The 55,367-nt window shown below is 74.1% G+C and carries 55 protein-coding genes (1 of these 55 running past the window's edge); 29 read left to right on the top strand and 26 right to left on the bottom strand.

Annotated elements, in window-relative coordinates; translation table 11 throughout:
- Window positions 1–144: the beginning of an ABC transporter permease gene (locus DT057_RS09885; protein ID WP_128561925.1), read on the bottom strand. The gene continues 837 nt to the left of window position 1, outside the view; only the first 144 of its 981 coding nucleotides appear in the window; it begins with the start codon at window positions 142–144; its stop codon lies beyond the left edge, outside the window.
- Window positions 145–271: 127 nt separating this feature from the next.
- Window positions 272–1,873: an ABC transporter substrate-binding protein gene (locus DT057_RS09880; protein ID WP_308220137.1), complete on the bottom strand. Its 1,602-nt coding sequence runs from the start codon at window positions 1,871–1,873 to the stop codon at window positions 272–274.
- A 361-nt stretch (window positions 1,874–2,234) separates the two neighbouring features.
- Here DT057_RS09880 and DT057_RS09875 point away from each other — a divergent pair, with 361 nt between their 5' ends.
- Window positions 2,235–3,401 (top strand): M20 aminoacylase family protein, encoded by a 1,167-nt coding sequence (locus DT057_RS09875; protein WP_128561923.1) that lies wholly within the window; start codon window positions 2,235–2,237, stop codon window positions 3,399–3,401.
- A gap of 151 nt (window positions 3,402–3,552) precedes the next feature.
- On the opposite strand, the gene amaB is transcribed toward DT057_RS09875, so the two are convergent.
- Window positions 3,553–5,082: an L-piperidine-6-carboxylate dehydrogenase gene (amaB, locus tag DT057_RS09870; protein ID WP_128561922.1), complete on the bottom strand. Its 1,530-nt coding sequence runs from the start codon at window positions 5,080–5,082 to the stop codon at window positions 3,553–3,555.
- A gap of 106 nt (window positions 5,083–5,188) precedes the next feature.
- Window positions 5,189–6,223: an aspartate-semialdehyde dehydrogenase gene (locus DT057_RS09865; RefSeq protein WP_128561921.1), complete on the bottom strand. Its 1,035-nt coding sequence runs from the start codon at window positions 6,221–6,223 to the stop codon at window positions 5,189–5,191.
- A 455-nt stretch (window positions 6,224–6,678) separates the two neighbouring features.
- Here DT057_RS09865 and DT057_RS09860 point away from each other — a divergent pair, with 455 nt between their 5' ends.
- Both DT057_RS09860 and DT057_RS09855 read left to right on the top strand, forming a co-directional pair.
- Window positions 6,679–7,587 (top strand): hypothetical protein, encoded by a 909-nt coding sequence (locus tag DT057_RS09860; protein WP_128561920.1) that lies wholly within the window; start codon window positions 6,679–6,681, stop codon window positions 7,585–7,587.
- A 101-nt stretch (window positions 7,588–7,688) separates the two neighbouring features.
- Entirely contained in the window at window positions 7,689–8,099 is a 411-nt protein-coding gene (locus DT057_RS09855) for a hypothetical protein (protein WP_128561919.1), read from the top strand.
- 111 nt (window positions 8,100–8,210) lie between these two features.
- On the opposite strand, the gene leuB is transcribed toward DT057_RS09855, so the two are convergent.
- Both leuB and DT057_RS09845 read right to left on the bottom strand, forming a co-directional pair.
- Complete coding sequence (gene leuB, locus DT057_RS09850) at window positions 8,211–9,317, bottom strand: 3-isopropylmalate dehydrogenase (RefSeq protein WP_128561918.1); 1,107 nt, start codon at window positions 9,315–9,317, stop codon at window positions 8,211–8,213.
- Between the two features lie 98 nt (window positions 9,318–9,415).
- Window positions 9,416–10,417: a polyprenyl synthetase family protein gene (locus DT057_RS09845; protein ID WP_128561917.1), complete on the bottom strand. Its 1,002-nt coding sequence runs from the start codon at window positions 10,415–10,417 to the stop codon at window positions 9,416–9,418.
- 207 nt (window positions 10,418–10,624) lie between these two features.
- Between DT057_RS09845 and DT057_RS09840 the strand changes: the two genes are divergently transcribed.
- Window positions 10,625–11,248, top strand: a complete 624-nt coding sequence (locus DT057_RS09840) for a biosynthetic peptidoglycan transglycosylase (protein ID WP_238312772.1) — start codon at window positions 10,625–10,627, stop codon at window positions 11,246–11,248.
- A 113-nt stretch (window positions 11,249–11,361) separates the two neighbouring features.
- Window positions 11,362–11,706: a hypothetical protein gene (locus DT057_RS09835; RefSeq protein ID WP_128561915.1), complete on the top strand. Its 345-nt coding sequence runs from the start codon at window positions 11,362–11,364 to the stop codon at window positions 11,704–11,706.
- A 141-nt stretch (window positions 11,707–11,847) separates the two neighbouring features.
- Here DT057_RS09835 and DT057_RS09830 read toward each other — a convergent pair whose 3' ends face one another.
- Entirely contained in the window at window positions 11,848–13,089 is a 1,242-nt protein-coding gene (locus DT057_RS09830) for an argininosuccinate synthase (protein ID WP_128561914.1), read from the bottom strand.
- A 184-nt stretch (window positions 13,090–13,273) separates the two neighbouring features.
- Here DT057_RS09830 and DT057_RS09825 point away from each other — a divergent pair, with 184 nt between their 5' ends.
- The 8 genes from DT057_RS09825 (at window position 13,274) to DT057_RS09790 (ending at window position 20,614) form a co-directional block, all read left to right on the top strand.
- Window positions 13,274–13,900 (top strand): 2-hydroxychromene-2-carboxylate isomerase, encoded by a 627-nt coding sequence (locus DT057_RS09825; RefSeq protein ID WP_128561913.1) that lies wholly within the window; start codon window positions 13,274–13,276, stop codon window positions 13,898–13,900.
- A 153-nt stretch (window positions 13,901–14,053) separates the two neighbouring features.
- Complete coding sequence (locus tag DT057_RS09820; RefSeq protein ID WP_128561912.1) at window positions 14,054–14,476, top strand: cupin domain-containing protein; 423 nt, start codon at window positions 14,054–14,056, stop codon at window positions 14,474–14,476.
- 149 nt (window positions 14,477–14,625) lie between these two features.
- Entirely contained in the window at window positions 14,626–15,315 is a 690-nt protein-coding gene (locus tag DT057_RS09815) for a DsbA family protein (protein ID WP_128561911.1), read from the top strand.
- Between the two features lie 255 nt (window positions 15,316–15,570).
- On the top strand, window positions 15,571–16,143 hold the full coding sequence (locus DT057_RS09810; RefSeq protein ID WP_128561910.1) for a F0F1 ATP synthase subunit delta: 573 nt from the start codon (window positions 15,571–15,573) through the stop codon (window positions 16,141–16,143).
- A 65-nt stretch (window positions 16,144–16,208) separates the two neighbouring features.
- Window positions 16,209–17,738, top strand: coding sequence for a F0F1 ATP synthase subunit alpha (atpA, locus tag DT057_RS09805; RefSeq protein ID WP_128561909.1), 1,530 nt, complete (start codon window positions 16,209–16,211; stop codon window positions 17,736–17,738).
- 30 nt (window positions 17,739–17,768) lie between these two features.
- A complete protein-coding gene (locus DT057_RS09800) occupies window positions 17,769–18,647 on the top strand; it encodes a F0F1 ATP synthase subunit gamma (RefSeq protein WP_128561908.1) in 879 nt (292 codons plus the stop codon).
- 26 nt (window positions 18,648–18,673) lie between these two features.
- Entirely contained in the window at window positions 18,674–20,131 is a 1,458-nt protein-coding gene (gene atpD / locus DT057_RS09795; RefSeq protein ID WP_128561907.1) for a F0F1 ATP synthase subunit beta, read from the top strand.
- An 81-nt stretch (window positions 20,132–20,212) separates the two neighbouring features.
- Complete coding sequence (locus DT057_RS09790; protein WP_128561906.1) at window positions 20,213–20,614, top strand: F0F1 ATP synthase subunit epsilon; 402 nt, start codon at window positions 20,213–20,215, stop codon at window positions 20,612–20,614.
- 102 nt (window positions 20,615–20,716) lie between these two features.
- Here the strand turns inward: DT057_RS09790 and DT057_RS09785 are convergent, their stop codons facing one another.
- Entirely contained in the window at window positions 20,717–22,330 is a 1,614-nt protein-coding gene (locus DT057_RS09785) for an AMP-binding protein (RefSeq protein WP_128561905.1), read from the bottom strand.
- Window positions 22,327–22,926, bottom strand: a complete 600-nt coding sequence (locus DT057_RS09780) for a nitroreductase family protein (protein WP_128561904.1) — start codon at window positions 22,924–22,926, stop codon at window positions 22,327–22,329. The genes DT057_RS09785 and DT057_RS09780 overlap by 4 nt, the downstream gene beginning before the upstream one ends.
- A gap of 152 nt (window positions 22,927–23,078) precedes the next feature.
- On the opposite strand from DT057_RS09780, the gene DT057_RS09775 reads away from it, so the two are divergent.
- From DT057_RS09775 to DT057_RS09750, 6 genes are all read left to right on the top strand, one after another.
- Complete coding sequence (locus tag DT057_RS09775; protein WP_128561903.1) at window positions 23,079–23,315, top strand: hypothetical protein; 237 nt, start codon at window positions 23,079–23,081, stop codon at window positions 23,313–23,315.
- A 3-nt stretch (window positions 23,316–23,318) separates the two neighbouring features.
- The gene (locus DT057_RS09770; protein ID WP_128561902.1) at window positions 23,319–23,615 is read left to right on the top strand and encodes a hypothetical protein; all 297 of its coding nucleotides are present in this window, start codon (window positions 23,319–23,321) and stop codon (window positions 23,613–23,615) included.
- A gap of 53 nt (window positions 23,616–23,668) precedes the next feature.
- Window positions 23,669–23,887, top strand: a complete 219-nt coding sequence (locus tag DT057_RS09765) for a hypothetical protein (RefSeq protein ID WP_128561901.1) — start codon at window positions 23,669–23,671, stop codon at window positions 23,885–23,887.
- A 135-nt stretch (window positions 23,888–24,022) separates the two neighbouring features.
- The gene (locus tag DT057_RS09760) at window positions 24,023–25,486 is read left to right on the top strand and encodes a DEAD/DEAH box helicase family protein (RefSeq protein ID WP_128561900.1); all 1,464 of its coding nucleotides are present in this window, start codon (window positions 24,023–24,025) and stop codon (window positions 25,484–25,486) included.
- Window positions 25,480–26,085, top strand: coding sequence for a sulfite oxidase-like oxidoreductase (locus tag DT057_RS09755; RefSeq protein ID WP_128561899.1), 606 nt, complete (start codon window positions 25,480–25,482; stop codon window positions 26,083–26,085). The genes DT057_RS09760 and DT057_RS09755 overlap by 7 nt, the downstream gene beginning before the upstream one ends.
- Window positions 26,086–26,089: 4 nt before the next feature.
- Window positions 26,090–26,794 carry an FAD-binding oxidoreductase gene (locus DT057_RS09750; protein WP_128561898.1) on the top strand — a complete coding sequence of 235 codons (705 nt, stop codon included), beginning with the start codon at window positions 26,090–26,092 and terminating at the stop codon, window positions 26,792–26,794.
- Between the two features lie 119 nt (window positions 26,795–26,913).
- Here the strand turns inward: DT057_RS09750 and DT057_RS09745 are convergent, their stop codons facing one another.
- A complete protein-coding gene (locus DT057_RS09745; RefSeq protein WP_128561897.1) occupies window positions 26,914–27,138 on the bottom strand; it encodes a hypothetical protein in 225 nt (74 codons plus the stop codon).
- Between the two features lie 47 nt (window positions 27,139–27,185).
- Window positions 27,186–28,496 carry a S8 family serine peptidase gene (locus DT057_RS09740; protein WP_128561896.1) on the bottom strand — a complete coding sequence of 437 codons (1,311 nt, stop codon included), beginning with the start codon at window positions 28,494–28,496 and terminating at the stop codon, window positions 27,186–27,188.
- A 330-nt stretch (window positions 28,497–28,826) separates the two neighbouring features.
- Between DT057_RS09740 and DT057_RS09735 the strand changes: the two genes are divergently transcribed.
- Window positions 28,827–30,224 carry an FAD-binding oxidoreductase gene (locus tag DT057_RS09735; protein ID WP_128561895.1) on the top strand — a complete coding sequence of 466 codons (1,398 nt, stop codon included), beginning with the start codon at window positions 28,827–28,829 and terminating at the stop codon, window positions 30,222–30,224.
- 30 nt (window positions 30,225–30,254) lie between these two features.
- Here DT057_RS09735 and DT057_RS09730 read toward each other — a convergent pair whose 3' ends face one another.
- The 6 genes from DT057_RS09730 to DT057_RS09705 form a co-directional block, all read right to left on the bottom strand.
- The gene (locus tag DT057_RS09730) at window positions 30,255–31,043 is read right to left on the bottom strand and encodes a DUF4198 domain-containing protein (RefSeq protein ID WP_128561894.1); all 789 of its coding nucleotides are present in this window, start codon (window positions 31,041–31,043) and stop codon (window positions 30,255–30,257) included.
- A 262-nt stretch (window positions 31,044–31,305) separates the two neighbouring features.
- Window positions 31,306–32,631: a CCA tRNA nucleotidyltransferase gene (locus tag DT057_RS09725; protein ID WP_203236238.1), complete on the bottom strand. Its 1,326-nt coding sequence runs from the start codon at window positions 32,629–32,631 to the stop codon at window positions 31,306–31,308.
- Window positions 32,628–32,885 carry a DUF6111 family protein gene (locus DT057_RS09720; protein WP_128561893.1) on the bottom strand — a complete coding sequence of 86 codons (258 nt, stop codon included), beginning with the start codon at window positions 32,883–32,885 and terminating at the stop codon, window positions 32,628–32,630. The genes DT057_RS09725 and DT057_RS09720 overlap by 4 nt, the downstream gene beginning before the upstream one ends.
- Window positions 32,882–33,580, bottom strand: coding sequence for a CoA pyrophosphatase (locus DT057_RS09715; protein ID WP_128561892.1), 699 nt, complete (start codon window positions 33,578–33,580; stop codon window positions 32,882–32,884). The genes DT057_RS09720 and DT057_RS09715 overlap by 4 nt, the downstream gene beginning before the upstream one ends.
- Window positions 33,577–34,194, bottom strand: coding sequence for a DUF1285 domain-containing protein (locus DT057_RS09710; RefSeq protein WP_128561891.1), 618 nt, complete (start codon window positions 34,192–34,194; stop codon window positions 33,577–33,579). Before DT057_RS09710 ends, DT057_RS09715 begins: the two co-directional genes overlap by 4 nt.
- Before the next feature lie 152 nt (window positions 34,195–34,346).
- The gene (locus DT057_RS09705) at window positions 34,347–34,781 is read right to left on the bottom strand and encodes a PaaI family thioesterase (protein WP_128561890.1); all 435 of its coding nucleotides are present in this window, start codon (window positions 34,779–34,781) and stop codon (window positions 34,347–34,349) included.
- Between the two features lie 249 nt (window positions 34,782–35,030).
- Between DT057_RS09705 and DT057_RS09700 the strand changes: the two genes are divergently transcribed.
- The 4 genes from DT057_RS09700 to DT057_RS09685 all read left to right on the top strand — a co-directional run bounded on the left by DT057_RS09700 (window position 35,031) and on the right by DT057_RS09685 (window position 41,971).
- A complete protein-coding gene (locus DT057_RS09700; protein ID WP_128561889.1) occupies window positions 35,031–36,041 on the top strand; it encodes an AAA family ATPase in 1,011 nt (336 codons plus the stop codon).
- Window positions 36,042–36,047: 6 nt separating this feature from the next.
- Window positions 36,048–36,962 carry a DUF58 domain-containing protein gene (locus DT057_RS09695; RefSeq protein WP_128561888.1) on the top strand — a complete coding sequence of 305 codons (915 nt, stop codon included), beginning with the start codon at window positions 36,048–36,050 and terminating at the stop codon, window positions 36,960–36,962.
- Window positions 36,963–36,975: 13 nt separating this feature from the next.
- Window positions 36,976–39,792, top strand: coding sequence for a DUF4159 domain-containing protein (locus DT057_RS09690; RefSeq protein ID WP_128561887.1), 2,817 nt, complete (start codon window positions 36,976–36,978; stop codon window positions 39,790–39,792).
- A gap of 100 nt (window positions 39,793–39,892) precedes the next feature.
- Window positions 39,893–41,971, top strand: coding sequence for a hypothetical protein (locus DT057_RS09685; RefSeq protein WP_128561886.1), 2,079 nt, complete (start codon window positions 39,893–39,895; stop codon window positions 41,969–41,971).
- A 67-nt stretch (window positions 41,972–42,038) separates the two neighbouring features.
- Here DT057_RS09685 and grpE read toward each other — a convergent pair whose 3' ends face one another.
- A complete protein-coding gene (gene grpE, locus DT057_RS09680) occupies window positions 42,039–42,626 on the bottom strand; it encodes a nucleotide exchange factor GrpE (RefSeq protein WP_128561885.1) in 588 nt (195 codons plus the stop codon).
- Between the two features lie 57 nt (window positions 42,627–42,683).
- Window positions 42,684–45,497 carry a [protein-PII] uridylyltransferase gene (locus tag DT057_RS09675; protein WP_128561884.1) on the bottom strand — a complete coding sequence of 938 codons (2,814 nt, stop codon included), beginning with the start codon at window positions 45,495–45,497 and terminating at the stop codon, window positions 42,684–42,686.
- 236 nt (window positions 45,498–45,733) lie between these two features.
- On the opposite strand from DT057_RS09675, the gene DT057_RS09670 reads away from it, so the two are divergent.
- From DT057_RS09670 to DT057_RS09655, 4 genes are all read left to right on the top strand, one after another.
- The gene (locus DT057_RS09670) at window positions 45,734–46,705 is read left to right on the top strand and encodes an aliphatic sulfonate ABC transporter substrate-binding protein (protein ID WP_128561883.1); all 972 of its coding nucleotides are present in this window, start codon (window positions 45,734–45,736) and stop codon (window positions 46,703–46,705) included.
- A gap of 14 nt (window positions 46,706–46,719) precedes the next feature.
- Window positions 46,720–47,547, top strand: a complete 828-nt coding sequence (locus DT057_RS09665; RefSeq protein ID WP_128561882.1) for an ABC transporter permease — start codon at window positions 46,720–46,722, stop codon at window positions 47,545–47,547.
- Complete coding sequence (locus DT057_RS09660) at window positions 47,548–48,330, top strand: ABC transporter ATP-binding protein (protein ID WP_128561881.1); 783 nt, start codon at window positions 47,548–47,550, stop codon at window positions 48,328–48,330. It begins immediately after the preceding gene.
- A 76-nt stretch (window positions 48,331–48,406) separates the two neighbouring features.
- Window positions 48,407–48,916 (top strand): OsmC family protein, encoded by a 510-nt coding sequence (locus DT057_RS09655; protein ID WP_128561880.1) that lies wholly within the window; start codon window positions 48,407–48,409, stop codon window positions 48,914–48,916.
- Between the two features lie 15 nt (window positions 48,917–48,931).
- On the opposite strand, the gene DT057_RS09650 is transcribed toward DT057_RS09655, so the two are convergent.
- The 4 genes from DT057_RS09650 to DT057_RS09635 are packed head-to-tail and all read right to left on the bottom strand — an operon-like array spanning window position 48,932 to window position 52,044.
- Window positions 48,932–49,714: an ABC transporter ATP-binding protein gene (locus DT057_RS09650; RefSeq protein ID WP_128561879.1), complete on the bottom strand. Its 783-nt coding sequence runs from the start codon at window positions 49,712–49,714 to the stop codon at window positions 48,932–48,934.
- 17 nt (window positions 49,715–49,731) lie between these two features.
- Window positions 49,732–50,448, bottom strand: a complete 717-nt coding sequence (locus DT057_RS09645) for an ABC transporter permease (RefSeq protein ID WP_128561878.1) — start codon at window positions 50,446–50,448, stop codon at window positions 49,732–49,734.
- Window positions 50,445–51,149, bottom strand: coding sequence for an ABC transporter permease (locus DT057_RS09640; RefSeq protein ID WP_128561877.1), 705 nt, complete (start codon window positions 51,147–51,149; stop codon window positions 50,445–50,447). The genes DT057_RS09645 and DT057_RS09640 overlap by 4 nt, the downstream gene beginning before the upstream one ends.
- 10 nt (window positions 51,150–51,159) lie before the next feature.
- Entirely contained in the window at window positions 51,160–52,044 is an 885-nt protein-coding gene (locus tag DT057_RS09635) for a transporter substrate-binding domain-containing protein (RefSeq protein ID WP_128561876.1), read from the bottom strand.
- A gap of 324 nt (window positions 52,045–52,368) precedes the next feature.
- Here DT057_RS09635 and DT057_RS09630 point away from each other — a divergent pair, with 324 nt between their 5' ends.
- Window positions 52,369–52,872, top strand: a complete 504-nt coding sequence (locus tag DT057_RS09630) for a GNAT family N-acetyltransferase (RefSeq protein WP_128561875.1) — start codon at window positions 52,369–52,371, stop codon at window positions 52,870–52,872.
- A 9-nt stretch (window positions 52,873–52,881) separates the two neighbouring features.
- Here DT057_RS09630 and DT057_RS09625 read toward each other — a convergent pair whose 3' ends face one another.
- The 3 genes from DT057_RS09625 to DT057_RS09615 form a co-directional block, all read right to left on the bottom strand.
- On the bottom strand, window positions 52,882–53,712 hold the full coding sequence (locus tag DT057_RS09625; protein ID WP_128561874.1) for a response regulator: 831 nt from the start codon (window positions 53,710–53,712) through the stop codon (window positions 52,882–52,884).
- Between the two features lie 113 nt (window positions 53,713–53,825).
- On the bottom strand, window positions 53,826–54,083 hold the full coding sequence (locus DT057_RS09620; RefSeq protein ID WP_128561873.1) for a hypothetical protein: 258 nt from the start codon (window positions 54,081–54,083) through the stop codon (window positions 53,826–53,828).
- 327 nt (window positions 54,084–54,410) lie between these two features.
- Window positions 54,411–55,142, bottom strand: a complete 732-nt coding sequence (locus DT057_RS09615; RefSeq protein ID WP_128561872.1) for a Crp/Fnr family transcriptional regulator — start codon at window positions 55,140–55,142, stop codon at window positions 54,411–54,413.
- Window positions 55,143–55,367 lie beyond the last annotated feature (225 nt).

The following is a 55,367-nucleotide window of genomic DNA, read 5'->3' as shown; positions in this document are numbered from 1 at the left end:
GAGCCGCTCGGCGTAGGGCGTGTCGGGGGCGACGAGCTGGTTCACCGGGTCGCCGGCGAAGCGGAACATCGCGAAGGCGATCAGCCCGACCGCGAGCAGAACCCCGACGGATTGCAGCACGCGGCGGAGGATGAAGGCGAGCATGGGGGCTTCGTGTCTTTTCTGCTTCGCGTGCGGCCTCCCCGCCGCGGGGAGGCCGTCCGGGGTCGGCCGGTGCGGCGCGGGCGCCCGTCTCCGGGGGCGGGGCCCGCTTCTCTGGTTCCTCGGGGGCTCAGGGCTCCTTGGAGACCCAGAACAGCATCATCTGGTTGTCGGCCCGGGGCACCAGCTTGACCTTCTTCGACACGCCCCAGGCCAGGGCCTGCTGGTGCAGCGGGATGTAGCCCCAGTCGGCCTGGACGACGTCGTAGGCCTGCTTGATCATCAGGTTGCGGGCCTCCTGGTCGGTCTCGCGCTCGATCCTGTCGGCCAGGGCATCCACCTTCGGGTTGCAGTAATTGCCGAGGTTGGTCGTGCCGCGGGGCGAGGCGAGGTCGTTCCGGCAGCCGGTGATCTCGTACAGGATGTTGTGCGAGTCCATCGAGGACGGGGTCCAGCCGAGCAGGTAGAAGGCGGTGTCGTAGGCCGGCTTCAGGATCTTGGCGAAGTACTTCGCCTTGGGCTGGGCCAGGAGCGACACCTTGATGCCGGCGCGGGCGAGCATCGAGGTGATGGCCTGGCAGATCGCCTCGTCGTTGACGTAGCGGTCGTTCGGGCAGTCGAGCGGCACCTCGAAGCCGTTCGGGTAGCCGGCCTCGGCCAGGAGCGCCTTGGCGCGGTTCGGGTCGTAGGCGGGGCGCTTGAACTCGCCCGCCAGCGGGAACAGCGGCGGTGCGATCAGCAGGGAGGCCGCGGCCGCCTGCCCGCGCATCACGCGCTTGACGATCGCGTCCTCGTCGATGGCGCGGTAGAACGCCTCGCGCACCCGCACGTCCTTGAACGGGTTCTTGCCCTTGACGTTCGAGCCCTTGAGCTCGGCGCTCGCCTGGTCCATGCCGAGGTAGATCGTGCGCAGCTCGGGCGCGTTGACCACCACGGCGTTCGGGCTGCCGCTGACGCGGCTCTGGTCCTGGAGCGGGACGGGGTCGACCCAGTCGACCTCGCCCGACAGCAGCGCGGCGACCCGGGTGGCGTCGTTCTGGATCGTCGTGAAGATCGCCTCGTCGATGTTCGACTCGACCTTGCCCCAGTAGCCCGGGAACTTCCTGAACACCGTGCGCACGCCGGGCTGGTGCTCGGTGATGACGAACGGGCCGGTGCCGTTCTCGTGCAGGGCGGCGTAGCTCGGCGTCGAGGCCGAGACCGGGGTCGGCTTCGTGGCGTCGTTCTTCTCGGCCCAGGCCTTCGACATGATGTACCAGCCGCCGAACTGGTACAGGGCGATGGGGTTGGGGTTCTTCAGCACCATGTCGACGGTGTTGGCGTCGACCTTCACGAAGGTGGCGTCGGCCGGGACGTTGGTCTGGAAGTTCGAGCCCGGGGCCCGCACGCGCTCGGCCGAGAAGATCACGTCGTCGGCCGTGAACGGCGTGCCGTCGTGGAACGTGACGTTCTTGCGCAGGTGGAAGCGGTAGCGGGTCGGCTCCGGGGTCTCCCAGGACTCGGCCAGCCCCGGGGCCAGCTTCAGGTCCTTGTCGCGGGTCACGAGCGACTCGTAGACCGCGCCGTGCGCCGCGATGGTGAACGTTTCCTTGAGGGTGTAGGGATCGAGGGACTTCAGGTCGCCCTGGAAGGCGAACCGGAAGGTGTTGGCGGCCGAGGCCGGGGCGGCGCCGAGCGCCGCCGCGACGGCGGAGGCGGCGGCGAGGCTCTTCAGCAGCGAACGGGGCTTCACCAAGGACATCGACGAACGGGCTCCCAGGATACGCGAGCGGCCAGTACAGCATTGTCCCGCGCCGCGTGCACGGCCCGTGACGGAAAAACGCATCGGTTTCAAGACCCTCCGCGGTCGCGGGAGCGACCCGGAGGGAGCGGCCGGCCGGACGCCTTGGACACGACGCGCGCGGGCGTGTCCAGCCTTCCCGGCCCGGCCGCCGTGGCAAGACGCAGGCCACCCGGCGGGCGGGCGCGCCGGGCCATGCGCTGGGCGCCGGGCGCCCGCGGAGGGCGCGGGCAAAGAGTTGACCGGGGCACCGGTCTCCGGCTTGCTTCGCGCCCCATATCCCAGCAGCCCATCGCCACCCCACGAGCCGTCCATGCCCGTCATCAACCGCATCGCCGCCCTCGCCGACGAGATCACCGCCTGGCGCCGGGACTTCCACCAGAATCCCGAGCTGCTGTTCGCGGTCGACCGCACCGCCGGCCTCGTGGCCGAGCGCCTCAGGGCCTTCGGCTGCGACGAGGTGGTGACGGGCCTCGGCCGCACCGGGGTCGTGGGCGTGATCCGCGGCCGCAGCGGCGCCTCGGGCAAGGTCGTGGGCCTGCGCGCCGACATGGACGCGCTGCCCATCCAGGAGGCAACCGACGTGCCCCACCGCTCGACGGTGCCGGGCAAGATGCACGCCTGCGGGCACGACGGGCACACCGCGATGCTGCTCGGGGCCGCCAAGTACCTGGCGGAGACCCGCAACTTCGACGGCACCGCAGTGGTGATCTTCCAGCCCGCCGAGGAGGGCGGCGCCGGCGGCGACGCCATGGTCAAGGACGGGCTCATGGAGCGCTTCGGCATCCAGGAGGTCTACGGGCTGCACAACAAGCCGGGCCTGCCCCTCGGCAGCTTCGCGATCCGGCCGGGCCCGATCATGGCGGCGGCCGACCGCTTCACCATCACGATCGAGGGCCGGGGCGGGCACGCCGCGGCCCCGCACGAGTGCATCGACACCGTGCTGGTGGCCGCCCACGTCGTCACGGCGCTGCAATCGATCGCCGCGCGCAACGTCGATCCCCTCGCCTCCGCGGTGGTCTCCGTCACCACCGTCCGGGCGGGCGACGCCTTCAACGTGATCCCGCAGACGGCGCTCCTCAACGGCACCGTGCGCACCCTCTCGGAGGCGACCCGCGACCTGTGCGAGGCGCGCATGGGGCTCATCGCCCAGAACGTCGCGGCCGCCTTCGGCGCCACGGCCCGGACCGAGTACGGCCGCGGCTACCCGGTCACCGACAACCACCCCGACCAGGCCGCCTTCATGGCCGACGTCGCCGCCGAGGTCGCCGGCGAGGCGGCGGTCGAGCGGGCGGTCAACCCGATGATGGGCGCCGAGGACTTCTCCTACATGCTGGAGAAGCGGCCCGGCGCCTACATCTTCCTCGGCACCGGCGAGGGCGCCGGCCTGCACCACCCGGCCTACGACTTCAACGACGCGGCCACGCCCTACGGCGTCTCGCTCTGGGCCCGGATGATCGAGCGGGCCATGCCGGCGTGAGCCGGGAGGCGGCGGCGCGCACGGGAGCGCGCCGGCCGGGATGCTCGTCGCCTCGCGCGACGAACCCGGCGCGGCCGAGGCCGGCCCTCGATCCGCAGGCATCGCCGGACGCGAGGTCCTGCGACGGGCCGAGCAGCCCGTGGGCGCCGCCTCAGAGGTCGAAGCTCACGCCCTGCGCGAGCGGCAGGGTGCGGCCGTAATTGATCGTGTTGGTGGCCCGGCGCATGTAGGCCTTCCAGGCGTCCGAGCCGGCCTCGCGGCCGCCGCCGGTCTCCTTCTCGCCCCCGAAGGCGCCGCCGATCTCGGCGCCCGAGGGGCCGATGTTGACGTTGGCGATGCCGCAATCGGAGCCCGCCGCCGACAGGAAGGTCTCGGCCTCGCCGAGATCCCGGGTGAAGATCGACGAGGAGAGGCCGGCCGCCACGGCGTTCTGGGCCGCCACCGCCTCCTCGAGCGTGCGGTAGCGCGTCACGTACAGGATCGGCGCGAAGGTCTCGCGGCGCATGGGGCCGGCCTGCTCGGGCATCTCGGCCAGGGCCGGCCGGACGTAGGCGGCGGCCTCGCCGCGGATGTCGCGCAGGCGCTCGCCGCCGTGGACGGTGCCGCCGATCGCCCGCGCCTCGTCGAGGGCCCGGGCCATGCCGTCGGCCGCGGCCGTGTCGATCAGCGGCCCGACGAGCGTCGCGGGGTCGCGCGGGTCGCCGATGCGCACCGTGCCGTAGGCCGCCTTCAGGCGCGGCACCAGGACGTCGTAGACGCTCTCGTGCACGAAGAGCCGGCGCAGGGTGGTGCAGCGCTGCCCGGCCGTGCCCATCGCCGAGAAGGCGATGGCCCGCAGCGCCAGGTCGAGGTCGGCGGAGGGCGCCACGATCGCCGCGTTGTTGCCGCCGAGCTCGAGGATCGTCCGGGCGAAGCGCTGGGCGAGCCGCGGCGCCACCTGCCGGCCCATGGCGGTCGAGCCCGTGGCCGAGACCAGGGCCACGCGCTCGTCCTCGACGAGGCGCTCGCCGAGCGCCCGCCCGCCGATCAGGACCTGGAGCAGGCCGGCGGGCGCGTCGGCGCCGAAGCGCGCGAGGGCCCGGCCGGCGAGCGCCTGCACGGCGAGGGCCGTGAGGGGCGTCTTCTCCGACGGCTTCCAGATCACGGGGTCGCCGCACACGAGGGCGAGGGCCGCGTTCCACGACCAGACCGCCACCGGGAAGTTGAAGGCCGTGATCACCCCGCAGATTCCGAGGGGGTGCCAGACCTCCATCATCCGGTGGTCGGGCCGCTCGGTCGCGATGGTGAGGCCGTGGAGCTGGCGCGAGAGGCCGACCGCGAAGTCGCAGATGTCGATCATCTCCTGCACCTCGCCGAGGCCCTCGGACAGGATCTTGCCCGCCTCCAGGGTGACGAGGCGCCCGAGGTCGTCCTTGGCGGCGCGCAGTTCCTCGCCGAGGAGGCGGACGAGCTCGCCCCGTCGCGGCCCCGGCACCCGGCGCCATGCGAGGAACGCCTCCGCGGCCCGGCCGACGGCCGCCTCGGCCTCCGCCCGGGTGGTCTCGCGCAGGCCCGCCACGACGCCGCCGTCGATGGGCGAGCGGGCCGGCATGCCGTCCTCCGAGAAGACGGTGTCCGGAACGCCGAGCCGCTCCAGCACGGCGAGCGCGTCGTCGCGCACGGACAGGACGGTCGGGGCCATCGCGAGAATCTCCTGGGGGTCGGGCGGCCCCGCGCGAGGGTCTCGCGGGAGCGGGCGGCGGGCCGGGGCGAGGGCGCCCGGCCCGGGAACGCGGGAGGGCTCGCCCTCAGGCCGCCTTCCGCTTCGGGCTGATCAGCTTGCGGTTGATCAGGACCTCGGCGATCTGCACGGTGTTGAGGGCCGCGCCCTTGCGCAGGTTGTCCGAGACGCACCAGAACGACAGGCCGTTCTCGACCGTGATGTCCTCGCGGATGCGCGAGACGTAGGTCGCGTCCTCCCCGGCCGCCTCGTGGGGGGTGATGTAGCCGCCCGGCTCGCGCTTGTCGTCCACCAGCACGCCGGGCGCCGAGCGCAGGATCTGCGTCGCCTCCTTGGCCGAGAGCGGGCGCTCGAACTCGACGTTCACCGCCTCCGAGTGGCCGATGAACACCGGCACGCGCACGCAGGTCGCCGTCAGCTTGATCTTGGGGTCGAGCATCTTCTTCGTCTCGGCCACCATCTTCCACTCTTCCTTGGTGGAGCCGTCCTCCATGAAGACGTCGATGTGCGGGATGACGTTGAAGGCGATGCGCTTGGTGAACTTCTGCACCCGGACCTCGCCGGCCGTGAACACCGCCCGGGTCTGGTTGAACAGCTCGTCCATCCCCTCCTTGCCGGCGCCGGAGACGGACTGGTAGGTCGCCACCACAACCCGCCTGATCGTGGCGGCGTCGTGGAGCGGCTTCAGGGCCACCACGAGCTGGGCGGTGGAGCAGTTCGGGTTGGCGATGATGTTCTTCCGGGAGAAGCCCACGACCGCGTCGGCGTTCACCTCGGGCACGATCAGCGGCACGTCCAAATCGTACCGGAAGGCCGACGAGTTATCGATGACGACGCAGCCCTGGGCGCCGATGCGGGGCGACCATTCCTTCGAGGTCTCGCCGCCCGCCGACATCAGGCACAGGTCGGTGTCGGAGAAGTCGTACTGGTCCAGGGCCTGGACCTTCAGGGTCCGGTCGCCGAAGGAGACCTCCTGGCCGAGGCTGCGGCGGGAGGCGAGCGCCACCACGGTGTCGGCCGGGAAGGCGCGCTCGGCCAGGATGTCGAGCATCTCGCGGCCTACATTGCCGGTGGCTCCGACGACGGCAACCTTGTAACCCATCTGTCCTGCTCCAGTTCGGATCGTGCTCCTCCCCGGAGATCGTCAGGCGGGCTCGACGCGGAGCCCGGCCTCCGTCCGCCGCGGACGGGGAGGGGATCCGAGGACGACGCGAGGCTGTCAGCCGGCGGTGAACGCCGTCAGGGCTTTGCGTTTCGTCGTGGTCGACGCAGGCCGCATGGCGCGGTCAGTCCTCGGGATGGCATCCACCAGATGGGATGCGCGAGCCTCGCCAGCAACAGCGCGCCGCACGCGATCTGTCAAGGGGCCGGAGCGCCGGGCCGGCGACAGATTCGCGGCCGCGTCACGCCCGCCCCGGCCCGGCTTAACGCCTCCTCCACCATGATCCCGGGAAGCCGGGGAGAACGCGGGCGCCGCGAACGGAATCGCGAAAATTCGATGCGATTCCGGTCCCGTCGCGGCCGTGCCGGGCCGCCGTGACGGACGGGAGACGAGCCGTGACGCTCAGGCCTGACTTTGACGACGCGGCCCTCACGCGGGCCGGACGGCGCCTCGCCCGGGACCTCGGCCCGGCCGGGCCGCGCCCGCTGCCCCTGGCGCCGCCGCGCCGGCGCGGCCGCTCCCTGCGGCGCACCCTGGCGGCGGCGGGCGCGGTCGCGCTCCTGAGCGTGCTCGCGAGCGAGCGGCGCCTCGCCGATCCGGCGCCCGCCCGGGGCGCCTTCGTGCCGCGCTACTCGGCCGGCTCCGTCGCGCCCCCCGCCTGGACCGAGGTCGCGGCCGACCGCTACCGCCTGGCCGGCGCCGATGCCGGCGCCGGTGCCGACGCGGTCGCGTCGGCGCGCACGCAGGCGGGACTGCGCGAGGATATCCTCACCGCCGGCACGTTCGACGTCGTCGAGGCCCCGTTCCTGCGCCTCGTCGCCACCGAGGCGGCGGGGACGGACGGGGAGGGGAGCCTGTTCGTCGTCCTGGCCCGCCGCGCCGCGGACGCGGGCGGCCTCGCGGTCGTTCGGACGAGCGAGCGCGGGCAGGTGGAGAGCCGCCTGGGCGCCGTCGAGACCATCGATGCCGTCCTGGGCGGGACCGGGGGCACCCGCGCCTGCACGGCGTTCCGGGTCGCCGGCGCGCCGGTCCGGATCGACGGCTGGCTCTGCGCGCCGCTCGGGCAACTCCCCGAGCCGCGGGCGGTGGCCTGCGCGGTCGACCGCCTGAGCGCCCTGCCGGGCGCGGTCCTGCCCGGGGCCGCGACCGCCCTGACGGCGCGGCCCGCGCGGGCGGCCTGCCTGCCCGAGGAGCCGGCCACGACCGCGGCGGTCCCGGCCGCGGCGGCGGGCAAGGCGGCGCCGGCCGGGCGGATCCGGAAGAATGCGGCGAGAGTGCGGCGCTCGCGAGAAGCTTCGCCGTGAATCGGAACCTCGGCCGCACTTGCACGTCTTCCATACGAGAGGCGCCGCCGTTTCCTTAAGAAACCCGGCGCTACCCTGGCGAAGTTCACCAAAGGTGCGTCATGCGCGTCCACACTCTCGCCCTGACCGGGCTTCTCTCCCTCGCGGCCTTCGGTGCCGGCACGGCCGCCTCGCAGGCGCAGGACGGCTACGTCATCCGCAGCTACCGCGGCGGCGACGGCCTGGCGATCCGGGTCCGCCCGCGCAGCTGGCTCGACGCCGGCAACGTGGTGGAGGCGAATGCCGGCTCGGTGAGCAACCCCGCCACCAACCCGCACTTCATCACGGCCTCGTACCTGAACTCGCCGCCCTACATCAGCCAGCGCGAGCGCTGGGGCGGCGCCGGGATCCTGCCCGACCCGATCACCAACGGCCCGTTCATCGGCGCGCGGCGCTCGTCCGTCACGGTCGACCTGTCGGCGGTCGACTACCTCGACCCGACCTCGCCGCTCTCCCGCGCCCGCGGCTACTGAGGGCCGCGAAGCGGACCGGCCCGGGGACGATGCGGCACGGCGCGGGCCCCGGGAGGGGCCCGTTTCCGCGTCCGGCGGGCGCCGCATTGTGCCCGGCGCCCGCCCGCGGCCTCACCGCGCCGGGGCGTCGAGCTCCCGCAGGATGGCCTCGCCCATCTCGGCCGTGCCGACGGCGTTGACCCCCGGGCCCGCGATGTCGCGCGTGCGCGTGCCCGCCGCGAGCGTCCGGGTGATCGCCCCCTCGAGGAGGTCGGCCGCCTCGACGAGCCCGAAGGAGTAGCGCAGCGCCATGGCGAGCGAACCGATCATCGCGATCGGGTTGGCGAGGTTCTGGCCCGCGATGTCCGGGGCCGAGCCGTGGACCGGCTCGTAGAGGGCGCGGCGCGTCCCGTTCTCGACCGCCCCGAGGGAGGCCGAGGGCAGCATCCCGAGGGAGCCGGTGAGCATCGCGGCCACGTCCGACAGGATGTCGCCGAAGAGGTTGTCGGTCACCAGCACGTCGTACTGCTTGGGATTGCGCACGAGCTGCATGGCGCAGTTGTCGGCGAGGACGTGCTCCAGCCCGACATCCGGGAACTGCTCGGCGTGGACGCGGGTGACCACCTCTTTCCAGAGCACGCCCGACTTCATCACGTTGTGCTTCTCGGCCGAGGCGACCCGGTTGCGGCGCTTGCGGGCGAGGTCGAAGGCCACCGCCGCGATGCGCTCGATCTCCCCCGAGGTGTAGACCTGGGTGTCGACGGCGCGCTTCTGGCCGTCCTCGAGGGTCACGATCTCCTTCGGCTCGCCGAAATACACGCCCCCGGTCAGCTCGCGGACGATGACGATATCGAGCCCCTCGACCAGCTCGCGCTTGAGCGCCGAGGCGTCGGCGAGCGCCGGGTAGCAGATCGCCGGCCTGAGGTTGGCGAACAGGCCGAGGTCCTTGCGCAGGCGCAGGAGGCCCGCCTCGGGGCGCCGGGCGTAGGGCACGCCCGCCCATTTCGGCCCGCCGACGGCGCCGAACAGCACCGCGTCGGCGGCCTTGGCGCGCCCGAGGGCGTCCTCGCTCAAGGGCACGCCGTGGGCGTCGAGGGCCGCGCCGCCGACGAGGTCGGTCTCGGTCTCGAAGGCGGCGACGCCCGCGCGGGTGAGCCAGCCGAGGACCTTCGACACCTCGCGCATCACCTCGGGGCCGATGCCGTCGCCCGGCAGGAGCAGGATCTTGTGAGTCGCCATGGGGATCTCGGTGCGGGTTTGCGGGAGGGCGGGGCCCGGAACCCGGGCTCCCGGGAGCGCCGGGTCTCGCGCCCAGGTCTTGCGCTCAGGTCTTGCGCTCAGGTCTTGCGCGCCACCGTGAAGCGGGCCGCCTCGCGCAGGGTGGCGGCGGCCTCGCCCCAGGGCGCCAGCGCCGCCTCGCACACGCCGACCAGGCGCTCGCACTCGGCCCGCGCCCCGTCGAGGCCGAGGCGGTCGACCAGGGTCGCCTTGCCGGCGTCCTTGTCCTTGCCGGTGCGCTTGCCCATGGCCTCCGAGGAGGCCTCGCGGTCCAGGATGTCGTCGGCCACCTGGAAGGCCTGGCCGAGCGCGCGCCCGTAGGCCAGGAGCGCGGCGCGCTCCTGCGGGGCGGCGCCGCCCACCAGCGCCCCGGCATCGACCGAGAAGGCCAGGATCGCGCCGGTCTTCATGGCCTGGAGCTGGAGCGTCGCCTCGACGTCGAGGCTCGCCGGGCCGAAGCGCCCCTCCGCGCCGAGGTCGAGGAGCTGCCCGCCCACCATGCCGCCGAGGCCCGAGGCCCGGGCGAGCCCGAGCACCAGCTCGGCCCGGATCCCCGGATCGGGCTGCCAGGCCGGGTCGGCCAGGATCTCGAAGGCGAGGGTCTGGAGGGCGTCGCCGACCAGGATCGCGGTCGCCTCGTCGTAGGCCTTGTGCACCGTGGGCTTGCCCCGGCGCAGGTCGTCGTCGTCCATGGCCGGGAGGTCGTCGTGGACGAGGGAGTAGCAGTGGACGAGCTCGACGCCGGCCCCCGCCGCGAGCGCCCCCGGATAGGCCCCGCCGAGCATGCGGGCGGTCTCGATGGCGAGGAAGGGCCGCAGGCGCTTGCCGCCCCCCAGCACGGCGTGGCGCATCGCCTGCATCAGCCGGGGCGGCCGGGCGATCTCGCCGTCCTGCGCGGCGTCGCCGAGGCGCTCGGCGAGGTAGGCCTCGACGGCGTCGGCGACCGCCGTGAGGCGCGCCGTGAAATCGCCGCCGTCGGGGTAGCCGATGGTGCCCGGAGTCCCGAGATTATCCTGGGGACGGCCCGGCTTCGTGGCCTGCTGAGCCCGCGTTGACTGCATTGTGGAGGCCTCGGTCGAGGAGGTGCCGCTGGCATCAGGGCACGGCATGAGGAGGGACGGATTCAGGAGCCGCGCGCCACGGCGGACCGCGACGGGGGCTCGGGCGGCGGCCGGTCGCAGCCGCTCTCCGGGCTCGTGCCGTTGGGCGCGCCGCCCGACCGCACCCGCTGGCGCCGCGTGATTCGCGCCGTCCTGCTGCTGCCCGTCATGGCGGTCGCCCTCGTGCTGGCCCTGGCGCTCGTCTATCGCGCGGTGACCCCGCCCTCAACCCTGATGCTCGGCCGTTGGGCGACGCTCCGGCCGGTTGCGCGCGAGGTCGTGCCCCTGGCGGGCGTCGCGCCGGCCCTGGTGCAGGGCGTGATCGCCTCGGAGGACCAGCGCTACTGCCTGCACGACGGCGTCGACTGGGACGCGCTCTGGAGCGTGGTCGACGACGAGGACGGCCCGAGCCGCGGCGCCTCGACGGTGACGATGCAGACGGTCAAGAACGTCTTCCTGTGGCCGGGCCGCTCCTACGTCCGCAAGGCCCTGGAGATCCCCCTCGCCCTGATGGCCGACCTCGTCTGGGGCAAGCGCCGCACCCTCGAGATCTACCTCAACGTGGCGGAGTGGGGCGAGGGCGTCTTCGGGGCCGAGGCCGCGGCCCGGCACTGGTTCGGCAAGGGGGCCCGCGACCTCACGCGGGGCGAGGCCGCGCTCCTCGTCGCGGCGCTGCCGAACCCGATCACCCGCAACCCGCGCACCCCCTCCCGCGGCCTGCGGGCGCTGGCGGGGCGGATCCAGGGCCGCATGGCCGGCCTCGGCGGGCTCTCTACCTGCGTGCGCTCCTGACGGCCGGGCGGGTTTCCGCCGCGCGGGCGGGAACGAGGGTGGCGTGCCGGCCTTTCACCCCCTAACACAGCGGCGCCCGCCTCGAGCGGTGCGGCGGCCTCAAGGGAAGCATGATGTTCACTCTCGATATCGACGGCACCCCCGTCGCCATCATCCGGTCGACCGAGGCGCGGGCCCGGGAGCTTCTCGACGTCGAGGGCTTCAAGGACGACCTGCGGACCATGACCAGCGACGGCCGCCCGCTCTGGTCGGGCCGGGCCGAGGCGCTGACGCTGCGTCCCTCGACCGAGGAGGAGACCGAGACGTTCGAGGACGCCATGGACGAGGACGAGTTCGACGACGAGCCGGCCGCCGACCCGGCGAAGGGCGATTCCCGGGACGCGAGCGAGGACGAGGAGGACGACGTCGACATCCTGTTCCTGGTCGACATCGACGACGACGAGGAGGACGCGGGCTGAGTCGGGGACCCCGCGGGGTCCCGTCCGGCCCGGAATCCCCGCTCCGGGCGGTCCGGCGCCGCGGCCGGACGATCGCGAGACGACCCGGGCCCGGCCCGCGGGCGCCGGCGCCCTCGCCGGGTCCCGTGAAGCCGGCCGTCGTCAGCCCCCGAGCCGGCGCTTGCGCTGCCCGAGCGTGCGCAGGCGCAGGGCGTTGAGCTTGATGAAGCCTGCCGCGTCGCGGTGGTCGTAGGCGACCGCGCCCTCCTCGAAGGTGACGAGGTCCTGGTCGTAGAGCGAGTGCGGGCTCTCGCGGCCGATGACGTGGACGCCGCCCTTGTAGAGCTTCAGCCGCACCGTGCCGGTCACGTGCTCCTGGCTCCTGTCGATCAGGGCCTGGAGCATCTCGCGCTCGGGGCTGAACCAGAAGCCGTTGTAGATCAGCTCGGCGTAGCGCGGCATCAGCTCGTCCTTGAGGTGGGCCGCGCCGCGGTCGAGGGTGATCGACTCGATCGCCCGGTGGGCCGGCAGCAGGATGGTGCCGCCCGGGGTCTCGTACATGCCGCGGCTCTTCATGCCGACGAAGCGGTTCTCGACGAGGTCGAGGCGGCCGATGCCGTTCGCCCGCCCGAGCTCGTTCAGCGCCGCCAGCAGGGTCGCGGGCGAGAGGCGCTCCCCGTCGATCGAGACCGCGTCGCCGCGCTCGAAGCCGACCGTGATCACGGTCGGCGTGTCGGGCGCCTCCTCGGGCGAGAGGGTGCGGGAATAGACGTAGTCCGGCACCTCGTCGGCCGGGTTCTCCAGCACCTTGCCCTCGGAGGAGGCGTGCAGGAGGTTGGCGTCGACCGAGAACGGGCTCTCGCCGCGCTTGTCCTTGGCGATCGGGATCTGGTGGGCCTCCGCGAAGGCGAGCAGGGCCTCGCGGGAGCGGAAATCCCACTCCCGCCAGGGCGCGATCACGGTGACGTCGGGCTTGAGCGCGTAGTAGCCGAGCTCGAACCGGACCTGGTCGTTGCCCTTGCCGGTGGCGCCGTGCGAGACCGCGTCCGCCCCGACCCGCTCGGCGATCTCGATCTGCTTCTTGGCGATCAGCGGCCGGGCGATGGAGGTGCCGAGGAGGTAGACGCCCTCGTACTGGGCGTTGGCCCGGAACATCGGGAAGACGTAGTCGCGGACGAACTCCTCCCGCAGGTCCTCGATGAAGATGTTCTCCGGCTTGATGCCGAGCAGCTCCGCCTTGCGGCGGGCCGGCTCGAGCTCCTCGCCCTGGCCGAGATCGGCCGTGAAGGTCACCACCTCGCAGCCGTAGGTGGTCTGGAGCCACTTCAGGATGATGGAGGTGTCGAGGCCGCCCGAATAGGCGAGGACGACCTTCTGCGGGCGCTTCGGGGTCTGGTCGGGCATGGCGGGCGGCGTCTCGGGCGGGAGGGCGGCGGGGGAGCCGGCGGCTTACCAGCCGAGCCCGCCCGGGTGCAACCGCGATGCCGGTTCGGGCGTAGGACTCCGTGGCGATGAGACGCCCAAGGCCAGGCTTGTGGCGGCCCGCCCGCGGGGTGATGCTGGCCGCATGGTGAACGGAGTGTGATGCATGGCGCGCCCGCCGACACTCGAATTCTGGTTCGAGTTCGCGTCGACCTACTCGTATCTCTCCGCCGCGCGGATCGAGGCCCTGGCCGGGGAGGCGGGCGTGTCGCTCCGCTGGCGCCCCTTCCTGCTCGGCCCGATCTTCGCCGCCCACGGCTGGACCTCCTCGCCGTTCAACCTCTTCCCGGCCAAGGGCCGCAACATGTGGCGGGACCTCGCCCGCGAGGCGGCGCGCCTCGGGCTGCCGCCGGTGCGCCAGCCGCCGTCCTTCCCGCAGAACAGCCTCACGGCGACCCGGGTCGCGGCCTACGGCGCTGAGCAGCCCTGGATCGGGCACTTCGTGCGCGCCGTCTACGAGGCCGAGTTCGCCCGCGGCCAGTCGATCGCCGAGCCCGCGAGCGTCGCGGCGCTCCTCGACGGCCTCGACCTCGACGGGCACGCCCTCGTCAAGCTCGCGGCCTCCGAGCCGCACAAGAGCCGCCTGCGGGTGGTCGGCGAGGAGGCGAAGTCCCGCGGCATCTTCGGGGCCCCGACCTTCCTGACCGAGGACGGCGAGCTGTTCTGGGGCAACGACCGCCTGGAGCAGGCGCTGGCCTGGGCCCTGGGGGAGCGGCCCGCGGGGGTGCGCTGACCGAGCGCTGACGCCGATCTCGCGTGCGCCACCTCGCAAGGGTCGCGCGCCCGGCCTTTTCAAGGTCGCGCGCCCGGCCTTGACGGGGTGCGGGAGCGGACGGACCTTGGCGCGGGGCCGGCGCGAGAGACCGGCCCGCCCGGGAGGTTCATCATGCTGACACGCCGCGGATTCGCGCGCTTCGCCACCTGCGCGCTCTGCGCGACGACGGGCTTCCTGGCGACCGACGCCTCGGCGCAGACGCCGCCCGCCGCGTCCCCGGGCCTCAGGCGCAAGGTCCTGTCGCAGGTGGACGGGCCGATGCCGGGCTACGTCACGATCATCGCCGAGGTCGAGATCGACGCGGGCGTCCTCGTCGGGCGCCACACCCATCCGGGCATCGAGTCCGGCTACGTCCTCGAGGGCGAGATCGAGCTGCCGATCGAGGGGCAGGCGACCCGGGTCTACAAGGCGGGCGACGGCTTCCAGGTCCTGCCGAACACGCCGCATGCCGGCGCCAGGAACGGCGGCCGGACCGTGCGGCTCACCAGCACCTACGTGGTCGAGAAGGACAAGCCCCTGGCCTCGCCCGCGTGACGGGCCGGGGGACCGCCCAGGAGCGTGCGGCCCTGGAGCGTCGGGATCTGGAGCCTCCGGCCCTGGAGCCTCCGGCCCGGCGGCCTTCATCCGGCCCAAATGGCCGAGCTAGAACGGGACCGGTCCCCGCGTTCCCCCCGAGTCCGCCCATGCGCCTCTCCCGCCGCTCCGTCCTCGCCGCCGCCCTGGCGCTCCTCCCCGCCGGCGCGCGGGCGCAGTCCGAGGGGCAGTGGCACCCGCTCACGGGCGACGACGGCAGGCCCGTCCCCAACACCCGCCTGCCGGGCGAGCTCGCCTCCGAGATCGGCGGCCTGCGCGGCGTGACCTGGATCGGGTCCCGCGACGCGGCCGTGACCCTGTACGAGTTCTTCGACTACAACTGCCCCTGGTGCCGGGCGGCGGCGCGCGACCTCGCCGCGCTGACCCGCGCCGCGCCCGACCTCCGGGTCGGCCTCGTCAACAATCCGATCCTGTCGCCGGCCTCGGCGCAGGCCGCCAAGGTGGCGCTGGCGGTGCAGCGCGGCGGCGGCTCGGGGGCCGCCCACGCCCTCTACGCCGCCCTCCTCGGGGGTGCCACCAGCCGCATCGACGGCGCCCGCGCCCTCGACGCCGCCCGGGCCCTCGGCCACGACCGGGCCGCCCTCGCGCAGGCGGCCGAGTCGGACGAGGTCCGCGAGGCGCTGCAGGCCCAGATGCGGCTCGCCGCCGACCTCGGCCTCGCCGCCACGCCCTCCTACGTGGTCGGCACCGCGGCGCTCCTCGGCTACCCGGGCCCCAGGAGCCTCGCGCGGGTCCTGGAATCGGTCGCCGCCTGCGACGCGATCGCCTGCCAGGGCTGAGGACGATCCTCGCCTCACGCCCGCCACCGTTCGCGCGCAGACTGATTAACCCCTCGGCCCGCCTGTACGATTGGGGCGGAGCCCGGTCGCCTTGCGCCCCCCGTGAACCCATGCTAGGCCGGCGCCGCGCCGGGGGAGGGGGCTCCTTCTCGTGCCGGTGCCATCCCATCATCGACGGGCCGCGCGCCGCCGCCACTCCTGAGACCGGCGTGTTGCGGCCGGACCCGTCGGGCCAGGACATGAGAGAGAGCGCTGGTGGCTCAGAACGCATCGGAATCGGGTTCTCCCCTGGCGGGCGTCGCCGGGCGGTACGCCTCGGCGTTGTTCGAGCTCGCCCGCGAGGAGCGCAGCGTCGATGCGGTCGCCGAGGGGCTCGAGCGGTTCGATGCCCTGCTCTCCGAGAGCGCCGACCTGCGGCGCCTCGTGCGCAGCCCGGCCTTCTCGGCCGGGGACCAGGTCAAGGCGATCGAGGCCGTGCTGGCGTCGGCGGAGATCGGCGGCCTCGCCGGCAACTTCATCCGCCTGTCGGCCGCCAACCGCCGCCTCTTCGCCCTGCCCGAGATGATCCGCGGCTTCCGGACCCTGGTGCGGGAGTCGAAGGGCATCGTGCGGGCCGAGGTGCGCCTGGCCGAGCAGCCCTCCGACGCGGTGCTCCAGGACATCAAGGCGTCCCTGCGCGACGTCGCCCGCTCCGAGATCGACCTCGACCTGCGCATCGACCCGAGCCTGATCGGCGGCATCGTCGTCAAGCTCGGCAGCCGCATGGTCGACGCCTCCCTGCGCACGAAGCTCAACAGCATCCGCCTCGCGATGCGGGACGCCCGCTAGGGCGCCGCCCGGCACCGCGCCGACGAACCCGACAGACAGCTCTGAGAACGAGGGAAGGTCCCAAGATGGACATCCGTGCCGCCGAGATCTCCGCCATCCTGAAGGAGCAGATCAAGAACTTCGGCCAGGAGGCCGAGGTCACCGAGGTCGGGCAGGTCCTGTCGGTCGGCGACGGCATCGCGCGCGTCTACGGCCTCGACAACGTCCAGGCCGGCGAGATGGTCGAGTTCGAGTCGGGCGTGCGCGGCATGGCCCTGAACCTCGAGCAGGACAACGTCGGCATCGTGGTGTTCGGCGCCGACCGCGAGATCAAGGAAGGCCAGACCGTCAAGCGCACCGGCGCCATCGTGGACGTGCCGGTCGGCCGCGGCCTCCTCGGCCGCGTCGTCGACGCCCTCGGCAACCCGATCGACGGCAAGGGCCCGATCGCCTCCGAGGAGCGCCGCCGCGTCGACGTGAAGGCGCCCGGCATCATCCCGCGCAAGTCCGTGCACGAGCCGATGGCGACCGGCCTCAAGGCGATCGACGCCCTGATCCCGATCGGCCGCGGCCAGCGCGAGCTCGTCATCGGCGACCGCCAGACCGGCAAGACCGCGGTCGCCCTCGACACCATCCTGAACCAGAAGCCGGCCCACCAGGGCACTGACGAGAAGGCGAAGCTCTACTGCGTCTACGTCGCGGTCGGCCAGAAGCGTTCGACCGTGGCGCAGTTCGTGAAGGTGCTCGAGGACAACGGCGCGATGGAGTACTCCATCGTCATCGCGGCCACCGCCTCGGACGCCGCCCCGATGCAGTTCCTGGCGCCCTTCGCCGGTTGCGCCATGGGCGAGTATTTCCGCGACAACGGCATGCACGCCGTGATCGTGTACGACGACCTCTCGAAGCAGGCCGTCGCCTACCGCCAGATGTCGCTGCTGCTGCGCCGCCCGCCGGGCCGCGAAGCCTACCCGGGCGACGTGTTCTACCTGCATTCCCGCCTGCTCGAGCGCGCCGCCAAGATGGGCGACCCGGCCGGGGGCGGCTCGCTCACGGCGCTGCCGATCATCGAGACCCAGGCCAACGACGTCTCGGCCTACATCCCCACCAACGTGATCTCGATCACCGACGGGCAGATCTTCCTCGAGACCGACCTGTTCTACCAGGGCGTGCGCCCGGCCGTGAACGTCGGCCTCTCGGTCTCCCGCGTCGGCTCGGCCGCCCAGACCAAGGCAATGAAGTCGGTGGCCGGCAAGATCAAGGGCGAGCTCGCGCAGTACCGCGAGATGGCGGCCTTCGCGCAGTTCGGCTCGGACCTCGACGCCTCGACCCAGAAGCTCCTGAACCGCGGCGCGCGCCTGACCGAGCTCCTGAAGCAGCCGCAATTCTCGCCGCTGAAGATGGAGGAGCAGGTCGCGGTGATCTACGCCGGCGTGAACGGCTACCTCGACCCGATCCCGGTCAGCCGGGTGCGGGCCTTCGAGGACGGGCTGCTCTCGCTCCTGCGCTCCAAGCACGTCGACCTCCTGGACACGATCCGGTCCTCGAAGGAGCTGTCGGCGGAATCCGGCGCCAAGCTCAAGGGCGTGGTGGAATCCTTCGCCAAGTCCTTCCAGTAAGCCTGCGGCTCGACCTCAAGGGACCCCCCGATGCCGAGTCTGAAGGACCTGCGCAATCGCATCGCCTCGGTGAAGGCGACCCAGAAGATCACCAAGGCGATGCAGATGGTCGCCGCCGCCAAGCTGCGCCGGGCGCAGTCCGCGGCGGAGAACGCCCGGCCCTACGCCGAGCGCATGGGCCAGGTGCTCGGCAACCTCGCCGCCAACCTGATCCCCGGGGCGGAGACGCCCCGGCTGCTCGCCGGCACCGGCCAGGACCGCACCCGGCTGCTCCTCGTCTGCACGGCGGAGCGCGGCCTGTGCGGCGCGTTCAACTCCTCGATCGCGCGGCTCGCCCGCGACCACGCCCGGCGCCTGATGGCGGAGGGCAGGACGGTCAAGATCATCTGCGTCGGCAAGAAGGGCTACGACATCCTGCGCCGCGAGTTCCGCGAGCAGATCGTCGAGCTCATCGAGCTGCGCGGCGTGCGCCAGCTCGGCTTCGAGAACGCCGAGGAGATCGCCCAGAACCTGCTCGCCCGCTTCGAGGCGGGCGAGTTCGACGTCGCGACCCTGTTCTACTCGCGCTTCCGCTCGGTGATCGCCCAGATCCCGACCGCGCAGCAGATCATCCCGGCCGAGATCGCCCCGAGCCAGGAGGCGGCCTCCTCGGACGCGGCCTACGAGTACGAGCCGGGCGAGGGCGAGATCCTGGCCGCCCTGCTGCCGAAGAACCTCACCGTTCAGATCCTCCGGGCGCTCCTGGAGAACGCCGCCTCCGAGCAGGGCGCGCGCACGGGCGCCATGGACAACGCCACGCGCAACGCGGGCGACATGATCAAGAAGCAGACGCTGATCTACAACCGGACGCGTCAGGCGATGATCACCAAGGAGCTGATCGAGATCATCTCGGGCGCCGAGGCGCTCTGACCGCACGCAATCAGGGATTACGGACAATGGCGAACACTGCGACCCCCGGCGCCGGCTCGAACAAGGTCGGCCACATCACCCAGGTCATCGGCGCGGTCGTCGACGTGCAGTTCGAGGGCCACCTGCCCGAGATCCTGAACGCGCTCGAGACCCGGAACCAGGGCAACCGCCTCGTGCTCGAGGTGGCGATGCAGCTCGGCGAGAGCACCGTGCGCTGCATCGCCATGGACACCTCCGAGGGCCTCGTGCGCGGCCAGGAGGTCAGCGACACCGGGGCGCCCATCCGGGTCCCGGTCGGCGCCAACACCCTCGGCCGCATCATGAACGTCATCGGCGAGCCGATCGACGAGGCGGGCGAGATCGCGGCCGAGACCTTCCGGGCCATCCACCAGCCGGCCCCGTCCTACGCCGAGCAGTCCACCGAGGCGCAGATCCTCGTCACGGGCATCAAGGTCGTGGACCTGCTCGCCCCCTACGCCAAGGGCGGCAAGATCGGCCTGTTCGGCGGCGCCGGCGTCGGCAAGACCGTGCTGATCATGGAGCTGATCAACAACATCGCGAAGGCCCATTCGGGCTACTCGGTCTTCGCCGGCGTGGGCGAGCGCACCCGCGAGGGCAACGACCTCTACCACGAGATGATCGAGTCCAAGGTCAACATGGACCCCAAGGAGCACGGCTCGGCCGAGGGCTCGAAGTGCGCCCTCGTGTACGGCCAGATGAACGAGCCCCCGGGCGCCCGCGCCCGCGTGGCCCTGACCGGCCTCACCGTGGCGGAGCATTTTCGCGATGAGGGCCAGGACGTGCTGTTCTTCGTGGACAACATCTTCCGCTTCACGCAGGCCGGCTCCGAGGTGTCGGCGCTGCTCGGCCGCATCCCGAGCGCCGTGGGCTACCAGCCGACCCTCGCCACCGACATGGGCGCGCTCCAGGAGCGCATCACCACGACCAACAAGGGCTCCATCACCTCGGTGCAGGCGATCTACGTGCCGGCCGACGACCTGACCGACCCGGCGCCCGCCACCTCGTTCGCCCACCTCGACGCCACCACGGTGCTGTCGCGCTCCATCGCCGAGAAGGGCATCTACCCGGCGGTGGACCCTCTCGACTCGACCTCGCGCATGCTGTCGCCGACGATCCTCGGCGAGGAGCACTACGCGGTCGCCCGCCGGGTCCAGCAGGTGCTCCAGCGCTACAAGTCCCTGCAGGACATCATCGCGATCCTGGGCATGGACGAGCTCTCCGAGGAGGACAAGCTCACGGTCGCCCGCGCCCGCAAGATCGAGCGCTTCCTGAGCCAGCCCTTCCACGTCGCCGAGATCTTCACCGGCTCGCCCGGCAAGCTCGTGGCGCTCGAGGACACCATCAAGGGCTTCAAGGGCCTCGTGGACGGCGAGTACGACAACCTGCCGGAGGCGGCCTTCTACATGGTCGGCTCGATCGAGGAGGCCAAGGAGAAGGCCCAGCGCCTCGCCGCCGCGGCCTGACCGTCCCACCCGCAAAGCGGGCGCGGCCCCGAGCGGCCGCGCCCCGTCCGCGCCTGACGACAACGGAACCGACCCCTCCCCATGGCCACCTTCCAGTTTGACCTCGTCGGCCCCGAGCGGATCCTCTACTCGGGCGCGGTCGATGCCGTGCAGCTCCCGGGCTCCGAGGGCGAGATGACGGTGCTGCCGGGCCACGCCCCGGTCCTCACCACCCTGAAGACCGGGGTCCTGGTCATCACCGAGAGCCCGCAGCACGGCAAGCGGGTCCTGGTGCGCGGCGGCTTCGCCGAGATCAACGCCACCTCGCTCACCGTCATCGCCGAGCGGGCGACCCCGATCGAGGAGCTGACGCCCGAGATCATCGACCGGGACATCGAGGCGGCCGAGCTGCAGCACGACGCCACCGAGGATTACGACAAGCGCCGCGAGATCGAGGGCCACATCGCCCAGCTCCGCGAGGCCAAGGTGGCGCTGACCTTCTGAGGCGCCGTCCGGGCGCGACGCTCTCCTGGGCGCAGTGCCGCGCCTTTTCGGGCGCAGTTCCGCGCCGTTCCGTGCGCAGTGCCACGCCGTTTCGGGCGCGGCTCACGCCTGCGCCCGCAGCTCCCGCCGGATGATCTTGCCCGTCGTGGTGAGCGGCAGGCTTCCCCGGAAGGCGATCTCCCGCGGGTACTCGTGGGCCGAGAGGCGGGTGCGCACGAAGTCCTGGATCTCGGCCGCGAGCGCCTCCGAGGCGGCGAAGCCCGGGCGCAGGACCACGAACGCCTTGACGATCTCGGTGCGCATCGGGTCGGGCTTGCCGACCGCCGCGGCGAGCGCCACGGCCGGGTGGCGCAGGAGGCAATCCTCGATCTCCCCCGGCCCGATCCGGTAGCCCGACGACGTGATGACATCGTCGTCGCGCCCGACGAAGTGGACGTAGCCGTCCGGGTCGACCCGGCCCTGGTCGCCCGTGGTCATCCAGTCGCCGAGGAACTTCCGCTCCGTCGCGGCGGGATCGTTCCAGTAGCCGAGGAACATCACGGGGTCGGGCCGCGCCACCGCGATCTGGCCGATCTCGCCGGGGTCGGCGGTGCTGCCGTCCGGGCGGATCACCGCGACCCGGTGGCCCGGCACCGGCCGGCCGGTCGAGCCCGCCCGCGCGACGCCGAGCGCGGCGCAGGAGGCCAGGACGAGGTTGCACTCGGTCTGCCCGTAGGCCTCGTTGATGGTGAGGCCGAGCTCGTCCTGCGCCCACCCGAACGTCTCCGGACCCAGCATCTCGCCCGCCGAGGCCAGCGTGCGCAGGCGCGAGAGGTCGAAGCGCCCGCGCGGGTTCGCGACCGTGCGCAGCATCCGCAGCGCCGTCGGCGGCACGAAGGCGTTGGCGACCGCGAGGTCCGCCATCAGCCGGTACGCCTCCTCGGGCTCGAACTTCTCGGACTTGCGCGCCACCACCGCCACGCCGTGGTGCAGGCTCGGCAGCAGCGCGTTGAGGAGACCGCCCGCCCAGGCCCAGTCGGCCGGCGTCCACATCCGGTCCCCGGGCCTCGGCATGAACGCGTGCATCATGTCGAAGCCCGGCAGGTGCCCGAGCAGCACCCGGTGCCCGTGCAGCGCCCCCTTGGGCGGGCCGGTGGTGCCGGAGGTGTAGATCATCAGGGCCGGGTCGTCGGCCCGGGTGTCGGCGGGCGCGAGGTCGGGTGAGGCGGCGGCGAGCAGGCCGGAATAGCCGAGGGCCCGGTCCCCCGGCCCGTCGGTGGAGACCGCGAGCCTCAGCGCCGGCAGGCCGTCCCGCACGGCGTCGAGCTTCGCGAGGCCGCCCGCGTGGGTGACCACCGCCCGGGCGCCGGAATCGCGCAGGCGGTGGGCCAGGGCGTCGGGGCCGAACACCACCGCGAGGGGCAGGGCCACGGCGCCGAGCTTGTAGACCGCGAGGTGGGCCACCACGACGGCGGGGGATTGCGGCAGCAGCACCGCCACCCGGTCGCCGGCCGCGATCCCGTGGGCCCGCAGCGCGTTGGCGAAGCGGTTCGAGGCCTCCCGCAGGGCCGAGAAGCTCCAGGCCTCGACCCGGCCGTCGGCCGCCACGTCGAGGAGCGCCGTGCGCCCCGGGTCCGCGGCGGCCCAGCGGTCGCAGACGTCGACCGCGATGTTGTAGCGCTCCGGGATCCGCCAGCGGAAGCCCGCGACGAGGCCGTCGTAGTCCCGTGCGCTCACGCCTCGCGCGGCGGGAACCCGCCCTCGAACACGAAGTCGGAGAGGGGACGCCGCCCGCTCGGGACCTCGCGGGCGCGCTGCTCCTCGGGCAGCGTCGCCGGATCGGCCCGGCGCCCGATCGCGAAGGCGGCCTCGACGCGGTGCCGGGCCGGCAGCCCCAGCACGTCGGGGGCGCGGTCCTTGTCGAAGCCGGTCATGCCGTGGACGTGCCAGCCCATCCGGACCGCCTGGAGCTGGAGGTAGCCCGAGGCCGTGCCGGCGTCGAAGGAGTGGCTCCACGACGGCTGGAGCCCGTCCTTGGTGTTCATCATCTCGCTCGAGGCCAGGAACACCAGGGCGGAGGCCGTCTTCACCCAGCCCTGGTTGAACGGGACCAGGAGGCCGAACAGCGGCTCCCACCGGGGCGTGTCGCGCCGGGCGTAGACGAAGCGCCAGGGCTGCGAGTTGTAGGAGGAGGGGGCCCAGCGCGCCGCCTCGAACATCGCCATCAGGTCGGCGTCCGCGATCGGCTCCCCGGTGAAGGCGCGGGGCGACCAGCGCTCGAGGAAGAGCGGGTCGACGGGATGGTCGGCGGTGCGGGGAGTGGCAGACGTCACGAAAGCCTCCGTGAGGAACGCGCCGTCCTGCCAGCAAGCGGCGGCCTTGTCACGCGGCACGCCCGGGCGGAGCGTCGCAGCCGCCGGCCGAAACCTCGCCGCCCGCCCGGTGTTGTCGAAGGCAGGCGTCCCGCCGGCCGCGAGGAGACCCGATGACGAAGACCGACCCGGCGCAGCCGCGGCTGCGCGACGTCGATCCCGGCGGCGAGAATCCGGCGCAGTCGCCCGGCCAAGGATCACCCGGCCGAGAGTTGCCCGGCCGAGAGTTGCCCGGTCGAGGGGCTGCGGGCGAGCGGGAGGGCCTCGGCGACCCGCTGGCCGGGAACGCGGCCGCCCGCGAGGCGATCGACCGGGCCACCGCCGCAATCGGCAAGGACACGGGAGAGTAGGCGATGACGCGCAAACCCGACGACGTGGTCGGCTCCCGGGGCGCCCCGGCGGCCGGCGGCGGCCACCAGACCCCCGAGCAGGACGCGATCACCCGCCAGGAGCCGGGCGGCCGCACCGAGCAGAGCCGCAACGCCGAGTGGTCCGAGGCCGGCGGCACGCCGGGCCGGCCGCCGGTCTCGGTCGGCGGCAGCTCCGGAGGCCATTCCGACCAGAAGGCCGCCGACGGCCCGCGCGAGGGCGAGAAGACGGCGGCCGGCCATTACCGGACCGAGCAGACCGGCGGCAAGGTCGACTGGTGAGCCCCGGGGCCGAGGAGCGGACCCGGGATGCGGGACCTGACGGAGGGACGCGGATGGATGGGCAAGGGAAGACCGGGGCGGACGCTGCGTCCCCGGACGACGTGTCGGGCGGCAAGGCCTCGGCGGCCGACGACACGATCACCGCGAAGGACCTGAAGGGCGTCTCGGCCGTGCCGAAGGACGGCGACGGCGAGGAGGACGGCGAGGAGAACACGTCCGGCGCGAGCGCCGGCGCGCCCCCGGGCGGGGATGCCGACCCGGGCACGGGCTGACGGGCCAGGTTCGGCGTCCCCGCCCGGGGGCGCGCGGGGGTCCCGGCCGCGAAGGGACGGGCCCGCGGTCCGGAGGGCTTGAGCGCGCCGCGGCGAGGCGGCATAGCGGGCGGGCCCTCAACGTCCCGGAGCCCGATGCCCGCCGCCCGCGCCAGCCTCCCGGCCGCTCCCGACACGCCCCGGCTCGTCCCCCGCCCGCACCAGGCCGCGGCGATCCGCGCCATCCTGGCGGCGCGCGGGGCGGGGCGCCCCGGCTTCCTCCTCGGCGACATGACCGGGCTCGGCAAGACCCTGTCGGTCTGGGGCGCGGTGGCGGCGATGCCCGAGGCCGCGGTGCTGATCGTCTGTCCCAAGGGCGCCATGCCGCAGTGGCGGCGCACGATCCGGGACTCGGATCTCGGGGCGAAGGACGTCACGCTGATCAACTACGAGCGCACCAAGTCGCTGCTCGCGCTGCCGGCGGCCAGCACCCGGCGCTCGGTCCGGGCGAAGAACAACGAGCTCGCCAAGCTCGGCGCGCCGAAGCGGGCCTGGCCGGTCGTGGTCTTCGACGAGAGCCACCGCCTGCGCAACCCGTCCTCGCAGCAGGGCCTCGCCTGCCGCCGCGTGGCCGAGGCCGCCCGGTTCACGATCTACGCGAGCGCCACGGCGGGTCAGGCCCCGCACGAGCTGTCCTATCTCGGCCGCCTGCTCGGCCACGCCGTGGGCCGGCCGACCGGGACGACGGCGGAGTTCCGCGAGCTGATGAAGCACCTGCGGATCGGCCGCGCCAAGGGGCGCTGGCAGAACTGGTCCTGGGAGCCCAACGATCGCGACCGCGCCGTGATGGCGGACCTCCTCTACCGCGGCCCGGACGCCATCGGGCTGCGGCGCCGGCCGGCCGACATCGCGGGCTGGCCCGAAGTGCAGCGCGACCTCGCCCCCACCGCCCTCGATGCCCCGGCGCGGCGCCTCTACGAGGCGACCTGGCGCGAGTTCCGGCGCGAGTGGGGCCTCGCCGGCGGCTCCGCGCGCCGGGCCGCCGGCTGGGCCGCGGACCTGCGCTTCCGCCAGAAGGCGAGCCTGATCCGGGTCGCCGGCACGGTCGACCTCGCCGACGACCTCCTCGAGGCGGGAGAGCAGGTCGCGGTCTCGGTGGCCTTCCTGGAGACGGGCGCCGCCCTGGCGGCGGCGCTCGCCGGCCGGGGCTGGCGCGCCGGGGCCATCAACGGCACGCAGAGCCCCGAGGCCAACGAGGCGGTGCGGGTCGCCTTCCAGCGCGGAGCGCTCGACGCAGTGGTCTTCACGGTCACGGAATCGATCTCGCTCCACCGCAACGAGCTGCCCGGGGGCGAGCGCCCGCGCACGCTGATCGTCCACGACATGCGCCACAGCGCGATCCAGCTCAGCCAGATCGAGGGGCGCTGCCACCGGGACGGCGAGCGCGCCGCGATCCTGTTCGCCTACGCGGAGGGCACCGTGGAGGAGCGGGTCGCCGCGACGGTGGTCGCCCGCATGGCCTCGATGGACAGGATGGCCGGGGAGGATACCTCCCTGCTCGACGCCATCGCGCGGGCCATCGATGGCGAGCCGGAGACGGAAGGAGCGGACGCATGGTGACGCGCGGGTTCACGGGACGGCGGCCGACGCGGCCGGATGCGGAGCGGCTGCCGCCGGGCCAGTACCTCACCGAGGATTTCCCGGTGCTCCAGCTCGGGCCGACGCCGCGCATCGACCTCGCGCGCTGGCGCTTCACGATCCGCCAGGGGGCGAAGCCCCTGGCGAGCTGGAGCTGGGAGGAGTTCCAGGCCCTGCCGCGCACGCGCTGGACCGGCGACATCCACTGCGTCACCAAGTGGTCGAAGTTCGACACCGCCTGGGAGGGCGTCGGCATCGACGACCTCCTGGCCGCTGCCGGCATCGCGGCGCCCACCGCCTACCTCCTGGCCGAGGGCTACGACGACTACACCACCAACGTCCCGGTCGCCGACCTCACGGGGGGGAAGGCAATGGTGGCGACCGCCTACGCGGGCGCGCCGATCCCGCCCGACCACGGCGGACCGGCGCGCCTGCTCGTGCCGCACCTGTACTTCTGGAAGAGCGCCAAGTGGGTGAAGGGCCTGCGCTTCACCCAGGCGGACGAGGCCGGGTTCTGGGAGCAGCGCGGCTACCACATGTCCGGCGACCCCTGGCGCGAGCAGCGCTTCACGGACGATTGAGCCGGTGGCCCTCGCCTGGCAGGAGGCGACCATCGCCGCCGCCGCGCCCGAGACGCCGCGGGTGCGGCGCCTCTCCCTCGCGGTCGGCTGGGAGCGCCCGTTCCGGGCCGGCCAGCACGTCGACGTGCGCCTGACCGCCCCGGACGGCTACCAGGCCCAGCGCAGCTACTCCATCGCCTCCCCGCCGACGCGTCCCGGCCTCATCGACCTGATGGTCGAGCGCCTCGACGACGGCGAGGTCTCGGGCTTCTTCGCCGACGTGGCCGCGGTCGGCGACGCGATCGAGCTGCGCGGGCCGATCGGGACCTTCGCGTGGGAGCCCGGGCAGGGCGGGCCGCTCCTCCTCGTCGGGGGCGGGTCCGGCGTGGTGCCGCTCCTCTCCATGCTGCGCCACCGGGCCGAGGCCGCCCCGGAGGTGCCGGCCCTGCTGCTCTACTCCGCCCGCACGCCCGAGGCGGTGATCGCCCGCGACGAGCTCGTCCGGCGCGGGGCGACGGAGCCCGCCTTCCGGCTGATGCTCTGCCTCACCCGCGTCGCGGGCGGCCGCCGGATCGACACCGCCCGGATCGCCGAGGTGCTGGCGCATCTCGGCCGGCCGGCCCACACCTTCGTGTGCGGCTCGAACCCGTTCGTGGGCGCGGCCGCGGACCTCCTGGTCGATGCCGGCGTGCCGCCGCGGACCATCCGGACCGAGCGCTTCGGCGGCTAGGGCGGCGCCCCGCCGCCTGGGCCCCGGGTGCCGCTCCAGGTCGCTGGTGCGGCGGGAGCGCCCGGCCGGCCATCCCGGCGATCCGCGGGCCGGTGCCCTTGCGCGGTGACGAGCGCCGGCTACCTCCGGCCGAACGTCGCGATGCGCGGGTTGGAGAAGACGCCCTCGCCGGAGGAGGCGGCGCCCTCGCTGGCGGCGCCCACCCGGACCTTCACGGCGAACAGGCCCCGCTCCCCGTCGACGGGCACCACCCCGAAGGCCCGGTCCACGTCCCGCTTCGGCACGCCGAGCGTCCGCGCGGCCTCCCGGAGCGTCGGTGTCCCCTGGGTCGTCCGCACGGTCATCAGGACCGTCTCTGAACCATCGGTTGCCACCAGACGAACTCCTCGCGTCACAGCCCCAGGCGTGCCGCGGTCCGCAACGGCCGGACGATGCCATATCCCAGATCACGGTGCCAGCCGGAAGGATTGTGCTTCCGGGCGTCTGCGACCAACGCGGCGGTGAGGTCACGCGGAGCAAGGCTGGTCTGCGGCATCCGCGTGCGGATCGCCGCGACGCATCCCGCCGCAGTGGGACAGGCGGCCGAGGTACCCGTGTCCGGCTCGCCCGGGCCGAGCGCCCTGGAACCGAGATAATGCGTGAAGCACGCGAGGTCGGGCTTGGCATAGACCATCCCTGGAATGCCCGGACCCTGCGACGAGAAACCAGCCCTGCGCCCCTTTGCCGTGACCCCGGCGACGGTGATCACGTCGGGATGCGCGTTCGCCCCCATGATGGTGTGGTTGACCACACCCTGACATCTCGGGTCGGGACAGCCCGAGCCGCAATTGCCGGCTGCGAACAGAATGTCGACGCGGTAGCGACTCAGGGTTCCGACGATGATGTTGAACGGGTGGTTCGGATTGTCGACGTAACGCCCTGAATGGCCAGCCGGGAAGTCCCAGCTTGCGTGGTACAGGCCCCACGAATTGGTGACCACCAAGGACGTGAACGGCCTCTTCGGCGCTTGCATCACGGCGACGAGGTGGGCGTAGGCCTGGAGAGCGTCGCTCAGGACGCCCGCGGCAGGGCTGCCTCCCTGGCTCGTCGAGAGGAGGATCGGATAGTCGAGCAGCGTCGCGCGCGGTGCGGCGATGAGGGCGTCGTAGGCGCACATCGTTCCGTGGTCCGGCGCGTAGCAGCCCGGCGCTCCGCCGGCAGGCGACCACGTGAGAGTCGGATCGATGGCGGCGGTGACGCCCTGGGCAGCGAGGTGAGGCCTGCTGATGCCGGTATCCATCACCGCGACGGCAACGCCGGAGCCGTCGAGCCTCCTCGCGGCAAGACTGGGCACACCGAGCTGCGTTTCGATATCGGCCCGTGTCCCGATCGGCGCCGCGCAGCCGTGTGCGGGGAAATGGGCGATGACCGGATCCGAGAAGACAGGCACCCCGCCTATGGTCGAGGACGGCATCGTGGCGTCATCATCGATCGTGGCACGGACCGCGAACCGCTGCGCTGCCCGCGGCGAGAGGGAGCCTGCGCCCGGGATCAGTTCGGCGTCGGCGAGAGGTATAGGGGTAAAGCTCGTATCGATATCGGAGCGCGGCGGAGCGCCGATCACACGGTTGGTGATCCGTCCGCCGCCTGTCATCCTCATCATGGAGGGCTCGATGAGAGCGTCTTGTGCCGGCAGCACCAGGATCACGCGCCTCTCGACCATTCATGCCTCCGTGAGCGGAGATCCATATAGATCAGGATGACGCAATGTCAATTGTATCAGATTTATGGACTAACAAAGATATTTGACGCAAAAGCAAACATATTTAATAATCTGTCGAGTTTAAAGATGAGACGGTAAATATAAATCGCAATAGTTCAACTAGACGATAATTTGTTAACAGAATAATTGAATCCCATCGATCAATACTGTCTCATCGCTGCGGGTTCCGCGCGGGCTCAGAACGACCCGGCGGCCCTTGACCCGCGCCTCCATCCGGGCGACGCCCGGCCGATCGCGCCTGCGCCGGCGGGCGTCCTGGGAGACCGCCTGATGAGCCGGGAGACGACCCAAGCCCTGATCGAGCGCCTCGGCCAGCGGCTCGGCCCCGCCGGCCTGCTGACGGCCGAGTCCGACGTCGCGCCCTTCGCGATCGACTGGCGACGCCTGTTTCCCGGGCGCCCGGCCTGCGTGGCGCGGCCGGGCAGCACCGCCGAGGTCGCCGCGGTGGTGCGGCTCTGCCGCGAGGCCGGGGCGGCCCTGGTGCCGCAGGGCGGCAATACCGGCCTGGCCGGCGGTGCCGTGCCGGACGGGTCGGGGACGCAGGTGGTGCTCTCCCTCGCCCGCATGACGGCGATCCGGGGCGTCGACCCGGTCGGCCTCACCCTGACGGCCGAGGCGGGTTGCGTCCTCAAGGTGGCGCAGGACGCCGCCGCCGCGGCCGGGCGGCTGCTGCCGGTCAGCTTCGCGGCCGAGGGCTCGGCCCTCGTCGGCGGCGTGGTCGCCACGAACGCGGGCGGCATCAACGTCGTGCGCTACGGCATGACCCGCGGGCTCGTCCTCGGGCTTGAGGTGGTGCTGGCCGACGGCGAGGTGGTCGACGGCCTGCGGGCGCTGCGCAAGGACAATGCCGGCTACGACTGGAAGCAGCTCTTCATCGGCAGCGAGGGCACCCTCGGGGTCGTGACGGCGGCGGTGCTGCGGCTCGCCGCCCGCCCGCGCCACGCCGCGACGGCGCTCCTCGCCGTGCCGGATCCCGCCGCCGCCCTGCGGCTGCTCACCCTCGCGCAGGAGGAGGTCGGGGACAGCATCCAGGCCTTCGAGCTCATCTCCGGCCCCTCCCTCGGCCTCGTGGCGAAGCATGCCGGGCTGCGGAGCCCGATCGGCGAGGCGGGCTGGTCCGTGCTGATCGAGGCGGCCTCGTCCCTGCCGGGCCTGCGCGACGCCATGGAGGCGGTGCTCGCCACCGCCCTCGAGCGCGGGGACGCCGTCGACGGGGTGCTGGCGGAATCCGGCCGCCAGGCCGCCGACCTCTGGGCCCTGCGGGAGAGCATCACCGAGTCCGAGGCGCGCGAGGGCACGAGCGTCAAGCACGACGTCTCGGTGCCGATCACGGCGATCCCGGACTTCCTCGAGGAGGCCGGGCGGGTCCTCGCCGCGCAGGCGCCCGGCACCCGGGTGAACGCCTTCGGGCACATGGGCGACGGCAACATCCACTACAACGTGCTGATCGGGCCGGAGCACGCGGCCGGGACGATCAACCGGCTCGTCCACGGCGTGGTCGACCGCCACGCCGGCAGCATCTCGGCCGAGCACGGCATCGGCCAGTACCGCGTCGACGAGCTGGTGCGCCACCGCCACCCGGCCGAGATCGCGCTCGCCCGCCGCATCAAGGCGGCCCTCGACCCGGACGGCCTGCTGAACCCCGGCAAGGTGCTGGCGCGGGACTGACGCGCGCGCGGCCGCGGGCCGGAGAGGCCCTCAGTTCACCGAGGGCTCGTCGAGCCGGAACGCGAAGGAGGCGGTGTAGACGTCCTCGTCCGCCAGCATCGGCGTCGCCGAGGGGCTGACCGTCTGGCTCACCGTGACGACCTGGGCGCCGGCCTTGCGGATCGGGACGGTGGCGACGCCCTCCGCGTCGGTGGTGTAGACCGGAAGCCGGGACTCCCCCGGATGGTCCGTGGTGCCCTCCCCGTAGATCAGGGCGGCCCCCGGCAGGGGCGCCCCCCGGAACAGGACCCGCACCCGGATCGCCCCGGCCGTCGCGGCCGGGACCTCCAGCGGCACGATCTCGAGGGTGTGGCCGACGACCTTCTGCCAGGGCGCCGCCGGGCCGAAGGCCGCCTTGGCGAACTTCATCGCCCAGCGCGCCTCCCTGGCGTCGGGCGCGACGCGCCGGCTGGCGTTGCGGCGTCCCCCGTCCCGGAGGGTGACCCAGTAGCCGGCGTCGTAGCGCGCCGCCACGAGCGTCCGGGCGGGCTTCGTTGGGAGCGCGGCCACCAGGGCCGGCGGCACGTCGGCCGCGGCGGGCTTGAGGGCGGGGCGCAGGTCCGTGCTGCCCTCGGGCGTCTCGGCCGCGAGGTCGAGGACCTTGGGGAGGTTCGGCGTCCGGCGCTGCCCGGGGTGCCCGAAATTCACCCGGACCTGCGGCCCGGCCTCGGCGTTGCTGAGCGTCAGCCAGAGGTCGTGGGCGGCGGCGCCCGGGGCGCGGCCCGCGAGGGCGAGGGCCGCGCCCAGGACGGTCGTGCGGATCAGGTTCAGGCACGGCATGGCCGGTCGGCCTCCTCAAGCAGCGGCCCGACGGGAGGACGCGCGCGACCGTCGGACGAGTGCGGCGCGCCCGGACCGCCGGAGCGATCCCGGTTCCGAGCGCACCGGTGCGGACGCCGCCGGCCGGCATCCCGAACGCGTGGCGGCGCGGCGCCGGCCTCCGGGCCGGACCGCGTCGACGGACGATCATCCGCCGCCGTCCGCCGGGGACGGCGCCACCGGCGGGCGGACCGCGCCGATGGTGGTCGGCGGAGCGCGACCGTCAGCCCTCGCGCCGCCCGGGCCTCGTGCGAGGCGAACGGACGACCGGGTCCGGGGTTCCGCCGGCCGCCTCCCGGGCGGCCGCGAGCGCCAGGGCGACGAGCCGCGCCCGCGCGGCGGGATCCACGGGGCAGCCCTCCGCTAGCCAGGCGCGCCGCGCCGCCGCGAGGCCGAGCCCGAGGCTGCGGCCCGTCCCGACGCCGCGCGCCACCAGGGCCGCGCCGGTCACCGGGAACACCGGCACGGGCTCGGCGCCCGACGCGAAGCCGGCGAGCAGGGCGGCCGCGTCCGGGCCCAGGACCGGCCGCGGCTCCCCGGCGAGCACGAGGGCCGCGTCGGCCACGGCCTCCGGCCCGTGCCCGGCGACGAGGCGCCGGATGTCCGCCGCCGCCAGGGGAGCCATCGCCCCGTGCAGGGGCGCCAGCGCGCCCGCGTAGGCGCTGAGCCGCGCGTGCTCGGAGCGCGACAGCCGCAGGGTCTCCCGCAGGCGGTCGGCATCGGCCCCGGAGAAGACCGCCAGGGCGCCGAGGCGGCGCACCGGATCGGGCCTGTCCTCGATCTCGTTCAGCCGCGCGAGCCGCCCGAGGTCGCCGACGCCGCCGAGCAGGCGCTGCAGCAGGCCGGTGCCGGCCAGGACCCCCGCCACCGCGGGGGCGCCCGGGGCCGCGAGCAGCTTCAGGAGCTCGGCCCGGACCCGCTCGCGCGACAGGATCGCCAACCCGTCCCGGGCCGCGACCGCGGCGGCGAGGCCCTCCCGGTCGAGGGGGCCGCAGCCGTAGCGCGCGTGGAAGCGGAAGAAGCGCAGGACCCGCAGGTAATCCTCGCTGATGCGCTGCGCCGCATCCCCGATGAAGCGCACGCGGCGGGCGGCGAGATCGGCTGCGCCCCCGACTGTGTCGTGCAGGCGCCCGCCCGCGTCGGCCGAGAGCGCGTTGATGGTGAAGTCGCGCCGCGCCGCGTCGCGGGCGAAGTCGCGGCCGAAGCGCACCACCGCGTGGCGCCCGTCGGTCTCGACGTCCTCCCGCAGGGTCGTGACCTCGAAGGGCTCGCCCTCGGCCACCACCGTCACGGTGCCGTGGGCGAGCCCCGTCGGCACCGGCTTCAGGCCGGACGCCGCGGCGCGCCGCAGGGTCTCGTCCGGCGCCAGCGTGGTGGCGAGGTCGATGTCGGCCACCGGGCGCCCGAGGAGGGCGTCCCGCACGGCGCCGCCGACGACCCGGGTCTCCTCCCCGGGGGCCTCCAGGGCCGCCAGCACCCGGCGCAGCCGCGGCCGCGCCAGCAGGGCCGCGAGGCCGGCCTCGTCCAGGGTGCCGGGCCGCGCCGTCACCGGAACTGCCCGGGCACCACCCGGCCGTTCTCGATGTGGGTCGGCACGAAGCCGTCGCGGTGCCGCTCGGCCCGGAAGCCCGCATCGACCAGGGAGGCGATGATCAGCACCGCCCCGGCGATGGCGAGCCGCAGGCCGTTGTCGCTCCAGTGCGTCCAGAGCAGCGGGTTGCGCCGGCGCAGCACCAGGTAGCCGCCGAACAGCGCGAACGGCAGCAGGAACAGCAGGAGGTCGTCGACGAGCGCCCGGATCATCGCGGGGTATCGTCGCGCAGGTGGTCGTAGAGGTTCCGGACGATGCCGGCGGTGACGCCCCAGATGTAGCGCTCGCCGAACGGGATCGCGTAGTAGCGCCGCTGGCGTCCGCGCCACTCGCGGCTGTGCTGGGCGTGGTTGGCGACGTCCATCAGGAAGTCGAGCGGCACCTCGAAGGCCTCCGCCACCTCGGCCGGGTTGAGGCGCAGGGGCGCGTCCGGCGCCACCAGCCCGACCACGGGCGTCACCAGGAACCCGGTGCCCGACAGGTAGGCGTCGAGGTAGCCGAGGGGCCGCACCGCCTCCGGGGGGAGGCCGACCTCCTCGTGGGCCTCCCGCAGAGCCGCCGCGAGGGGCGAGGGGTCGGCGGGGTCGATCTTGCCGCCCGGGAAGGCGACCTGCCCGGAATGGTCCCGCAGGTGCGCGGCCCGCAGGGTGAACAGGACGTTGACGCCCCGCTCGCGCGCCACCACCGGCACCAGCACGGCGGCGAGGCGCGGCGGGCGCGAGAGAGCGGCCTCGAGCACGTCCGGCTCGAGGTCGTGGTCGCCGCGGGGGTTCGACGTCGGGTCGAGGGGACCTGGCGGCTCGCGCCGCAGGCGCGCCTCCGCCAGCGCCAGGAAGGACGCGAGGGGGCCGGCCGGCTCGCGCCGCGGGAGCGCCGGCCCGGCGCCGGGATCGGTCCGGAGGGTCACGAGAGCGCGGCAGCCGGCATGATGCGGTGGAAGCGCCCGCCGGCCGCCAGGCCGAACCAGCGCGCGCCCGCGACCTCGCGCTCCTCGCACAGGTCCACGAGGTCGTAGACCAGGGCCCGGCTGACGAGGGCCCAGAGGCCGTGACGCACCGCGAGGTAGGGCTTGAAGCCGCCCTCCCCGTCGCGCTCGAAGCGCAGGGGGTGGTCGGTGTCGAGGGGCACGACGTCGTCGACGTTGGTGCGGAACGCGATGCTGCGCCCCTCGCCCTCGCCCTCGACCGCCATCTCGACCGCCAGGAAGGCCGCGTCCTCGACCTCGATCCCGACCCGCTCCACCGGCGTCACCAGCACGGTGCGCCCGTCGGGATCGCGCCGCAGGATCGAGGCGAAGAGCTTGACCAGGGCCGGCCGGCCGATGGGTGTGCCGTTGTAGTGCCAGGTCCCGTCGGCGGCGATGCGCATCGGGATCTCGCCGCAGTAATCCGGATTCCAGCGCTCCACGGGCGGGGGTCCCCGGCGGGCCCCCTCCGCGCCGGCGGGATCGTCCGCCCGCAGGGCGGCGGTCAGGCGTTCGAGGACCCCGCCGGGCGGGGCGCCGTTCGGATCGTGCGTCATCCGCCCCTACATAGCGGACCGGCGCCGGTTTTGAACGGGCGCCGGCGCCTGCCCGGTCCGCCGCGCCGGGGGCGGGGACGGCCCGGCGGGACGGGGTGCCGCGGCGGCACGATCGCGGCGCACGAGCCGGAAGGGGCGGCGCCGGCGGCAGGTCAGGCCGGCGCCGCCTCGGGGCGGCGGCGCAGGATCTTCCAGACGCCCGTGGCGGCGGCCACGACGCTCCCGTCGCAGCGGGCGTCGCCGCGCATGAAGACGAGGCTGCCGGTGCGGCGCACCACCTCGGGCACGAGGGTGACGAAGGCGCCGATCCGCCCGGCCGAGACGAACTGCATCTCGAACTGGACCGTGACGCAGTTCGCCCCGCCCGCGGCCTCCATGGCGGCGACGCCGAGGGCCCGGTCGGCGAAGGTCATCAGCATGCCGCCCTGCACCACGCCGATCAGGTTGGCGTGCTTGGGCTCGGCCCGGAACCCAAAGGCCGGCGGGGCACCGGGTGCGCGCTCGCGGATCAGGACGGGGCCGACGAGGTCGATGAAGCCCGGATCGGTGAAGGCGTGCCAGCCGGTGGCGGGATCGTGATCGGTCATGGCAGGGCCAATACGGGCGGGCGACCGCGCCCGCAACCGGGCGGACGCCCCCGCGGCCGGATCTCCCGGAGGAGGAGGCGATGCCGGCCGTGGTCCGGCGCATGCATGCGGGCCGCCGGGACCGGATGCCGGGGAACGGGGCGGCCCTGCGTCGTCGCGCCAACCTTGCCACGCGGGGCCGAAGGGCTCCACATTCGCGGACCGGGGTGGTTTTTGGCGTCCGGGCACGGACGAGCACGAGGATACCGCATGACACATGGCAGCGCGCCGGCCGCAGCGACCGCCCTGGACGACGGCATCGTCGCGGCGGCGGAATCCTGCCTCGACTCCGTCGGCCGCGCCCGCGACGCGATCCACCAGGTCATCTTCGGGCAGGAGACGGTCGTCGACCTCGCCCTCGTCACCCTGCTGGCGGGGGGGCACGGCCTCCTCGTCGGCCTGCCCGGCCTCGCCAAGACGAAGCTCGTCGAGACCCTCGGGACCGTCCTCGGGCTCGATGCGCGCCGGGTGCAGTTCACGCCCGACCTGATGCCCTCCGACATCCTCGGCACGGAGATCCTCGACGAGGACCAGAACCGGCACCGCTCGTTCCGGTTCGTGCGCGGCCCGATCTTCAGCCAGCTCCTGATGGCCGACGAGATCAACCGCGCGAGCCCCCGCACCCAGTCGGCCCTGCTCCAGGCGATGCAGGAGCGCTTCGTCTCCGTCGCCGGCGAGCGCCACGACCTGCCGCGCCCGTTCCACGTCCTGGCGACCCAGAACCCGATCGAGCAGGAGGGCACCTACCCGCTGCCCGAGGCGCAGCTCGACCGCTTCCTCCTCGAGATCGACGTCGGCTACCCCGACCGCGCCGCCGAGCGGCGCATCCTGATCGAGACCACCGGCGCCGACGAGCACCGGCCGGGCGCCGTCATGTCCACGGACGCGCTCCTCGCCGCCCAGCGCCTGGTGCGCCGCCTGCCCGTCGGCGACGCCGTGGTCGACGCCATCCTCGACCTCGTGCGGGCCGCCCGCCCGGAGGGGGGCGATGCCGGCGTGGCGCAGAAGCTGCTGTGGGGGCCGGGCCCCCGCGCCAGCCAGGCCCTCATGCTGGCCGTGCGCGCCCGGGCGCTGATCGAGGGCCGGGTCGCGCCCTCCGTCGAGGACGTGGCGGCCCTCGCCGAGCCGGTGCTCAAGCACCGCATGGCCCTCACCTTCGCGGCCCGCGCCGACGGCGAGACGATCCCCGGCCTGATCGGCCGCCTCGTCGCGCGGCTCTGACCGCAGATGGCCTCGACGCGCGTCCTGGAGGCCCCGGACCGCTCGCCCGGACGCCGCGAGACCGAGAGCGCCCTGTCGCTCGCCGAGCGCATGCCGCGCCTGATCCTGGAGGCGCGCCGCGTCGCCGCCACCCTGTCGCACGGCCTGCACGGCCGGCGCCGCGCCGGGCCCGGGGAGAGCTTCTGGCAGTTCCGGCCCTTCGTGGCCGGCGAGGCGGCGGGCCGCATCGACTGGCGCCGCTCGGCCCGCGACGACCGGCTCTACGTCCGCGAGCGCGAGTGGGAGGCCGCCCACAACGTCTGGCTCTGGGTCGACCGCTCGGCCTCGATGGGCTTCGCCTCCTCCCTCGCGCAGGCCCCCAAGGTCGAGCGCGCCCTGGTGCTCGGCCTCGCCCTCGCCGACACGTTCGTGGAGGCGGGGGAGCGCGTCGGCCTCCTCGGCCTCACCCGGCCGCAGGCCGCCCGCACCATCGTGGAGCGCGTCGCCGAGTCCCTCGTCGCCGACGCGTCGGGGCTGGACGAGGACCTGCCGCCCCGCGCGCCGGTGGCCCGCTTCGACGAGGTCGTGCTGATCGGCGACTTCCTCAGCCCGCCCGAGGCCGTGCGCGCCACGGTGGCGGCCATCGCGGCCGGGGGCAGCCGCGGCCACCTCGTGATGATCGTCGACCCGGTCGAGGAGACCTTCCCGTTCTCCGGCCAGGCCGAGCTGCACGACCTCGAGGCCGGCCTGTCGCTGCGGGTCGGCGACGCCGCCGCCTGGGGGGAGGCCTACCGCGCGCGGATCAGGGCGCATCGCGACGCCCTCGCGGAGATCACCCGCGGCCAGGGCTGGACCTTCAGCCTCCATCGCACCGACCGTCCGGCGAGCGAGGTGGCGCTCCGCCTCGTGACCCTCGTCGCCGCCGCCCGCGGCGGAGCCTGAGAGAGGCGCCCTGATGCTCGGACTGCCCCTCAGCTTCGCCGCACCGGCGGCCCTCGCCGCTCTCCTCGCCCTGCCGGCGCTCTGGTACCTGCTCCGGGTCACGCCGCCGCGCCCGCGGCGGATCGACTTTCCGCCGCTGCGCATCCTGGCCGACCTGCTGCCCGAGCGCGAGACGCCCGCCCGCACGCCGCCCTGGCTCCTGGCGCTCCGCCTCCTCGCCGCCGCCTGCCTGATCCTGGCGGTCTCGGGGCCGGTCTGGAACCCCCGCGCCGGCGGGACGGGCGATGCCCGCACGCCGCTCCTGCTGATCCTCGACAACGGCGCCAGCGCCGCCCACGACTGGCGCGAGCGCGTCCGGGTCGCCACCGACGAGGTCGAGGCGGCGGCCCGGGCCGGGCGCCCGGTGGCGCTCCTCGCCACGGCGGCGCTGCCCGCGGGCCTCGAGGCGACCGGCCCCGGCCCGGCCCTGGAGCACCTGCGCGCCGTCGCGCCCCAGCCCCACCTCGCCGACCGCGCGAGCCACCTTCCCGCCGTCGCGGCCTTCCTGGAGCGGGCCCCGGGCAGCGCCGTCGTGTGGATCCACGACGGGGTCGCGGGCCCGGACGGCGACGCCTTCCCGGCCGGCCTCGCGGAGGCGCTCGCCCGCAGCGGCGGCTCCGTCACGGTGCTGCGGGCCGAGCACCCGCCGCTCCTCGCCCTCGCGGGGCCCGACGCCAGCGGCGGGCGCCTCGGCGTGACGGTGGTGCGGGCGGAGCCGAACGGCCGCGAGACCGGGCTCGTGCGGGCGCTCGACGCCAAGGGCCTGCCGCTCGCGGAGGCCGGCTTCGCGTTCGCGGCCGGCGCCGTCACGGCCGCCGTCGGCTTCGACCTGCCGGTGGAGATCCGCAACGGCATCGCGCGCTTCGAGGTCGCGGGCGAGCGCTCCGCCGCCGCGGTGGTGCTCGCCGACGAGCGCGGCCGGCGCCGGCGCGTCGGCCTCGTCTTCGGCGGCACCAGCGACCAGGCCCAGCCGCTGCTCTCGCCGACCTACTACCTGTCGCGGGCGCTGATCCCCTTCGCCGACGTGCAGGAACCGCGCGGCGGACGCGGTGTCTCCGAGGCGATCGGGCAGATGCTCGACGCCCAGGCCTCGGTGCTGGTGCTGGCCGATGTCGGGGCCCTCGACGCCGCGACGCTCGAGCGGGTCGCGGCCTTCGTCGAGAAGGGGGGGCTGCTCCTGCGCTTCGCGGGCCCGCGGCTCGCCGCCGGCAGCGACGACCTCGTGCCGGTGCGCCTGCGCCGCGGCGGCCGGGTGCTCGGCGGCACGCTGTCCTGGGACAGCCCCCGCACCCTCGCGCCCTTCTCGCCCGAGAGCCCCTTCGCGGGCCTCGCGCCGCCGGCCGACATCGGGGTGCGCCGCCAGATCCTGGCGGAGCCGGACGGCGACCTCGCCCGCCGGACCTGGGCCTCGCTCCAGGACGGCACCCCCATCGTGACCGCGGCCAAGCGCGGGGAGGGTCTCGTGGTGCTGGTGCACGTGACGGCCGACACCACCTGGTCGAACCTGCCGCTCTCCGGCCTGTTCGTCGACATGCTGCGGCGCACCCTCGCCCTCGCCGGCAGCGCGCCGCCGACGGCGGGCGGGGCCCCGGGCGCGGCCCCGCCGGTGCTGGCGCCGCGGCTCACCCTCGACGGGTTCGGCAGCCTGAAGCCGCCGCCCGCCACGGCCCGGGCCGTGCCGGCGACCTTCGTCGACCGCGCCACGGCCGACCACCCGCCGGGCTTCTACGGCCCGCTCGACGGCGGGCTCGCCGTCAACGCCCTGCGGCCCGACGACCGGCTCAAGACCCTCGGGCTCGCCGCCCTGACGGGCGCCCGCTTCGGCGGCCTCGACCAGGCCCGCACCCGCGACCTGCGCGGGGCCTTCTTCGCGGCGGCCCTCGCGCTCCTGACCCTCGACACCCTGGCGAGCCTCTGGCTCGGCGGCTTCCTCGGCCTGATGGCGGCCCGCCTGCGCCGCCGCCCCGCCGCGGCCCTCTGGCTCGTCGGCCTCCTCGCCCTCGCAGCCGGGCCGCCCCCGGCCCGCGCCGCCGAGGCCGGCCGGCCGAACGGCGTCGAGGCCGCCCTCGTCACCCGGATCGCCTTCGTGGTGACGGGCGACGCGGCGGTGGACGAGGCCAGCCGGGCCGGCCTCGCGGGCCTGACCCAGATGCTGGCGAGCCGCACGGCCCTGGAGCCCGGCGACCCGGTCGGGGTGGACCCGGCCCGGGACGAGCTCGCGTTCTACCCCCTGATCTACTGGCCGATCGTGGCGAGCCGGCCGCTGCCCGGCCCCCTCGCCATCCGGCGCATCGACGCCTTCATGAAGAACGGCGGCACGGTGATCTTCGACACCCGCGACGCCATGACGGCCCGCTCCGGCGGCCCGCAGACGCCCGAGGGCCTCTACCTCCAGCGGATGCTCTCGACCCTGGAGGTGCCCGAGCTCGAGCCGGTGCCCCGCGACCACGTCCTGACGAAGGCGTTCTACCTCGTCGACACGTTCCCGGGCCGCTACGCCAACGGCCAGACCTGGGTCGAGACCCTGCCGCCGGCCGGCGAGGGCACCGACCGCCGCCCGGCGCGGGCGGGCGACGGCGTCTCGCCCATCGTGATCACGGGCAACGACCTCGCCTCCGCCTGGGCCATGGGCCGGCGCGGCGAGGCGCTCTATCCCCTGGTCGGCGGCGACCCGCGCCAGCGCGAGATGGCGTTCCGGGGCGGGGTCAACCTCGTCATGTACGCGCTGACCGGCAACTACAAGGCGGACCAGGTCCACGTGCCGGCCCTGCTGGAGCGGCTGGGCCAGTGAGGGCCGGCCGCAGCGAGACGAGGCCGCGGGACCGCTTCCCCGGACGGGACCGCCCTCCCGTCCGGGCGCCGGGAATCCGGGGCAGTGAGGACCCTTCCGCATGCTGAGCGTGAGCCTGTCGCCCCTGGTGCCGATCCCGGTCCTGTGGGCCCTCGCCGGGCTCGTGGCCGTCATGGCCGCGCTCGCGCTCGCGGCGCGGGGGCCGGTGGCGCTGCTGCGGGTGCTCGTCCTCGCCCTGGTGCTGGCGGCGCTCACCAACCCGTCCCTGGTCCAGGAGGAGCGCGAGCCGGTCCGGGACGTCGTCGCCGTGGTGGTGGACCGCTCCGGCTCGCAGGGGCTCGGCGACCGGCCGGAGACGACCGAGCGGGTCAAGGCCGAGCTGCAGCGCCGCCTCGGCACCCTCGCGGAGATCGAGCCCCGCTTCGTCGAGGTGCCGGAGGCGGGCGGCGACGAGGGGACGCGGCTGTTCACCGCCCTCTCGAACGCCCTCTCCGACGTGCCGCCGGACCGGCTCGCCGGCGTGGTGATGCTCACCGACGGCGTGGTCCACGACATCCCGGCGGGCGTCGCGGCCCTGAGCTTCAAGGCGCCCCTACACGTGCTGGTCACCGGCCACCCGGACGAGCGCGACCGCCAGATCCGGCTGATCGAGGCGCCGCGCTTCGGCATCGTCGGGCGCGACCAGACCGTCCGGGCCGAGGTGATGGAGCGGGGCGGCACCGGCTCGGCGGTGGTCACGGTGCGGCGCGACGGCGAGGAGGTGGTGCGCCAGGTGGTGCGCACCGGGCGGCCGTTCTCCCTGACGCTCCGGGTCGAGCACGGCGGGCCCAACGTGGTCGAGATCGAGGCCGAGGCCCTGCCGGGGGAGCTCACCACCGCCAACAACCGCGCCGTGCTGCCCATCGAGGGCATCCGCGAGAAGCTCCGGGTGCTGCTGGTCTCGGGCGAGCCGCACGCGGGCGAGCGCACCTGGCGCAACCTCCTCAAGTCCGACGCCAACGTCGACCTCGTGCACTTCACCATCCTGCGCCCGCCCGAGAAGCAGGACGGCACCCCGATCTCCGAGCTGTCCCTGATCGCGTTCCCGACCCGCGAGCTGTTCCAGCAGAAGATCAAGGACTTCGATCTCATCATCTTCGACCGCTACGCCAACCAGAGCGTGCTGCCGTCGAGCTACTTCGACAACATCGTGCGCTACGTGCGCGAGGGCGGGGCCCTGCTGATCGCGGCCGGGCCCGAATTCGCCTCGGCCTCGAGCCTCGCCCGCACCCGCCTCGCCGCGATCCTGCCGGGCGAGCCGAACGGCCGGGTGGTCGAGCGGCCCTACAAGGCCGCCCTCACGGGCAGCGGCCAGAGGCACCCCGTCACCCGCGACCTGCCGGGCTCGGAGGCCTCGCCCCCCGCCTGGGGCGACTGGCTGCGGCTGATCGGGGCCGAGGTGCGGCCCGGCGTGACCCCGATCATGGCGGGGGCCGACGCGATGCCGCTGCTGGCGCTCTCCCGCGAGGAGAAGGGCCGGGTGGCGCTGCTCCTGTCCGACCACGCCTGGCTCTGGGCGCGGGGCTACCAGGAGGGCGGTCCCCACCTCGACCTGCTGCGGCGCCTCGCCCACTGGCTGATGAAGGAGCCGGCCCTGGAGGAGGAGGCGCTGCGCGCCGTAGCCACGGGGCACGGCCGCGAGGTGCGGGTCGAGCGCCAGACCATGGCGGACGCGACCGATCCCGTCACCGTGACGACGCCGACGGGCAGGAGCCGCACCCTCGCCCTCGATCCCGACCGGCCCGGCCTCTTCGCCGCCACCTTCGAGGCCCAGGAGCTCGGGCTCCACACCCTGCGCTCGGGCAACCTCGTGGCCTTCGTGAGCGTCGGGCCGGCGAATCCGCGCGAGCTCGTGGACGTGTTCAGCGACACCGAGCGCCTGCGCCCGGTCGCGGAGGCGACGGGGGGCTCCGTGCGCCGGGTCGCCGAGGCCAACGGCGGCGTGGCGGTGCCGCGCCTGCAGGTCGCCCGGTCCGGGCGCCTCGCCGGCGCCGACTGGATCGGGTTCCGGCCGAGCGACAGCGCGGTCGTGCGCGGCGTCTCGGTCTACCCGCTCGCCCTCGGTCTCGCGGCGCTGGCGGCGCTGGCGGCGGCCGTGCTGGCGATGTGGCTGGTGGAGGGGCGGCGCGGGCGGGCGTGAGGGGAGCCGCGGCGCGGGGCCTGAAGCCGAGCGCCGCGGGGCGCGGGGAGGGGCGCCCGCCCCGGCCTCACGCCTCGGCGGGCGTCTCGGCCGCCTTCGGGCCGCCCTTGGCGACGCCGACGAGGGCCGGGCGCAGGACCCGCTCGCCGATGACGTAGCCGGTCTGCACCACCTGCACGACGGTGCCGCCCGCCACGTCGGGGTTGGGCACCTCGAACATCGCCTGGTGCAGGTTCGGGTCGAAGCGCTGGCCCTGCGGGTCGACGCGCTTCACCCCGTGGCGCTCCAGGGTCTTGACGAGGTCGCGCTCGGTCAGCTCGATGCCGTCGATCAGCGCCTTCAGCGCCCCTTCGGCGCCGGCGCGGGCCTCGGCCGGCACGCTCTCGAGGGCGCGGCGGACGTTGTCGGCCGCGTTCAGCATGTCGCGGGCGAAGTTCGTCACCGCGTAGGTGCGGGCGTCCGCCACCTCGCGCTCGGTCCGCCGGCGCATGTTCTCCATGTCGGCGAGGGCGCGCAGCAGCTTGTCCTTCAGGTCGAGCTTCTCGGCCTCGAGGGCCGCGACCGCGTCGGGTGCGGGCTCCGGCGCGGCGGCCTCGGCGAGGTCGGCTTCGGTCGACGTGGCCCGCGCGGCATTCTCCGTGTCGTTCGGCGTCATCGTGGTTCCAGAACAAGGATCGGGGATGGGCTGATATCAGGTGCGCGCGCGGCGAAATCAAGCTTCGCCGCCGGGGAGCGCCGCGCCGGCCCGGGCGCGCGCCGTCCCGGACCGCCGGGCGCCGCCGGCGCGCTGCCCGGCCGGCGGCTCGGCCTCGAACACCGCCATCACGGCCCGGCGGATCGTCGCCTGCCGGTCGGGCTGGGTCACCTTGGTGCCGGTGAGGTCGGTGACGTAGAACACGTCCACGGCCCGCTCGCCGAAGGTGGCGACGTGCGCCGAGGTGATGTTGAGGTTGAGCCGGCTCAGGGCCGTCGTGAGGTCGTAGAGCAGGCCCGGCCGGTCGAGGCCGGAGATCTCCAGCACCGTCTCCCGGGCCGAGAGGGCGTTGTCGATCGAGAGGTCGGGCGCGACCTGGAAGGTCCGCGGCCGGTCCTTGCGCGGGTGGCGGTCGGCCACGAGCTCGGCGATCCGGATCTCGCCCTTGAGCGCCCGCTCGATCGCGGTGGCGATGCGGCCGGCCCGGCGCAGCTCGTCCTCGTCCCGATCGAACGCCCGCGACAGCACGATGGTGTCGAGCACGAAGCCGTCGGCCGTGGTGAAGATCTGGGCGTCCACGATGTTGCCGCCCGCCGCCGCGCAGGCCCCCGTGAGGATCGCGAGGAGCCGCGGGTGGTCGGGCGAGTAGACGGTGAGCTCGGTGACGCCCCGGAACTGGTCGGTCTCGTAGGCGGTCGCGACCGTGCGCCCCTCGGCCACGGTGGCGCGGATGAAGCGGGCGTTCTTGAGCTGGCGGGGCGCGTCGACCTTGAGCCAGTAATGCGGGTAGTGCCGGCCCGCGTAGGCGTCGAACGCCTCGGCCGCCCAGTCGGTGAGCTGCTCGCGCAGGCGCATCTGGATCAGCCGCACCCGGTCGGTGCGCGGGATCTCCGAGTGGCCCCCCGACAGGACCATCTCGGTCTCGTAGTAGAGGGTGCGCAGGAGCGTCGCCTTCCAGGCCGTCCACACGCCGGGCCCGACCGCCTTGATGTCCGCGATGGTGAGGACGAGGAGGAGCTTCAGGCGCTCGAGGCTCTGGACCACCCCCGCGAAGGTCTCGATCGTCTTCGGGTCCGAGAGGTCGCGGCTCTGGGCGGTCATCGACATCAGGAGGTGGTGCTCGACGAGCCAGGCCACGGTGCCGGTCTCGGCCGCGTCGAGGCCGAAGCGCGGGCCGAGCTTGCGCGCCACCGCGGCGCCGGCGATCGAGTGGTCCTCCTTCCGGCCCTTGGCGATGTCGTGCAGGAACATCGCTACGTAGAGGGCGCGGCGGTTCTGGATCGTGCCGACGATCCTGTGGGCGAGGGGGTGCTCGTCCTCCATGTCGCCGGACTCGATCTTGGCCAGGACGCCGAGGGAGCGGATCAGGTGCTCGTCCACCGTGAAGTGGTGGTACATGTTGAACTGCATCATCGCGACGATGCGGCCGAAATCCGGCACGAAGCGCCCGAGCACGCCGGTCTCGTTCATGTGCCGCAGCACCGTCTCGGGGGCGTTCTGCGAGGTGAGCAGCTCGAGGAACAGCCGGTTCGCCTCCCGGTCGACGCGCACCATCGGGCCGATCAGGCTGAGGGAGCGGGTGGCGAGCCGGCTCGCATCCGGGTGGATCGCCACGTCGTGCCGGTCGGAGAGCCAGAACAGGCGGATCAGGTTGACGGGATCGCGCTCGAAGGCGTCGTCGCTGCGCACGCTGAGGCGGCCGGTGTGGATGCGGAACTCGTCCGCCTCGAGGTCGGGCGCGCGGAAGCGCTGCCTGAAGTGGCCGAACCAGCGGTTCAGCACCGGGGGCCGCTTGGCGTGGCGCGCCTCCATCTCGGCGCACACGATGGCGGTGAGGTCGCCGACGTCCTTGGCGATCAGGAAGTAGGACTTCATGAAGCGCTCGACGGCCGCGAGGCCGCCGCGGGCGCCGTAGCCGAGGCGCTCGGCGATGCGCGGCTGCAGCCCGAAGGACAGCCGCTCCTCGGCCCGTCCGGTGGCGAAGTGCATGTGGCAGCGCACCCGCCACAGGAACTCGTCGCAGCGCTGGAACAGCCGGAACTCGTCGGGCGTGAACAGGCCGGCCTCGACGAGGTCCTCGGCCTCCTTGACCCGGAACGTGTACTTGGCGATCCAGAACAGCGTGTTGAGGTCGCGCAGGCCCCCCTTGCCGTCCTTGACGTTGGGCTCCACGAGGTAGCGCGAGGCGCCGCTCTTGGCGACGCGGGCGTCCCGCTCCCGGAGCTTGGCCTCGACGAACTCGGCCGCCGTGCCCTGCACCACCTCGCGGTCGAAGCGGGAGGCGAGCTCGTCGAACAGGACGCGGTCGCCGAACAGGAAGCGCGATTCGAGCAGCGCCGTGCGGACCGTCATGTCGGCCCGGCCCTCGCGCAGGCACTCCGCCACCGAGCGGGTGGCGTGGCCGACCTTGAGCTTCAGGTCCCACAGCACGTAGAGCATCGCCTCGACGACGCTCTCGCTCCAGGCGGTCTGCTTGTAGGGCAGCAGGAACAGGAGATCGATGTCGGAGCCCGGCGCCAGGGTGCCGCGGCCGTAGCCGCCGGTCGCCACGACGGCGATCTGCTCGGCCGCCGTCGGGTTGTCGGCTCTGTAGAGCCGCTTCACCACAGCGTCGTAGATCGTGCGGATCACCGCGTCCATCAGGCCGCACAGGCGCCCCGCGCAGGCGTGGCCGTCGCGCTCGCGCAGGAGGCGCTGCTCGGCGTCGGCGCGCCCCTCCTCGATGATGCGCCGCAATTCCGGCACCAGCCGCTCGCGCAGGCGCGTCGGGTCGCTCATGGACTGGTCGATGCCGGCGAGGAGCGCGGCGAGGTCGGCGGCGCAATCGTACATGCGGTCCCGCGGTCATACCCAAGGGGAGGAAGGGGCGCCCGGGTCACGGCGCGTCCCGCGATTGTTTCGCACCCGGCCACCGGAAAGCCAATCATCCCGGTGCCGCGGAGCGACCCGGGGCGGGAGGGGCGCCCGCGGGCGCCGGATCCGTCACTCCGTCCGGATCGTTTGACAGAAAGAACGACGTCGCATAGTCGGGTCCGATGCCCGGGACAGGAACGACCAGGGGAGTGACCATGCCCATTCACCGCCGCGCGCTGATCGGCGCCCTCGGGGCGGCCGCCCTGCTCCCGACCCGCGACGGCGCGGGCGCCCAGGGGGTGCGGGAGGTCCGCCTCGACTGGGCGACCTACAACCCCGTGAGCCTCGTCCTGAAGGAGAAGGGCTTCCTCGAGAAGGCCCTGGCCGGCGACGGGGTCGGCGTGCGCTGGGTGCAGTCCCTCGGGTCCAACAAGGCCCTGGAATTCCTCAACGCCGGCTCGATCGACATCGGCTCGACCGCCGGCGCCGCGGCCCTGCTCGCGCGCCTCAACGGCAACCCGATCCGGGCCGTCTACGTCTTCTCCCGCCCGGAATGGACCGCGCTCGTGACCCGGCCCGGCACCGGCATCGCCGGCGTGAAGGACCTGAAGGGCCGGCGCGTCGCCGTCACCCGGGGCACCGATCCGCACATCTTCCTGATCCGGGCCCTGCGCGGGGCGGGCCTCAGCGAGCGCGACGTCAAGCTGGTGCTGCTCCAGCACCCCGACGGCCGCACGGCCCTCGACCGCGGCGACGTCGATGCCTGGGCGGGCCTCGACCCGATCATGGCGGCGGCGGAGATCGAGAACGGCGACGTGCTGTTCCACCGCGACGCCGCCGCCAACACCTGGGGCGTGCTCAACGTCCGGGAGGATTTCGCCAAGCAGAGCCCGGACGTGACCCGCAAGGTGCTCGCCGCCTACGAGGAGGCACGCACCCTCGCCCTGACGCAGCCGGACGAACTGCGGCGCATCCTCGTCGCGGCGACGCGGCTGCCCGAGCCGGTGGTGGCGCGCCAGCTCGAGCGCACGGACCTGTCGCGCTCCGAGATCGGCCCGCTCCAGGCCGAGACGATCCTGGACGCCGGCACGGCGCTCCTCGACGCCGGCGTGATCCCGGCCGGCACCGATGTCGGCGCCGCCGTCGAGGCGCTCATCGACCGGCGCTTCAACGCCCCCGCCCGCTGACGCGCGGCGCCGGCATGGAGGCCTCCCCGCATCCCGGCCTCGCGGTCGCGGCGCCGCGGGCGCGCGCCGCGGGCCTGCCCGGCGGGCGGGCGCTCCTCGGCCTCGTCCTGCCGCTCGCCCTGGCGCTCGGCTGGGAGGCGGCGGTGCGGGCGGGCCTGGCGCAGGGGCGGCTGGTGCCGCCGCCGAGCCGGGTGCTGGGCACGCTCTGGGGGCTCGCCGCCACGGGCGAGCTCTGGGTCCACGTGACGGCGAGCCTCGTGCGGGTCGCGACTGGCTTCGGCTTCGGCGCCCTCGCGGGCATCGCGGTCGGGGCGCTCACCGGCACGCTGCCGCTGGCGCGCCGGCTCCTCGACCCGAGCCTCCAGGCCCTGCGGGCGATCCCCTCCATCGCCTGGGTGCCGCTGTTCATCCTGTGGTTCGGCATCTTCGAGACCTCGAAGGTCACCCTAATCGCCGTCGGGGTGTTCTTCCCCGTCTATCTCGGCGTCGCGGGCGCCATCGCGTCGGTGGACCGCAAGCTCGTGGAGGTCGGGCGCGTCTTCCGGCTGACCCGGCCCGCGCTCGCCCGCCGCATCCTGCTGCCGGCGGTGCTGCCGGCCGCCGTGGTGGCGCTGCGCACCGGCCTCGGGCTCGGCTTCATGTTCGTGGCCGCGGCCGAGCTGCTCGGCGCCTCCGAGGGCCTGGGCTACCTCCTGCTCGACGGCCAGCAGCTCGGCAAGCCCGACCAGATCGTCGCCGCGATCATCGCCTTCGCGGTCCTGGGCAAGCTCTGCGACGCCGTGCTGGTGGCGCTCACCCGTCCGCTGGCGCGCTGGCAGGACACCGCCCGCGAGACCCTGTAGATGCTCGTCCTCGACCGGCTCTCCAAGACCTACGCCGACGGGACCCGGGCGCTCGCCGACATCGCCCTGACCGTGCGGGCGGCCGAGATCGTGGCGCTCATCGGCGGCTCGGGCTGCGGCAAGACCACCCTGCTGCGCCTCATCGCCGGGCTCGACCGGGCGAGCGCCGGCCGCATCAGCCTCGACGGCGAGGCCATCGCGGGCCCGCACCCGGGCGTCGGCATCGTGTTCCAGGAGCCGCGCCTGCTGCCCTGGCTCAGCGTCGCCGGCAACGTGGCCTTCGGCCTGTCCGCCCTGGCGCGGGAGGAGCGCCGCGCCCGGGTGGCGCACGCCCTGGAGCGGGTCGGCCTCGCCGAGCATGCCGGGCGCTGGCCGCGGGAATTGTCGGGCGGGCAGCAGCAGCGGGTGGCCATCGCCCGCGCCTTCGTGGCCGCCCCGAAGGTGCTGCTCCTCGACGAGCCGTTCTCGGCCCTCGACGCCTTCACCCGGGCCGGGCTGCACCGCCACCTCCTGGCCCTGTGGGAGGAGAGCCGGCCCACGGTGCTCCTCGTCACCCACGACGTGGCCGAGGCGGTGGCGCTCGCCGACCGGGTCGTGGTGCTGCGGCCAAAGCCCGGCCGGATCGACGACACCATCCCGCTGGCCCTGAGCCGCCCGCGCCAGCCGACCTCGCCGGGCAGCGAGGCGGCCGCGCGCCAGGTCCTGGCCAGCCTCGACCGCTCGCTGCGCCCGGACGACGCGCCGGCCGGCGCCCGGCCCGACGCCACGGCGCTCTGGTGGTGAGCGCCCGCGGCGGGCCCTGGCGGCCGCGCCGTCCGGAGTGCTAAGCCGCGCCGGACCGACACCCCGGGAGGACACCATGGACGCCACCGAACTGCGCTCGCTCCAGGCCCCGCTGAAGGACCGCTACCGCTCCGAGCCGGACGCCGCGGTGGTCACCCTGACGGCGCAGGGCTCCCTCGACGACGGCGGCATCGCCTGCAAGGTCGAGACCGGCCGCGCCCTCGCGGTCGCGGGCCTGCACCCGGCGAGCGGCGGCTCGGGCGCCGAGCTCTGCTCCGGCGACATGCTGCTCGAGGCCCTCGTCGCCTGCGCGGGCGTGACCCTGAAGGCCGTCGCGACCGCCCTCGAGATCCCCCTGCGCAAGGGCCTGGTGAAGGCCGAGGGCGACCTCGACTTCCGGGGCACGCTCGGCGTCGACAAGGGCGCCCCGGTGGGCTTCCGGGCGATCCGCCTGGCCTTCGAGGTCGACGCGGACGCCCCCCAGGAGAAGCTCGACCAGCTCCTGAAGCTCACCGAGCGCTACTGCGTGGTGTTCCAGACCATCAACCAGCGCCCGCAGCTCGACGTGACGATGGCGCGGGGCTGAGGCGCGGGCCGGCCCTCACCCGCCCCGCGCCAGGAACTGCCGGAAGCGCTCCGAGCGCGGGGCGCCGAAGACGGCGTCGGGCGGGCCGTCCTCCTCGATGCGGCCCTCGTGCAGGAACACCACCCGGTGGGCGACGTCGCGGGCGAACGCCATCTCGTGGGTGACGACCAGCATGGTGCGGCCCTCCTCGGCGAGCGCCCGCATCACCCGCAGCACCTCGGCGACGCGCTCCGGGTCGAGGGCGGAGGTCGGCTCGTCGAACAGGAGCACGCGGGGATGCATGGCGAGCGCCCGCGCGATGGCGGCGCGCTGCTGCTGGCCGCCCGAGAGGTGGGCCGGGTAGTGGTCGCGCTTGTCGGCGATGCCGACCTTCGCCAGGAGCGCCTCGGCCTCCGCCACGCAGGCGGCCCGCGGCCGGCGCTGGACGTGGACCGGCGCCTCGATGACGTTCTCCAGCACGGTGCGGTGCGACCAGAGATTGAAGCTCTGGAACACCATGCCGACCCGCGAGCGGATGCGGTCGACCTGCGCGGCGTCGGCCGGCACCCGGCCCCGGCTCCGCGCCCGCCACAGGATGGCCTCGTCGCCCACCACCACCTCGCCGGCCTCCGGCACCTCCAGGAGGTTGATGCAGCGCAGGAGCGTCGACTTGCCCGATCCGGAGGAGCCCAGGATCGCCACCACCTCGCCCTCGCGGGCGGAGAGCGAGATCCCGCGCAGCACCTCGAGGGCGCCGAAATGCTTGTGCAGGTCGCGGACCGCGACGGCCTCGGGGCGGGTGGGGCTGGGGGCGAGCATGGCGGGATCCGGGGTGGTCAGGCGGCGCGGGGCGCCACGGCCGGCCGGGGGCGCAGGTCGGGGGCGAGCCAGGCCTCGGCGGCGCGCACGAGGCCGATGACGACGAACGTGACGGCGAGGTAGAAGGCGCCGGCGCAGAGGAAGACCTCGAGCGCCCGGAAGCTCTGGGCGATGAGCTTCTGGGCGATGCCGGTGATCTCCAGGAGCGTGATCGTCGAGGCGAGCGACGTCGCCTTGACGACCGAGATCACCTCGTTGCCGTAGGCCGGCAGGGCCTGGCGGGCGGCGAGCGGCAGCATCACGCGGCGGAACAGCAGGAGCCGGGGCATCCCGCAGGCGCGGCCGGCGACGAGCGCCCCGTGCGGCACCGCCAGGATGCCGCCCCGGAGGATCTCGGCCGTGTAGGCCCCGGTGTTGAGCGAGAGGGCGAGCAGCGCGCACCAGTACGGCTCGCGGAAGAAGCCCCACAGCCCCATGGCCTGGAGGCTCGGGCGGAACTGGCCGAGGCCGTAGTAGATCAGGAAGATCTGCACGAGGAGCGGCGTGCCGCGGAACACGAAGACGTAGAGGCGCGCGAGCCCGTCCGGTACGGGCCCGCCCGCGAGCCGCCCGAAGGCCGCGAGCGCCGCCAGCGCCCCGCCGCAGGCCACCGACCCGGCGGTGAGGCCGAGCGTGACCGGCACGCCGGCGAGGAGGGCCCGCACGGTCGCGGCGAGGAAGTCGAGGTCGATCACGGCAGGCCCCGGCGCGCCCGGGTCTCGGCGCGGGAGAAGCCCCAGGTCGAGAGCGACGTGATGGCGAGGTAGAGGGCGCCGGCGGCGAGGTAGAAGGTGAAGGGCTGCCGGGTCGAGCCGGCGCCGACCTGGGCCTGGCGCAGCAGCTCGACGAGGCCCGTCACCGAGACCAGCGCCGAGTCCTTGAGCAGGATCTGCCAGACGTTGCCGAGGCCGGGCAGCGCCGTGCGGGCGACCAGGGGGGCGACGACCCGGCGCAGCATCAGGCCGCGGTGCATGCCGACGGCGCGGGCCGCCTCCAGCTGGCCGCGGTCGAGGGCGAGGGTGGCGCCCCGGAACACCTCGGCCTGGTAGGCGCCCGAGATGATGCCGAGCGCCGCGACGCCGACCCCGAAGGCCGGCAGCCCGACGAAGCCCGTGGCCCCGAACCAGCCCGCGACGGTGCCGAGCGCCGTGCTGCCGCCGAAGTACAGGAGGTAGATCACGAGGAGGTCCGGCACCCCGCGCAGGACCGTGGTGTAGACGTCGGCGAGCGCCCGCAGGGGGGCGGCGCCCGACAGCTTGGCGGCCGCCGCGGCGGCGCCGAGGACGGCCCCGGCGGCGAAGCCGCACAGCGCCAGGGCGAGGGTGGTGGCGGCCGCCGCCAGGAGGGCGGCGCCCCAGCCGCCCGCCCCGAAGCCGAGGAGCGTGAGGGCGCTCATCGCGGGTGCGTCAGCCCTGCGGGGTCATGTCGGCCTTGAACCACTTCATCGACAGGGTCCTGAGGGTGCCGTCGGCGATCACCGAGGCGATGCCCTCGTCGAGCCGCGTCTTGAGGGCGGCCTCGCCCCTGCGCAGGCCGATGGCGACCCCCTTGCCCAGCACGCCGCCGCGGAAGCGCGGCCCGGCCAGCATCACGGTGTCGGCGAATTCGGGCTTCTCCGCCGTGGCGCGCAGGGGCGCGTCGTTGGCGAAGATCGCGTCGAGGCGGCCGGCCGAGAGGTCGAGGTCGTGCTGCTCGGTCGTCTTGTACTCCCGCACCTCGACGACGCCCTTCAGGTAGCGGTCGAGGAAGGCGGCGTGGATGGTCGAGACCTGCACGCCCACGGTCTTGCCCTTGAGGAGCGGCTTGATCGCGTCGATGGCCTTCTGCGCCTCGGCCTCGTCGAGGAGGCTGAACTTCTGGCCGCCGAGGGGCAGCTTGGCGAGGGGGCCGGCGCGGTCGACCGCGAGGCCCGAGGAATCGCCGCTGTAGGGGCGCGAGAAGTCCACGACCTTGAGGCGCGCCTCCGTGATGGTCATGCCCGACATGATGGCGTCGAACTTCCTGGCCTGGAGGCCCGGGACGACTCCCTCCCAGTCCTGGGCCACGAACTCGCACCGGAGCTTGGCGCGGGCGCAGATCTCGCGGCCGAGCTCGATCTCGTAGCCGTCGAGGCTGCCGTCCGGCTTGGTGAAGTTGTAGGGCGCGTAGGCGCCCTCGGTGGCGATCCTGACCGTGGCCGGCACCGCGTCCTCGGCGCGGGCCGCGCCGGTCACGGCGGCGGTCACGGTCAACCCCGCGACGGTCAGCCCCGTGACGGTCACGGCGAGGGCGAACAGCGACCTGAGCTTCATCGTGGCGTGTTCCTTCGGGCGTCCGGCCCCCAGCTAACCCGCAATGCCGGCCCGCAGGCAAGGGCCGCGTTCCCGCCGGCGCCGCCCGCGCCGGCGCGGGCCGGAACGGGGGCGCGGGAGAAACGGGGGCGCGGGAGACCGGATGCCAGCCCCGTGCCAGAGCCCGTTTGCGCTTCGCGGCGCGCGCTGCTATCCCGCCGCCGCGGAGCCCTCCCGGCGTCCGGCGGGAGCGGGTCGATGCGGCGGCGGGGCGGGGCGCGACGACGGATCGGCTGAGCCCGCCGCCACGCCCGTCCCGACGCCCGCCGCGAGTTTGATCGAGCCGTGACCACGCTTCCCCTCGTCATCCGCCCCGAGACCGCGCGCGACGGCGACGCGATCGAGCGCCTGCACGAGCGCGCCTTCGGGCCGGGCCGCTTCGCCCGCACGGCCTACCGCCTGCGCGAGGGGGTGGCGCACCTGCCCGACCTGTCCTTCACGGCGCTCGTCGGCACGCTGCTCGTCGGCTCGGTGCGGGTGTCGCCGGCCCGCGCCGGGGACGCCCCCGCGCTGGTGCTCGGGCCGCTCACGGTCGATCCCGCCTTCGGCAGCCGCGGCATCGGCGGCGCGCTGATGCGGGCCTCGCTCGAGGCCGGGCGGGCGGGCGGCCACGGGCTGGTGCTGCTCGTCGGCGACGCGCCCTACTACGCCCGCTTCGGCTTCCGGGTCGTGCCCCCGCGCCGCCTCACGCTGCCGGGCCCGGTCGATCCGGCCCGGTTCCTGGTGCTGGAACTGCGCGAGGGCGCCCTCGCCGGGGCGGGCGGGAGCGTGGTCGGGTGGGCCGCGTGAGGCGGCTCCTCAGTGGGCGGCGCCGCGCTGCGCCGCGCCTGGCGGCCGCTGCACCGCCCGGGCCTGCTCGGCCTGGAGCGCGTTGATCAGGTAGGGGCGCCACAGGCCGAAGGCGGCGTGGACCGTCCTGTCGATGTCGACGAAGTGGAACGGCTTGCGCAGCAGGCCCGCGATCCCGAACGTGTCGAAGCGGCTCGTCTCGGCGTCGAGGTCGACCCCCATCATGATCAGCTTGGTGGCGCTCTGCCGGTCCTGGATCTGGCAGGCGACCTCGAGGGCCGGGTAGTCGGGCAGCGCCATGTCGATGATCGCGATGTCGAACAGGCGCCGGCGGGCGAGGTTGACGGCGCGGCGGCCGCCCTCGGATTCGACGACCTCGAACGAGAAGTGGCTCTGGTCCAGGAGCCGCCGGATGACCGCCCGCGTGGCCCGGTTCGGGTCGACCACGAGGAGGCTGAGGGTGCGCCGGATGACCCGGCAGGCCTCGACGGCGTTGCGCACCTGCCGCCCGCCGACGGGCTTCAGCAGCACGTCGTAGGCGCCGAGATGCGTGGCGATCGAGGGCCAGCGCGGCGAGAGCAGGTCCGAGACCAGGATCACCATGCTGTGCCGGCCGGCCTCGGCCCGCCAGCGCGCGATCGCCGCCCCGTCGGTCTGGGGCAGGACCACGTCGACGAAGACGAGGTCGACCCGGTCGCGCTCGAGGGCCCGCTGCAGGTCGACGCCGTTCGTCGCCTCGCGGACGGTCGCGTCGGGCGCCTCGGCCCTGATCGCGTCCGCCAGGAGCCGACGCATCTCGTCGTCGGCATCGGCGATCAGGACCGTCAGGGGGCTGGACATGAGGGGGCAATCCGTGCGGCGGCCGTCCCGCACCCTAGCCCCCAGGGTTCTTACGATTCGTTGCGCGCGAGACTTGCCGGACCGGCCGCGTGCAACCCCGGGTCGCGCCGCCCTCACCGGCGGCCGGCGAGGTCCCCCATCCGCGCCGCGCGGCCCTGCTCGACGTGCCAGCGCGCATCCGCGACCTGGAGCCTGAGGCGCCGCCGTCTCCAGAGATGGTAGAGGCGCAGGAAGCGCGGGCCCTTGGCCACGCGCCGCTCGTGGTGGGCGAGCCGGCGCAGCAGGCCGGGCAGGCAGGCCCCCGCCGCCTCGCCGGTCGCGATGTCGCCGAGGCGGACCTGGCGCCGAAGCTCAGCCCGGTAATCCTCCACGGGACGCTCCCTGCGCGATCGGCGGATCCGTGCCCGAGGATGTCAGGTTCCCGCCCCGGCACAACGCGACATCGGCGCGCCCCGGGCCCGCGCCCGGCGGCGGCCACGGGCAAAAAAGAGGCCCTGCCGGCGGGAGCGAGCAGGGCGGAGAAGTCGACTTGGGGGCCTCAGCAACATCCCGACTGGTCGTCCACCCGGTCGAGACCGGGCCAGCCGGGACGGTCCGGCAAGAATTGCCGCAACACTTGTTAGTCTGATTGGTGTTTCGGACCAGCGCCTTCACTTTTGTGAATATCCGTGGTCCGCTAACCGCAACATCAACCCAACTCAGGGCGGGCGGCCGGGCGAGACGTAGTCGGCAATCGAGATCAGGGCGGGCAGGTCGCGCAAGCTGATGGCGGTGGCGCGCTGCTCGATCAGGCCGTCGCGCCGCAACTGCTGCATGGTGCGGTTGACGTGCACGACGCTCAGGCCGAGGGCATCGGCGAGGATCTCCTGGGTGATCGGGAAGGCGAACCGGTTCTCGTGCACCCGGTCGATGGCCGCCAGGCGCTCGCGCAGCTCGATCAGGAAGTGCGCGACGCGCTCGTAGGCCGTCTGGCGCCCGAGCCGCACGACCTGGTTGATCAGCCAGATCTCCTCGAGCTCGTGCCCCTGCCGGCAGGCCTCCGCGAGCCGCGACTCGCAGGCCTGCACGGCCCTCAGCAGGGCGCCGGCGTCGCTGACCTGGGCCGGCGTCAGCGTCACCACGGACCCGAAGGGCAGGGAGCGGCGGCGCTGCGCGAACCCGATCAGGTCGCCGGGCAGCAGCATGACGACGATCTGGCGCCGGCCGTCGGCGAGGAGGCGCTGCCGGCAGGCCCAGCCCTCGACCAGGATCTGGGGGCGCGGCGAGGCGTCTCCGTCGCGGACGAGCTCGGTCCGGGCCGGCACGCTCGCGGCCTTGGCGGTGACCTGGCGCAGGAACGCCTCGTCGCCCGGCGCCAGGGCGGCGAAGCCCGACAGCCGCCGGACCGCCGCGTCGGCGCCCGGGACCGGGATCGGCGGGCTCGTCGTCATGCCCGCCCGGCTCCCGTCCGGGAGGGGGCGGGAGGCCGGCGGATGCGGGGAGACGGTGGGGTCGGCTCGGTCCGCATCGTCGGTTTCCGCAGGCGTCTGGAGGGAGGAGGCTTCGTGGAACGGAACTCCGATCGCGCACCGGATCCCGCCGGGCCGGCCGCCGCGCTCCGGACCCGCCCCCGGCCCGGACGGCGCGCGCGCGCCTCGCGCGGGGCCGCCGCGACG

This window comes from Methylobacterium crusticola, from assembly GCF_003574465.1.
In the GTDB taxonomy this organism is placed as follows: domain Bacteria; phylum Pseudomonadota; class Alphaproteobacteria; order Rhizobiales; family Beijerinckiaceae; genus Methylobacterium; species Methylobacterium crusticola.
Note: the sequence above shows the minus strand (reverse complement) of the source record. Positions and strands in the feature narration are given on the sequence as shown.

Coding starts and splice junctions, on each gene's coding strand:
- DT057_RS09720 (WP_128561893.1), bottom strand. CDS start 32,885: ATGATCCGGGCGCTCGTCGACGACCTCCTGCTGTTCCTGCTGCCGTTC.
- DT057_RS09665 (WP_128561882.1), top strand. CDS start 46,720: ATGGAGGCCTCCCCGCATCCCGGCCTCGCGGTCGCGGCGCCGCGGGCG.
- DT057_RS09830 (WP_128561914.1), bottom strand. CDS start 13,089: ATGCCCGACCAGACCCCGAAGCGCCCGCAGAAGGTCGTCCTCGCCTAT.
- DT057_RS09840 (WP_238312772.1), top strand. CDS start 10,625: ATGGCGGTCGCCCTCGTGCTGGCCCTGGCGCTCGTCTATCGCGCGGTG.
- DT057_RS09825 (WP_128561913.1), top strand. CDS start 13,274: ATGGCGCGCCCGCCGACACTCGAATTCTGGTTCGAGTTCGCGTCGACC.
- DT057_RS09755 (WP_128561899.1), top strand. CDS start 25,480: ATGGTGACGCGCGGGTTCACGGGACGGCGGCCGACGCGGCCGGATGCG.
- DT057_RS09765 (WP_128561901.1), top strand. CDS start 23,669: ATGGATGGGCAAGGGAAGACCGGGGCGGACGCTGCGTCCCCGGACGAC.
- DT057_RS09655 (WP_128561880.1), top strand. CDS start 48,407: ATGGACGCCACCGAACTGCGCTCGCTCCAGGCCCCGCTGAAGGACCGC.
- DT057_RS09710 (WP_128561891.1), bottom strand. CDS start 34,194: ATGACGCACGATCCGAACGGCGCCCCGCCCGGCGGGGTCCTCGAACGC.
- DT057_RS09640 (WP_128561877.1), bottom strand. CDS start 51,149: ATGAGCGCCCTCACGCTCCTCGGCTTCGGGGCGGGCGGCTGGGGCGCC.
- DT057_RS09835 (WP_128561915.1), top strand. CDS start 11,362: ATGTTCACTCTCGATATCGACGGCACCCCCGTCGCCATCATCCGGTCG.
- DT057_RS09875 (WP_128561923.1), top strand. CDS start 2,235: ATGCCCGTCATCAACCGCATCGCCGCCCTCGCCGACGAGATCACCGCC.
- DT057_RS09735 (WP_128561895.1), top strand. CDS start 28,827: ATGAGCCGGGAGACGACCCAAGCCCTGATCGAGCGCCTCGGCCAGCGG.
- DT057_RS09690 (WP_128561887.1), top strand. CDS start 36,976: ATGCTCGGACTGCCCCTCAGCTTCGCCGCACCGGCGGCCCTCGCCGCT.
- DT057_RS09635 (WP_128561876.1), bottom strand. CDS start 52,044: ATGAAGCTCAGGTCGCTGTTCGCCCTCGCCGTGACCGTCACGGGGCTG.
- DT057_RS09685 (WP_128561886.1), top strand. CDS start 39,893: ATGCTGAGCGTGAGCCTGTCGCCCCTGGTGCCGATCCCGGTCCTGTGG.
- DT057_RS09730 (WP_128561894.1), bottom strand. CDS start 31,043: ATGCCGTGCCTGAACCTGATCCGCACGACCGTCCTGGGCGCGGCCCTC.
- DT057_RS09815 (WP_128561911.1), top strand. CDS start 14,626: ATGCGCCTCTCCCGCCGCTCCGTCCTCGCCGCCGCCCTGGCGCTCCTC.
- atpD (WP_128561907.1), top strand. CDS start 18,674: ATGGCGAACACTGCGACCCCCGGCGCCGGCTCGAACAAGGTCGGCCAC.
- DT057_RS09865 (WP_128561921.1), bottom strand. CDS start 6,223: ATGGGTTACAAGGTTGCCGTCGTCGGAGCCACCGGCAATGTAGGCCGC.
- leuB (WP_128561918.1), bottom strand. CDS start 9,317: ATGGCGACTCACAAGATCCTGCTCCTGCCGGGCGACGGCATCGGCCCC.
- grpE (WP_128561885.1), bottom strand. CDS start 42,626: ATGACGCCGAACGACACGGAGAATGCCGCGCGGGCCACGTCGACCGAA.
- atpA (WP_128561909.1), top strand. CDS start 16,209: ATGGACATCCGTGCCGCCGAGATCTCCGCCATCCTGAAGGAGCAGATC.
- DT057_RS09745 (WP_128561897.1), bottom strand. CDS start 27,138: ATGACCGTGCGGACGACCCAGGGGACACCGACGCTCCGGGAGGCCGCG.
- DT057_RS09770 (WP_128561902.1), top strand. CDS start 23,319: ATGACGCGCAAACCCGACGACGTGGTCGGCTCCCGGGGCGCCCCGGCG.
- DT057_RS09760 (WP_128561900.1), top strand. CDS start 24,023: ATGCCCGCCGCCCGCGCCAGCCTCCCGGCCGCTCCCGACACGCCCCGG.
- DT057_RS09695 (WP_128561888.1), top strand. CDS start 36,048: ATGGCCTCGACGCGCGTCCTGGAGGCCCCGGACCGCTCGCCCGGACGC.
- DT057_RS09670 (WP_128561883.1), top strand. CDS start 45,734: ATGCCCATTCACCGCCGCGCGCTGATCGGCGCCCTCGGGGCGGCCGCC.
- DT057_RS09775 (WP_128561903.1), top strand. CDS start 23,079: ATGACGAAGACCGACCCGGCGCAGCCGCGGCTGCGCGACGTCGATCCC.
- DT057_RS09790 (WP_128561906.1), top strand. CDS start 20,213: ATGGCCACCTTCCAGTTTGACCTCGTCGGCCCCGAGCGGATCCTCTAC.
- DT057_RS09800 (WP_128561908.1), top strand. CDS start 17,769: ATGCCGAGTCTGAAGGACCTGCGCAATCGCATCGCCTCGGTGAAGGCG.
- DT057_RS09625 (WP_128561874.1), bottom strand. CDS start 53,712: ATGTCCAGCCCCCTGACGGTCCTGATCGCCGATGCCGACGACGAGATG.
- DT057_RS09705 (WP_128561890.1), bottom strand. CDS start 34,781: ATGACCGATCACGATCCCGCCACCGGCTGGCACGCCTTCACCGATCCG.
- DT057_RS09615 (WP_128561872.1), bottom strand. CDS start 55,142: ATGACGACGAGCCCGCCGATCCCGGTCCCGGGCGCCGACGCGGCGGTC.
- DT057_RS09700 (WP_128561889.1), top strand. CDS start 35,031: ATGACACATGGCAGCGCGCCGGCCGCAGCGACCGCCCTGGACGACGGC.
- DT057_RS09845 (WP_128561917.1), bottom strand. CDS start 10,417: ATGCAGTCAACGCGGGCTCAGCAGGCCACGAAGCCGGGCCGTCCCCAG.
- DT057_RS09650 (WP_128561879.1), bottom strand. CDS start 49,714: ATGCTCGCCCCCAGCCCCACCCGCCCCGAGGCCGTCGCGGTCCGCGAC.
- amaB (WP_128561922.1), bottom strand. CDS start 5,082: ATGGCCCCGACCGTCCTGTCCGTGCGCGACGACGCGCTCGCCGTGCTG.
- DT057_RS09675 (WP_128561884.1), bottom strand. CDS start 45,497: ATGTACGATTGCGCCGCCGACCTCGCCGCGCTCCTCGCCGGCATCGAC.
- DT057_RS09660 (WP_128561881.1), top strand. CDS start 47,548: ATGCTCGTCCTCGACCGGCTCTCCAAGACCTACGCCGACGGGACCCGG.
- DT057_RS09740 (WP_128561896.1), bottom strand. CDS start 28,496: ATGGTCGAGAGGCGCGTGATCCTGGTGCTGCCGGCACAAGACGCTCTC.
- DT057_RS09820 (WP_128561912.1), top strand. CDS start 14,054: ATGCTGACACGCCGCGGATTCGCGCGCTTCGCCACCTGCGCGCTCTGC.
- DT057_RS09855 (WP_128561919.1), top strand. CDS start 7,689: ATGCGCGTCCACACTCTCGCCCTGACCGGGCTTCTCTCCCTCGCGGCC.